This is a genomic window from Mongoliimonas terrestris, from assembly GCF_001927285.1.
Lineage (GTDB): Bacteria > Pseudomonadota > Alphaproteobacteria > Rhizobiales > Pleomorphomonadaceae > Chthonobacter > Chthonobacter terrestris.
Genome location: NZ_MSIG01000019.1, coordinates 1 through 54,649 on the forward strand (window position 1 = coordinate 1; position 54,649 = coordinate 54,649).

Here is a 54,649-nt window from a genome sequence, read left to right on the forward strand (position 1 = left end):
GAACCTGCAGAACTGAGTTGATGACGGCGGGGGAGGAGGAGGGGGAGGGTGGTGAGTGGGCACCGCCATCACAGCAATCGGTACCAATCTCCGTCAGGCGAGTTCCACGATGGCGTCCACCTCCACGAGGGCGTTGGCCGGGAGGCTGGAGACGCAGACGGCGGTGCGGGCGTGACGGCCGGCATCGCCGTAGAGGGCGATGAAGAGGTTGGAGGCGCCGTCGACCACCTTCGGTCCGTCCGGATAGCCGGGCGGCGCGCTGACGAAGCCGCCGAGGCGGATGACCGCGCTCACCCGGTCGAGCGACCCGGCCGCGGACTTGATGGCGAAGAGGAGGTTGAGGGCGCAGAGGCGGGCCGCGCTCTCGGCCAGCGCCATGTCGACCTCGGCGCTCATCGGGCCAAAGTGCTGCGGCACGCCTTCCCACTCGCAGATCTGGCCGGCGAGGAAGAGGAGGTTGCCGCTCTGTCGATACGGCAGAAAGTTGGCCCGCGACGGGGCGCTCTGCGGCAGGCTGAGGCCGAGCGCGGCGAGGCGCGCCTCGACCGGCGACGGTTCGGCGCTCATGATGCCACCACGGCGCGGCGGACGGGCGGACAGGCGATAGTCATGACGGTTCTCCTTCTCAATCCCAACACCAACGCGGCCACCACGGCCGCCATGGTGTCCATCGCCACGGAGGCCGGGACGGGCCTCCGCTTCGTCGGCCGCACCGCTCCGTTCGGCGCCCCCATGATCGTCGACGCCGCGGCCCTCGCCGTCGGCGCCGACGCGGTGGACGCGATGGCGGCCGAGATAATGGCCGGCGACGAGCCCGTTGTCGGCGTCGTCGTCGGGGCGTTCGGCGATCCTGGCATCGACCGGGTCCGGCGTAGGCTCGCCATCCCGGTCACCGGCATCGGCGAGGCCAGCATGCTGGAGGCCGCGGCGGGCGGGCGGCGCTTTGCGGTCGCCACCACCACACCCGGCCTCGTCGACGCCATTGCGGCGAAGGCTGCGGCCCTGGGCCTTTCCGATCGGTTCGCCGGCACGATGCTGACCCCGGGCGACCCGGTCGCCCTGGTGGCGGATCCGGCGCGGCTGCAGGACGCCCTGGCGGACGCCGCCGAACGGGCGGCGGAAGCCGGCGCCGACGCGGTGATCATCGGCGGCGGTCCACTGGCCGCCGCCGCGGCCGGGCTTCGCGGGCGGCTTGGCGTGACGATCGTGGAGCCTCTGCCGGCGGCAGCGCGGCGGATCCGGATGCTGATCGACCAGGCGGCGGCGCCTTGAAGCTGAGGCCCAGCGCGCCGGATCGAGACGTTCAGCGCCACTGATCAGGCGGAGGGGCCGCGCGAGGCCGCGATCCGGGCGGCGACGCCGATCAGCCAGAGGTCCGACCCGCGCGGGCCGATCAGCGACACCCCGTAGGGCGCGCCGTCCACCATGCCGGCGGGCATGACCACCTGCGGCAGGCCGCTCATGCCGGCGACGCAGAGGAGCGCCATGGCGTCATGGCGGAAGCCGTCGAACACCTCCGGGCCGGCGTCGAGGCGGAAGGGCGCGTCGTGGACGGCGGGGGCGATCAGAACGCCGTCGGAGCCGAGAAGGGCATCCATGGCGGTGCGGAAGCCCGCGCGGACGGCGTTGGCGACGGACTCCTCGCCTTCCGTGATGCTGCGGGCGTGGGCGAAGCGCTGGTCGATGCCGGCGGAGAGCGGCATGCGCGAACGCTCCATCCAGGGCACCACGGCGCGCTTGGCGTCGGCGCCTTGCAGCACGCGGTAGTTGGCGTAGAGGCCCGCCGCGCCGATGTCCGGATAGATCGCGACCGGCGCGGCGTCGAAGCCGGCCGCGACGGTGTCGAACACCGCCCGGGGGCCGGGCGCCAGCCGGTCGGCCATGTCGCGGGCAAGGAGAAGCCGGGCTTCGGCGCCGCCGGTCGTGTCCGGACCGAGCACGGCCGCGCCGGCGGCGGCGAGCACGGCCGGATCGCGGGCGAACAGGCCGCAGGTGTCGAAGCTCGGCGCGAGGGCCATGCAGCCGTCGAGCGAGATCCGGCCGTGGCTGGGGCGCAGGCCCCAGAGGCCGCAGAAGCTGGACGGCGCCCGCACCGAGCCGCCGGTGTCGGTGCCGACGCCGATGTCCGCAAGACCGGCGGCCACGGCTGCCGCCGATCCCGACGAGGAGCCGCCGGGGATGCGGTCCGGCGCGGCGGTGTTGATCGGCGCGCCGAAGTGCGGGTTGAGGCCGTAGAGCGACCAGGCGAGTTCGTCCGTGTGGGTCTTGCCGACGAAGCGCGCGCCGGCGTCGAGGAGGGCCTGGATGGCGGGCGCGGTTCGGGTCTTCACGTCGCTCTCGGCGAGCTTCAGCGGGCTGCCGCAGCCGGTGCGGTAGCCGGCCACGTCGAAGAGGTCCTTCACCGCGAGGGTGAGGCCCGCGAGGGGGCCGTCGGCCGCACTGTCCACCGGGACGGGCGGGTAGGGCATGAAGGCATGCACGGGATCATCGGCGAGCAGCATGGGGATGCGTATCCAATCAGGCGTTGACGGCGGGTGCGGCGGACGTCGCGCCGGCGAAGCGGTCGGCCTTCGGCACGCAGACGACCCGGCGGCCGGCGCCCGGCGTCAGCACCGGCGGCAGGGCGGCGGAACAGACCGGGCCGGCTTCCGGGCAGCGGGGCGCGAAGGAGCAGGCGGTCGGCCGGGCGTCGAGGGCGGGCGGCGCGCCGGGGATGGCCTCCAGGCGCGTGCCGGGCGTCACGTCGTGGAGGTTGGCGGCGAGAAGGCCGCGCGTGTAGGGGTGGCGCGCGTCGCGGATGATCTCCCGCGTGGTGCCAGTCTCGATCAGCGTGCCGGCATACATGACGGCGATCCGGTCGGAGATCTCCACCGCCACGCCGATGTCGTGGGTGACGAAAATGATCCCCATGCCGAACTCCTTCTGCAACTCGCGAAGGAGAAGCAGCACCTGGATCTGCACCGTGGCGTCGAGCGCCGTGGTGGGCTCGTCGGCGAGCAGCAGCTTCGGCCGGCAGGAGAGCGCGAGGGCGATCATGGCGCGCTGGCGCATGCCGCCGGACATTTCGTGCGGGTAGTTCTTCAGGCGGCGCTCCGGCGAGGGGATGCGCACCTTCTTCAGCATGTCGAGCGCCACGTCCATGCCGGCGGAGCGGGAGATGCCCTTGTGCCGGCAGACGGCCTCGGCGATCTGCTCGCCGATGGTGTAGACCGGATCGAGGGCCAGCATGGGCTCCTGGAAGATCATCGACGTGGTGCCGCCGCGATAGTCGGCAAGGGCCCGTCCCTTGAGGCTCATGACGTCGATGCCGTCCACCGTCATGGCGCCGGAGATGGCGGTGCGCTTCTCCGGCAGGAGGCGGAGGAGGGCCTTCAGCGTCACGCTCTTGCCGGAGCCGGATTCGCCGAGGATGGTCAGCACCTCGCCGGGCTTCAGGCTGAGGTCGAGGCCGTTGACCGCGTGCACCGTGCGGGCGCCGTGGAAGCGGACGTTGAGGTTGCGGATGTCGACGAGGGCCTCGGTCATGCGGCGAGCTCCGCGATGCGGGCGGCGGCCCGGCTGTGGCCCGACGCGGGGTCGAGCATGTGGCAGGCGGCCATGTGGTCCGCGTCGCCGGCGACCGGCATGGCCGTGGGGCGCGCGGTGCCGCACATGGGCTCGGCGAAGGCGCAGCGGGTGTGGAAGCGGCAGCCGGAGGGCGGGTCGATGGGGTTCGGCGGATCGCCGGCGAGGGGCGGCACCTCGGTCCGGTCGTCCGGGTCCATGGACGGCATGGCGGCGAAGAGGGCGGCCGTGTAGGGGTGCGCCCGGCGCTGCCAGATCTTCTCCACCGGCCCGATCTCCACCACCTCGCCGAGATACATCACCATGATCCGGTCTGAGATGTAGCGGACCACGTTGAGGTCGTGGGAGATGAACACGTAGGTGAGACCGAACTCGGCCTTCAGGTCGGTGAGGAGGTTGAGGACCTGCGCCTCCACCGACTTGTCGAGGGCGGAGACCGCCTCGTCCAGGATGACGAGCCGGGGCCGGATCGCGAGCGAGCGGGCGATGTTGACGCGCTGACGCTGGCCACCGGACAGCTCGTGCGGATAGCGGCCGGCGAAGCGCTCCGGCGCGAGCCCGACACGGGTGAGGAGCTCGTGGGCGAGGGCGCGGGCGTCGTCGGTGGACGTGCCGCGCATGCGCGGGCCGAAGGCGATGGTGTCCTCGATGGTGAGGCGCGGGTTCAGCGAGGCGTAGCTGTCCTGGAACACCATCTGCACGCCGGCCCACAAGTCCTTCAGCGTCAGGTCGCCGCCGAGCTGCTCCCCGTCGAAGATGAGGTCGCCGCTGTCGATCGGCGTCAGCCCGACGAGGATGCGCGCGGTGGTGGACTTGCCGCAGCCAGACTCGCCGACGATGCCGAGGGTCTCGCCTTTCTCGACGGTGAAGGAGACGTCGTCGACGGCGCGGACGGCGCTCGCCTTCATGCCGAAGAGGCCCTTGGAGATGGTGAAGTGCCGTTTCAGCGACTTCGCGATGACGAGGGGCTGGGCGGGACCGCCACGGTCCGGCCGGGGGTCGACGACGGTATCGGCCATGGCTCAGTCCTTGATGTTCATCGCTGTCCTGAGGCTGTCGCTCAGGAGGTTCAGGCAGAGGGAGGTGATGAAGATCATCACGCCGGGCAGGGCGGCGATGAGCGGATTGATGTAGATGGCGCTGCGGAGGGTGTTGAGCATCAGCCCCCACTCGGCCTCCGGCGGCTTCACGCCGAGGCCGAGGAAGGAGAGGCCGGCGGCGAGGATCATGGACACGCTGGTGAGGCTGGTGGCGTAGACGAAGATCGGGCTCACCACGTTGCCGAGCACGTGCACGCGCACAACCGTGAAGGCGCTGGCGCCGGAGATGCGCGCCGCGTCGACATACTCCAGGTTTCGCACCGAGGCGGTCACGCTTTCGGCCACCCGGGTGATCGGCGGGATGAAGACGAGCGTCAGCGACACGATGCTGTTGATGATGCCGGCGCCGAGCGCCGCCGAGATGGCGATGGCGAGGAGCACGGACGGGAAGGCGAAGAAGACGTCCACCGTGCGCATGATCACGGCGTTGACGAGACCGCCGACGAAGCCGGCGAGGACGCCGAGCACCGTGCCGATCATGAAGGCGAAGAGCACCGGCAGGAGGCCGAGGAGGAGGGTGAGCCGGCCGCCGTAGATGAGGCGGGCCAGCATGTCGCGGCCGAGCTCGTCGGTGCCGAGGAGATGGCCCGGCGTGCCGACGGGCTTCAGCCGGCTCACCATGCTGCCGGCGTAGGGATCCTGCAGGCCGAGGTAGGGGGCGAAGATCGCCGCCCCGATGATGGCGAAGAGGAAGGTGCCGAAGACGAGGGCGACCGGGTCGCGCCGCAGGCGCGCGCCGACGCCGCTCCAGTAGCCTTTCGATCGCACCACGGCCTTCGGCGGGCCGCTGGCGGCGATGCTGGTCCCGATGCTGGCCATCGTTCAGGTTCTCCGGATACGCGGGTCGATCAGGGGCTGGGCGAGGTCGACGAGGAGATTGGTGACGACGAAGAAGAGGGCGAGCACCAGGATGGTGCCCTGCAGGAGCGGCAGGTCGCGCTGGAAGATGGCGTTGGAGAGGAGGAAGCCGGTGCCGGGCCAGTTGAACACCGTCTCGATCAGGATGGAGCCGCCGAGGAGGTAGCCGAGCTGGATGCCCACCACGGAGAGCGCGGTCGGGGCGGCATTGCGGATCACGTGCGCGACCACGTGCCGGGACATGAGGCCCTTGGCGTAGAGAGCGGTGACGAAGTCGTTCGAGCGGATGTCGGCGACGAGGGCCCTGACCGTGCGGGTGACGATGCCCATGGGCACGGCGGCGAGGGTGATGGCGGGTAGGATGATAAAACGCAGGTGCTCCCAGTCCCAGGCCCATTCGGTGGAGCCGCCCGGGCCGGCGCCCATGGAGGGGAGCCAGCCGAGCGAGACCGAGAAGATCACCACCAGCACCATGCCGAGCCAGTAGTTCGGCACAGAGACGCCCGCGATGGCGATGCCGGTGATCACCTTGTCGACCACGCCGTTCTTGTAGGTGCCGGCGAGGAAGCCGAACAGGATGCCAAGCGGAAAGCCGATGGCCGAGGCGAAGAAGGCGAGGATCAGCGAGTTGCCGACCGCCCGCATGACCTCGTCGGCGACCGGCCGGCCCGACGCGATGGAGGTGCCGAGATCGCCGGTCAGCGCGTTGCCGAGCCAGAGCACGAACTGCACCGGCAGCGGCTTGTCGAACCCGTAGGCGGCGCGCATCTCCGCCTGCTGCTCGGCGGTGGCGTCCACCGGCATCACGGCGGTCAGCGGATCGCCGGGGGCGATGTGGACGAGCATGAAGCAGATCAGGCTGACGCCGAGGGCGACCGGGATGACGGAGACCAGCCGCTGCAGGAAATAGATGAGCATGGAGCCTTGCCTCGCGGGCAGCGTGACGACCTCGGCCCGCCGCGGCGGCGGGGCGGCGGCGATAGGCGGGCGCGCGGCGGCCCGTCGGCCGCCGCGCGCGTCGGCTCACTCGACGGTGATCGGCGAGAAGTCCTGGAACCAGTTCTGCGCCTGCACGAAGCCCTTCACCTTCGGGCTCATGGCGCGCGGGGCGACGTCATGGGCGACCATCAGGAAGAGGGCGTCGTTGACGTACTTCTCATGCGTCTTCTGCAGCACTACGTCCTGGGCCTCCGGGTCGAAGGTGCCGCGGATCTCCTTGAAGAGCGCGTCCATCTCCGGATCGCAGTAATGGCCCCAGTTGGTGCCGTTCGGCGCGATCAGGTCGCAGGAGAGATGGCGGATGAGGCCGGTGAACGGGTCCTGGATGAAGTAGGAGAAGTTGATCGACTGGGTGCCGAGCGCGTTCTCGCTCTTGGCGCCGGCGCGCCAGATGTTGATCATCGTGTTCCACTCGACGACCTCGAAGGTGACGTCGATGCCGACGGCCGCGAGGTTCTGCTGGATGAACTCGTTCATCGGCAGCGGCAGCATCTGGCCGGAGCCGGACGGCGAGATGAGCGCCTTCACGGCGAGCCGCTTGTCGGGGCCGTAGCCGGCTTCGGCGAGCAGCGCCTTGGCGGCCTCCGGATCGTAGGTCGGCACGAATTCCGGGCTGCCGAACCACTGCGACGACGCCGGCAGGAAGCCCTTGGCGGGCTCCATCAGGCCGCCGAGCAGCTGCTTCATGCCCTCGCGGTCGACGGCGAGGTTGGCGGCCTTGCGCACGCGGATGTCGTTCCAGGGCGAGCCCTCCACGCGGGAGAGGTGCCAGGTCCAGTTGTGCGGCAAGGTGTTGGAGACGATCGTGAAGCCGTTGCCGGTGAGCTGCGGCACGATGTCGGGCGCCGGGGCCTCGATCCAGTCGACCTGGCCGGAGAGGAGCGCGGCCGAGCGGGCGTTCGGCTCCGGCAGCGGCAGCAGCACCAGCTTGTCGAGCTTGGGCACCCGGTCCTTGTCCCAGTAGTCGGCGAAGGGCTCCATCTCGGCCCGCTCGCGCGGGGTGAAGGCCGTCAGCTTCCACGGGCCGGTGCCGGAGGGCTTGGAGGCGACGGCGTTCCAGTCCTTGCCCTGGGCCTCCCAGTTGGCCGGCGACGACATCAGGATCCAGGCGAGCTGGTAGGGGAGGGTGGCATCCGGCTGCTTGGTGATGATCTCCACAGTCAGCGGATCCACCACCTTGTAGCTCGCAACCGCCGGTATGCGGCTCTTGCCCTGGGCCGCCTGGCGGCTGTCGTACTGCGGGCTGTCCTCCTTGAGGAGCTTGTCGAGGTTCCACACCACCGCATCGGCCGTGAAGGCGCTGCCGTCGTGGAACTTGACACCGTCGCGCAGCTTGAAGGTCCACTTGGTGAGGTCGGCCGGATCCGCCGACCATTCGGTGGCAAGGCCCGGCTTGAGGGTGGAGGGCTTGTCGGCGCTCGACAGGTCCCAGTTGATCAGCGCGTCGTAGACCGTATAGCCCATGAACCGCATGCCCTCGCCGCCCTGGTCCGTCTGGCCAGTGGTCAGCGGGATGTCGGACGCCGTCATGCCGATCCGCAGCGTGCCTTGAGCCAGGGCGGACGTCGCCATCAGGGCGGAAGCCATGGCGGCTATGGCGGCGGTTCGCAAAGTCTTCATCAGCATCGTTTGGGCCCTTGCATCATTGGTCCTTGGAGGCACCCCCCGGGGGGCGCATGGGGATCGCTGAACGCAAGGCATGTGCCATCCGGAGAAAATGCGATGAATTCCCGGGCATCCGCGCCCATCCGGAAGGACGGCTGGCCGGTGGAATGGAAGCCCTGGGTTACCGGGACACTCCCTAAGCAAAAGAACGGATACTTGCCTAAATATTGGACGTTAGCGGCAGTCGGCCCGGTCCGGCGGTGGGCGGGCGGGCGCGAAGGGCCGTGTGGCTTCGGGACGCGGGGACGCGGCGCCGGAATTGCCGTTGAGGCCCGCGCGACCAGCCGGCATGGTGGCGTCGATCGTCCGGACGGGCGGCGGGCCGCCAGCGGGTTCGTCGCGGCCGCCCGGCGGAGAGGAGACGGACGGACGCATGCGCAACTTTGAGCAACCCGGGCGGTCGCTGGCGGTGGGCCGCAGCGGCATGGCGGCCACCTCGCACCCGACCGCCACCCTGACTGCCGTCGAGGTGCTGAAGGCCGGCGGCACGGCGATGGACGCGGCGGTGGCGGCCTGCGCGGTCCAGTGCGTGGTGGAGGCCGGCTCCACCGGCATCGGCGGTGACTGCTTCGCGCTGATCGCCAAGGACGGCCGGGATCCGGTGCTGGCCTACAACGGGTCCGGGCGGACGCCGGCGGGCCTCACGATCGACCGGCTGGTCGCCCGCGGCGTCACCGCCATCGCCCGCACGTCGCCGCACGCGGTGACCGTGCCGGGCGCCATCGACGCCTGGGCGCGGCTGGTCGCGGATCACGGCCGGATGCCGCTCGCCGACGTGCTCGCCCCGGCGGTGGCGCTCGCCCGCGGCGGCTATCCGATCACGCCGCGGGTCGCCCGCGACATCGGCACCCAGGCCGAGCTTCTGCGCGCCGACCCGACGACGCGCGCGACCTTTCTCGTCGACGGCAACCCGCCGCCGATCGGCGCACTGCAGACCCAGCCGCGGCTCGCCGACACGCTCGAGGCGATCGGCCGGGATGGGCGCGACGCCTTCTACCGGGGCTCTGTGGCCGAGGACATGGTGGCGACGCTTGAAGCGCGGGGCGGCTTTCACACGCTGGACGACTTCGCCGCGGCGGCGGGCGCCTATGTGGCGCCGGTGCGGACGGACTATCGGGGCTATACCGTCCACGAGTGCCCGCCGAACGGGCAGGGCATCGTGGCGCTGATGATCCTCAACATCCTGAAGCGCTTCCCGCCGTGGACCGACCCGGAGGACTTCGACGGCATCGCCGTCGAGATCGAGGCCGCCCGGCTCGCCTATGCGGTGCGCGACGGGGTCGTGGGCGATCCGGACGGCGGGCCGGTGCCGGTGGACGACCTTCTCTCCGATGCGCTCGCCGACCGGCTGGCCGCCATGATCGACCCGGCCCGGGCGATCGCCGCCTTGCCGGCCTACGAGGTGCCGGCGCACCGGGATACGGTCTACATCGCCGTGGTCGACAAGGACCGCACGGCGGTGAGCTTCATCAATTCGATCTTCGACAGCTATGGCTCCGGCATCATGGCGCCGAAATCCGGCGTTCTCCTCCACAACCGCGGCCAGAGCTTCCGGGTGGAGGCAGGCCATCCGAACGCGGTGGGTCCGCGCAAGCGGCCGCTCCACACCATCATTCCCGGCATGGTGACGAAGGACGGCCGGGCGGTGATGCCGTTCGGCGTGATGGGCGGCCACTACCAGGCCATGGGGCACGCGGTGCTCCTGGCCCGTGTCTTCGACCAGGGGCTCGACCTGCAGAGCGCCATGGAACTGCCGCGGCTCTTCCCGTTTCCGGGCACCGCTATCGTGGAGGCGGAAGGGCGGCTGCTCGCCTCGCACGGGCCGGATCTGGAGCGGCGGGGCTACGATGTGCGGCCGGCCCGCGGCCCGATCGGCGGGTCGCAGGCCATTCTCATCGACGCGGCGACCGGGTCGCTGTTCGGCGGGTCCGACCACCGCAAGGACGGCTGCGCCCTCGGCTACTGACGCGCGCGCGGGCCGGGGGTGACCCCGGCCCGTTCGGGCTTGGGATCAGAGGCGGGCCGGGTTGGACCAGGCGCGCCGGCCGGCGGCATCGACCGCGACGATGCGGATCCAGCCGCCGGAGAAGCCGGCGAGCGACAGGCGAGCCTCGGTCATGGCGTGGCCGGAGACGACGCGCGAGCGGGCGCCCGGCCCGAGCAGGATCACCTTTTCCACCGCGGAAGAACGGATCACGATGTCGTCGCCGTCGACGGCCACGTGGCGGAGCTCCGGGCCCTGGCTGGCGTAGAAGTCGCCGGCCTTGAGGGCCGCCAGGATGGCGTCCGGCGCGTTCTCCTCGGCCTTCACCATCACCCAGCCGCCGAAGGCGTCGGCGTTCTCCTCGGCCGTGTCCTTGAAGTGGGCGTCGTCGGTGGCGATGGCAGTGGCGTGGCGGCCGGTGGAGAGCAGCGCGTCGAGGAGGGCGGTGCCGTCCGGGCGGTCGCTGTGGACGGCGCAGCCGTGGTTGTAGATCTCCACCGCGTGGGCGGCGTCGAGGGCCTCGGCGTCGGCAAGGGTGAGGCCGTACCACTGCGGGTGGGCGATGGCGACGAAGGCGCCGGCCTCGGCCGCGCGCCGGGCGAGCGCCGGGCCGGTCTCGTCGTCGGCGGTCGGCGCGAAGTCGAACGGCAGGCCGACGGCGAGGATGTGCCAGATCTCGTCCTGGCTGGTGAGGCCGGCGTGGATCTCGGCGCCGATCAGGGTGGTGAACCCCTCCGCCCGGTGCTCGCGGGTGTCGGTGATCGGAAAGCCGTAGTCCTTCAGGAAGTGATCGCTGAGGCAGTAGAAGTCGTAGCCCATCGCCTTATAGCGGCGGGAGACCTCCTCGGGCGCCAGGGCGCCGTCGGAGCGGGTGGAATGGGTGTGCAGGTTGCCGCGCAGGAAGCGGCCGGGCTTGTCGAAGACGGCGAACGGCATGGGATGGCTCCAGGTCCGGAGGGCGGGATCAGAGGATGGCGGGGAAGGGGCGCTTGACGATCTCGTAGTAGCCGTGCGGCTCGCTGCGGCCCCAGTTGCGGATGTCGTGGTTGATCATCCAGCGCGGCTCCACCCGTTCCACCGACACGGTCTCGCCGTCGAAGCGGTAGACCAGGAAGCCCGCGTAGGCCTCGCCGCCGTGGTCGGATTCGGTGGTGATGAAGGCCGTGGAGGGCGCCCACTGGTACTGGATGCCGCCAACGTCCATGCGCTTTTCCTGGTGCAGGTGGCCGCTGCCGACGAGGCGGACGCGCTTGTCGCCGGCGAGCCGGTCGAGGAGGCGGCGGCGCGGGGCGGGGCGGACGACCGAATGGCTGTCGACGGCCTCGTCCGGGCTCTCCAGGAAGAGCGGATAGTGCAGGAAGAGGCCGATCGGGCCGTCGGCGGCGGCGAGGGTGGCGGCGAGCCAGTCCTCCTGCTCGCCTTCGGCGTCGAGGCCGCTGCCGAGGAGCTGGCTGTTGAGGCCGACGAAGGTCCAGCCACCGACCTTGGTGACGAAGCGGTCCTCCTCGAACACGGCCTTGTAGGCGGCAAGGCGGGTGTCGTCGATCGCCTGGTGCAGGCCGCCGTCGAACGGCACGAGGCCGACGTCGTGGTTGCCCGGCACCGCGTGCCAGGCGGCGGGAAGGCGCTCCAGCTGGCTTGCCGCGAAGGCGATGTCGTCGGCGTCGTCGGGCCCGTTGAGGGCGAGGTCGCCGGTCACCACGATGACGTCCGGCTCAATGTCGGCCACCGCTTCAAGGGCGATATCGTAGTTGAACTGGAAGAAGGGGCGCGAGCGGCTGAGGTGGATGTCGGAGAGCTGGACGAGCGTAAAGGTCGACATGGCGACAGGTCCTGGCGGCGAAGAGGGGGAGGGGGCGGACGGCGAAGCCGCCCCCGGGCCGGAAGGCACCGGGAGCGGCCGTCTGACGAGGGGGCGCGTGACGGTCGCTTGCGTCCGACGGTCACGCGCTTTCCGTTTGGCTTGGACCGATCAGGGCAGCTTCGGCAGCAGATCGCTGGTCATCTGGACCAGCTGCTCCAGGCCGGCTTCCGGGGTGGTGTCGCCGCGCATGACGAGGGCGATCACTTCCTTCTGGGTGCGGCCGATCTTGACGCTGTTGGTGCCCGGGTAGCCGTACCACTTGCGGGCGACCGGGATCTGCTCGATGCTCGTGCGCCAGTTCGGGTTCGCGGCGTAGAAGTCGCCGAGATAGTCCTTCTCCATGACGCGCTGGTTGGCCGGCATGTAGCCGGAGGCGAGCACCGCCACCTTCTGGCCTTCAGGGCCGGTCACCCACTTCAGGAACTCCCAGGCGGCCTTCTGCCGGGCCTCGTCCTTGGTGAGGATCAGGCCGGCGTTGCCGCCGGTCGGCAGGCCGCCCTTCTCCTTGTCGGCCATGGGATAGCGGGTGGTGCGCAGCTCGAAGGTTCCGCCGACGCTGTCGGTGGTGGCCTTCAGCGAGGCGGTGGACTGGAAGATGATGCCGGTCTTGCCGGCGAAGAACTGCTGGCGGGCCTGCTGCTCCTCGCCGAGCTTCATCTTGCCGTCGGTGACGAAGCGGCGCATCAGCTTCACCGCCTCCAGGCCGTTGGCGTCGCCGAACGCCACCTTGCTGTCGGTCGGGTCCATCAGGGAGCCGCCGTACTGGAAGATCATCGCCTGGAACATCCAGTCGTCGGTGCCCGTGTGGAGCGACATGAACATGCCGTCGGTGTCCTCGCCGAGCGCGTCGATGCGGGCGGAGAGGTCGAGTAGGCCGTCCCAGTCGGTCGGGAAGGCGTCCGGGTCGCCGCCGGCGGCGCGGACGAGGTCGGCGTTGAAGTAGACGATCGGCGTGGAGGTGTTGAACGCCATGCCGGCCTGCTCGCCGTCGACGGTGCCGAGGTCGAGGATGCGGTCGGCGTAGTTGAGCGTCTTCCAGGCGTCGCCCTCGGCGGCGATGAAGGGGTCGAGCGCGACGAACTGGTCTCGGGTCTTCAGGGTGCGGGCGAGCGGCGGCAGCAGGTGGAAGCCGGAATAGAAGATGTCCGGCAGCTGGTTGGTCATGGCCTGCCGCAGGGTCTGCTGGTGGCCGTCCTCGTAGCTCGCCGGGGAGGTGCCGAACTTGATCTTGATCGCCGGGTTGGCGGCCATGAACTCGTCCGCGATGGCGGTGTGGAACTTGTCGTGGCCGGGCCAGCAGTGGACGACGTCCAGCTCGATCGTCTCGGCGGCGAAGCCGCGGGTGACGATGGCCGGCATGGCGACGGCCGAAGCCGCGGCGGCGGCAAAGCCCTTGAGAACCGTTCTGCGTTGCATGGGTGAGCACTCCGGTGGGTCAGGCGAGGACAAGGCGGGGGCGGTGCCCGGCGGTGAACGACCGTCGGGGAGACCGGCGGCGACGGGCCACCGGAGACATCGGCGGCGAACGGCCGCCGGCAGGCCGGGCGGCAGGCTGCCGCCTGGGCGAGGGCGGCGGCTATTTCACGCCGGTCATGGTGATGCCGCGGACGAACTGGCGCTGGGCGATGAGGAAGGTGATGACCAGCGGCGCGGTGATGATGGCGGCGCCCGCCATCAGCGCGCCGTAGTTGGACCCGGTCTCCTGGTCGCGGAAGATCATCATGCCGAGCGGCGGAGTGGCGTGCTCCGGCGAGGTGGTGACCACCAGCGGCCAGTAGAGGTCGTTCCAGTGCGAGGTGATGGAGAAGACCGAGAAGGCGGCGATCGCCGGCAGTGCGCTCGGCACCAGGATGCGGATCAGGATCTCCAGCTCGGTGAAGCCGTCGAGCCGCGCCGCGTGGATGATCTCCATCGGGAAGGTCTTGAAGAACTGCCGGAACAGGAAGATAGCGAACACCGACAGGAAGAAAGGCACCATGATGGCGAAGTAGGTGTCGAGAAGATCCAGGCTGGCGAGCCCCATGTAGAGCGGCAGGGCGGTGACCTGGGGCGGCACCGTCAGGCCGAGAAGGACCAGGACGAAGAGCAGCGGACGGATCCGGAACTCCAGCTTGGCGAGCGCGTAGGCCGCCGGCAGTGCCACCAGGAGCTGGACCACCAGGATGCCGGCGCAGACGATGACGCCGTTGCCCATGAACTGGAGGAGCGGCGACTGGTTGAGGGCATGGCCGTAGTTCTCCACGCCGTGGAAGCTGTCCGGGATCGGGTTGAAGCCGGCGGTGAACACCTCGTCGGGCTTGCGCACCGAGGTGAGCAGCATCCAGACGAAAGGAAGGAGCACGAAGAGCGCGCCGGCGATCAGCACCAGGTGGGCGACGAGGCCGCCGACGATCCGGTCCGGACGGAGCAGCCGCAGCCGCTCCTTGAAGAGGGCGCCGGCCGTCGGCTTCAGGGCGGGGCTTGGCGCGGTCATCAGTAGTGCACCTTGCGATCGAGGAAGAAGGCCTGCATCACGGCGAGCGCCACAACGGTGACGAGGAAGACGACGGTGAGCGCGGCGGCATAGCCGATGTCGAAATACTGGAAGCCTTCCAGGTACATGGCGTAGAGCAACACCTCGCTGCGGCCGAGCGGGCCGCCGCGGGTGATCACCGCCACGGTGTCGAAGACCCGGAAGGCCGTGATGGTGGTCGTCACGACGACGAAGACCGTGGTCGGGCCGAGCATCGGCCAGGTGACGCGCACGAACCGGTCCCACGGGTGGTCGGCCCCGTCGATGTCGGCGGCGTCGTAGAGGTCGCGCGGGATGGCGGTGAGGCCGGCGAGGAAGAGCACCATGTTGAAGCCCACCAGCTGCCAGATGCCGATGGTGGCGAGGCCCGCGAGCACGAGGTCCGGATCGCCGAACACGTCCATGGCGGGCAGGCCGAGGCTGCGCAGGAGCGCCGCGATCGGGCCGATCTGCGGGTTGAGCACGAAGTGCCAGACCACCGACATGGCAATCAGCGTGGTGGTCACCGGCAGGAAGTAGATGATCTGGTAGAGCGTGCGGGTCTTCTTGCGTTCGTTCACCAGGATGGCCACCACGAGGGCGAAGACGACGGAGCCCGGCACCACGATGGCCACGTAGATGAAGGTGTTGGCGAGCGAGCGCCAGAACACCGGGTCGTCGAGCATGCGCTCGTAGTTGCCGAGGCCGATCCAGGCCCATTCCACCGCGCCGAGCTGGTAGTCGGTGAAGGCAAGGGCGATGACGACGGCGATCGGCGCAAGGAGGATCGTGACGATCAGCACCAGGGCGGGCGTGGCGAAGAGATAGCCGGCGCGCGCCTCGACGCGGCTCTGGACGGCCCTGCGGACGGTGGCGGCGGCCGGGGCGGGGGCGGGCGTGGAGGGGGCGGCGAGAACGGTCATCGGCTCACTCCGCCGGCACGGGCATGCGGACCACGGCGGCCTCGACGGGCCGCCGCCCGACGCGCCGGCCGTCCGCGTCGAACACGAAGGCGCGGGCCGGGTCGACCGCCACGGTCACGGTGCCGTCGAGGCGGCCCGCCGCGCGGGCGCGGTCGAAGGCGTCGAGCGGCGCGCGGATGATGATCGGGCTGTCGCCGGCGCCGTCCGCCCGCCCGTGCAGGAAGACCTCGGCGCCGAGGTTCTCGGTGGCGCTGAGACGGATCTTCAGCACCGGCCGGCCGGCCGGCGGGTCGAGCGACAGGGTCTCGGGGCGAAGCCCCACCTGGACGGCCGCGCCCTCGGCGGCGGCGACCGGCAGCGGCAGCTGCGCGCCGCCCACCTCCACGCCGGCACCGGTCACCGTGCCGGGCAGCACGTTCACCCCCGGGCTGCCGATGAAGCGTGCGACGCGCAGGTCCAGCGGGTCGTGGTAGAGGTCGGCGGGCGTGCCGAGCTGCACGATCCGGCCCTCGTCCATGAGGGCCACCCGGTCCGACATGGTCATGGCCTCCACCTGGTCGTGCGTCACGTAGACGAAGGTGACGCCGAGCCGGCGGTGGAGGTCTGTGAGTTCGGTGCGCATGTGGACGCGCAGCTTGGCGTCCAGGTTGGAGAGCGGCTCGTCCATCAGGAAGACGTCCGGACGGCGCACCATGGCGCGGCCGAGGGCCACGCGCTGGCGCTGGCCGCCGGAGAGCTGTGCCGGCTTGCGGGCGAGGAGCTGTTCGATATGGAGCTGGCGCGCCACCGCGCCGACTTCCCCGTCGATCTCCGCCATCACCTTGGCGCGCCGGGGCGACAGGCGGCCGACCAGCGGCAGCCGCTCGGCGAGACGCAGCCGCTGCATGATCAGCGGCATGGCGATGTTGTCCTTCACGCTCATATGCGGATAGAGCGCGTAGGATTGGAACACCATGGCGACGTTGCGCTGCTTCGGGCGCAGGTGATCCACCGGCCGGCCGCCGATGCGGACCGCGCCGGCGTCCTGCGGCTCCAGGCCGGCGATGACACGGAGGATCGTGGACTTGCCGCAGCCGGACGAGCCGACAAGGGTCAGAAACTCCCCGTCCCGCACGTCGAGCGACACGGCCTTCAGGACCGCCGAGCCGCCGAAGGACTTGGAGACGGTATCGATTTCCAGCGCAGCCATGAGGGCACTCCGTCTCTTCGGTGTCGTCCATCCGCGGCGACGGCGGAGCGCCGTCGGCCAACGAGTTTGGAACGAGCGTTGGGCGATTGCAGGCGGGCTCACCGTGGGCTGCCGCCGATTGCCCTTCGAGGGCCGCCTGCATGCTTTCGCGGTGGCTTGATCGCAGAGGTCGCTGACGGTTTCATGAACAGTCAACGAATGAAATATGATCAGCCGCAGTAGAAATAAGTAAAGATGGAAGTTCAAGCAGAAAAAGCCACAACGGATGACCGTTGCGGCTGAGAAATTTCGTCAAACTTTATCTCTACGCGTGCCAGCGCTGACGTTCTGCAGGGCAGGTGTCGACCAAGGTACGGAGAATGGACCTGCTATACGGGTCGCGTTCGTCAGCGCTGCTCATGGGGCTCACCGGCACGGAAAGTGTGTCGGTCAGTCGTTCTTGGTGCGCATCGGAGCCTCGAGCGATGCGCGGGGGGCACCAGGGGCAAGGCGCCGGACGGCGCCTCGACCAAGACATCGCATAAGGCAAACGGTGAGCCTTGCCGGTGACCGGGGCACGTCATCCGGATGAATTTTCGGCGTCGCCCGGGTGAAGCTTTTGCGACCGGATCGGATTGGCCGGCCGAGAACCCTGCAGATCAGCCGTTTTCGCGCGGGTCCGTCCGGCGCTCTTCGGGCCGCCACGATGCGGCGCTTCCGCCGAGGCGCAAAGAAGTGTCATCAGAGGTCGCTAGAGCACCGGCGACGATGCGAACGGACGACCGGTCAGGGCGTGACGCGCCCAGGGGCGCGGGGCCGTTCGCGATGAAGAGCGAGGATGTCGGACATGACGGCTGTGGAGATCAGGGGCGCCGCGGTGTTGCTGGACGACCGGCTGGAGACGGTCTCCATCCGGGTTGAGGACGGCCGGATCACCGGGCTCGACGAGCCGCGCGACGGGGCGCGAGTGATCGAAGCGCGGGGCCACATCCTGGCGCCCGCCATGGTGGACATCCACGGCGACGCCTTCGAGCGCCAGCTGATGCCGCGGCCGGGCGTGGGTCTGCCGGTGGCCCCGGCGCTGCTGGAGACCGATCGGCAGCTGGCGGCGAACGGCATCGCCACGGCGTTCCACGCCCTGACGCTCAGCTGGGAACCGGGCCTGCGCTCCGTCGACACCGGCTGGGCGGTGGTGAACGGGCTGCGCGATCTGGCGGCCCGGCTCACCGTCGAGAACCGGGTGCAGTTGCGCTGGGAGACCTTCTGCTTCGAGGCCCTGCCGTTAATCGAAGCGGCGCTCGACGGCCCGCTGGCGCCGTCGATCGCCTTCAACGACCACACGTCCATGGCGCTGCTCCACCCCTCCGTGCCGCTGCAGACGCGCCCGTTCGAGCAGGATCCGGACTTCCCCGTGGTGGACATGACGACGGCGGACTTCGCCGCCAAGATGGAGGCCCGGGCCAAGCGCTCGCACATGTCCACCACCGCCTTCGTGGACCTGATCGGCCGCATCTGGGCGCGGCGTCCGGAGGTGCCGGCCGTTGTGGAGACGGTGGCCGCCAAGGGCCGGGCGGCGAACGTCTCCATGCTCTCGCACGACGACAGCCAGATCGTGACGCGCGACTACTATCGCGGACTGGGCGCCCGGATCAGCGAGTTCCCGATGACGCGGGAAGTGGCCGAGGCGGCCCGCGCGGCCGGGGACGCGATCGTGTTCGGGGCGCCCAATGCCGCCCGCGGCGGCAGCCATCTTGGCTCGCCCGGCGCGGCTGAGATGATTGCGGCGGATCTCTGCGACATCCTGGCGTCGGACTACTACTACCCGGCCATGCTGCTCGCGGTCGCCCGCCTGCAAGCGGACGGGGTGGCGCCCCTGCCGGCGCTCTGGAAACGGGTGGCGGAAAACCCGGCGGCTGCGTCGGGCCTTCACGACCGGGGTGTCATCGCGCCGGGCAAGCGGGCCGATCTCGTGCTGATCGACTGGCCGGAGGGCGGCGTGCCGGTGATCCGGCTGACCCTGGTGGCAGGGCGCGAAGCCTACCGCGCCGTTCCGGAAGGCTGACGCGGGTTGCCGATCAGGCCGGCGGGATGGGTTCGTCCGCCGCGCCGTCGTCAAGGCCGTCGAAGGTGAACTGCACCCGGTCTCCGGCCCACACGGTCTCCGCATAGCCGATGGCCGTGCCGGAGAGGGTCACGTCGGTCTTCGTCAGCACCATCACCGGTTGGTCGGTGTGCTGGTTGAGGAGCGCGGCTTCCTCCGGGTCCGGGCGGCGGGCGAACAGGGTGGTGCGCTTGCGCACATAATCCGGGACGCCATGGTCGCGGTAGATGTCGGACACGGAGCGTCCCTTCGCCCGCTCGGCGCCAAGGTCCGGAAAGAGCGCCGCCGGGTGGAAGGAGAGGCCGAGGCTGATCGGAACCCCGTCGGCGAGAGCCCGGTTGACCAGCCGGTGCGCCGGGTCGCCCTCGGCGATCCCGAGCGCCGCCGCCACCCGTCCGCTTGCCGGCACGACATCGGCAAGGAAGAGTTCGCCCGCCGGCAGGATGCCCTGGCGCAGGAGGTTCTGCCGGAACCGGGTGCGCCGCCCGATGGTGTAGTTGATGAGCGGCGCGGCCTCCACGAAGGTGCCGCTGCCCTGCACCACCCGCAGCTTTCCCTCCACGGCCAAGGCCTGCACCGCCCGGCGCACCGAATGGCGGCCGGCCTCGAAGGCGCGGCAGAGCTCCGGCTCAGTCGGCAGGCGGGTGCCCGGCGTCAGGTCGCCGGCGGCGATCCGCGCGGCGAGCGTGTCTCTGATCACCTTCCAGGATTCCCGGCCCATGGTGCCTTCCGCGCGCGAGGGCTGCCGACGGCGGCCCGCGGGGCGGAGACCGCACGGGTCCATCGTCGGCTCCGCCCCGGCGGAAGCCCCTAGCGTCCCGCCATAACAGGCTGATGACGCGACCCGGATCAGCGGGGCGGCCGTCCAGACCCGTCGACGGCCGCCCGCACGATCGCGGCGGTCGCCGGGTCGGCGGGGAAGATGTGCTCCAGGCGGAGCGACGCCAGGCTGATGTCCTGGGGCGTGCCGAAGGTGGTGAACAGGCTGAAGAAGGCGAGTTCGCCGACAGGCGTGGCGAACCGGGTGGTCAGCACGGGCGCCGGCGGATGGCCCGGGCTCGCGCCGAGGCCGGCCGGACGGGGGCCGAGGCGGGCCTTCAGGAGAGCCGCGAACGTCTCCACCTTCGGCGTGAGGGCCGGCAGGGCGGCCGCCTCCTGGCGGAGGTGGGCGAGGAGGGCCGGTCCGACCTCGGCGAGGTTGGTCATGGACCGCACCGGTCCGTCCGGATGGGCGAGCGCGTCCAGCATGTTGAGCGGGGCGCCGGCCGGCCGATCGGCGAGGAAGGGCATCAGGAGCGTCGCGAGCCAGAGGCCGCCGCGGTTGAAGCGCACCACGGTCCATCCGGCGTCGAGCACCAGCGCCGGCATGGGGTCGTGGGCGTCGAGAAGTCCGGCGAGCGCGGCGTGCGCCTGGCGCCAAGCCGGGTCGTCCGGATCGCCCGACCCGTAGGCCGGCGCATAGCCGGCCTGGAGGAGCGCGGCGTTGCGGATGGCAAGCGGGCAGTCGATCTCCTGCAGCCAGGCGAGCAGGAGCGGGCGGCTCGGCCGCGACCGGCCGGTTTCCACGAAGCTCACGTGGCGCTGCGAGATGCCGAGCCGGAGGGCCAGGTCGAGCTGGCTGATCCGGCTCGCCTTTCTCGCCCGCTGCAAGGTGATCGGCAAGGTGTGGGTGGCGTCGTCCATGGGCCGAGAGTGACGGAGGCCCCGACCCGGTTCAATGACCTGCCAGGTAATTGCCGCCATCCGCCGGGGGCCGCAGGCTCGGTGGCGTCACCCCTCGAACGGAGGCAATCCAATGCAACGCCCGATCCTTCTCGTCACGCTCGCCGCTTTCGGCGCACTCAGCGCCGCCGCCCTCTGGCAGCATGGCTACTGGGGTTTGATCGCCCCCCATTTCCAGACGCTGGGCGGCGCCCAGGTGCTGGTGGATCTCGTCATCGCCCTCGTGCTCGTCATGGTCTGGATGGTGCGGGACGCCCGGCGCACCGGCCGCAATCCCTGGCCCTACGTGGCGCTCACCCTGGCGGCGGGCTCGTTCGGGCCGCTCGTCTACCTGATCGTCCGCCAGCCGGCGGCCAGTGCCGCCGATCCCCGGCCGGCCGGCATGGCGGACCGGGCCGGCGGGCTCGCCTGAGCGCAGCAGGGCACCCGGCCGGGCGGAGGCGTTCCGCCCGGCCGGGTGCCATGCAGGCGTGCGGGTGGGGTCAGATGGCGGTCGCGGACGGGCCGCAGATCCAGCCGGCGATGCGCCACTTCGGATGGGTCTCGGCCCACTGGGCGGCGACCTGCTGGCCGTGCACGGCGCAGGCGGTCAACTGGCCGTCGAACGGAACCCGTTCGCGGCGGCATTCGATCGGGGCGGCGGAAAGGCAGACGACGAGCACGAGGTCGATCATGATGGGGGCACCTGCGTTGGAGCAGGCTCTCCATTCCCGCTTGATCCGCTCAAGCCGCCTGCCGGTCTGTCGAGCAAACACCGGCGTCCGGCGCCGGTTCCCCGGCAGCCGATCTTCACCGGAAAGTGAGCCGGTGCCGACAGTGAAGGGAACAGGACGCCCGTGCTTCCGGTTGGCAACCATCGCCGACCCCACGAAGCCCCCGCGGATGGCTGCCCTTCATGAGCGAGACGAAGTCCTACACGGCCCTTTCCCAGCTCCTCGACGACCTTGACACGTCCTGCGCCCGGCATGACGGATCCACCATGGGAGAGGTGGTCGAGGCGCTCGGCCACAGCAGCTTCGGGCCGCTGATGCTGATCCCGGCGCTCTTCATCATCTCGCCCTTCTCCGCCCTCGTCGGCTTCGACAGCATCATGGGCGTCCTGATCGCCCTCGTGGCGGTGCAGAAGCTGTTCGGCCGCGACCACGTCTGGCTGCCGCAGACGATCCTGAAGCTGAAGCTCAGCCGGGAGAAGATGGCGAAGGGGATCCGCTTTCTCCGGCCGGTGGCCCGCTGGACCGACAAGGTGGTGCATCCGCGTCTGCGGCGGCTGGCCGAAGCGCCCTTCTCCAGGGTGATCGCGGCCATTTGCGTCGCCATCGGCATTTCCATGCCGCCGCTGGAGGTCATTCCCTTCTCCAACACCGCGGGCGCCGCGGTGGTGAGCTTCATGAGTCTCGGCCTCACCGTCCGCGACGGCTTGCTGGTCGCCATCGCGCTCGTCCTCCTCCTCATCGCGCTCGGCTTCGGTGCCTACCACTTTCTGCTCTGATCCGGTCTTGGTACGGCATGGCGGGCGGTGCCCTGCCGGACCTCCCTTGCCCATTCGCGGCCGCCGGCCCTTGCATCAACGCGGTCCGACCGCTCCCGGCTGGAGTCCTGTTCGGATTTTGAATAAAAAATTTTATATCTTCTCGTCGTGAAAGGGGGCTGCTACGGTCACTCCTGCTTCGGGAGGAGGCATTGCACCGATGATGGCGATCGCTCGCCCGACGCTTGCCCGGCAGGCGTACGAGGAAATCCAGAAGAAGATCCTGACCGGCGAACTGGCGGCCGGGACACGGATCTTCGCCGACGAACTGGCGAGCGCGCTGTCGATCAGCCCGACTCCCGTCAAGGAGGCGCTGGCGCTTCTGGAGCGCGACGGCCTCGTGGAAGGCAACGAGCGGCGTGCCTCCGTGGTCCGGCGCTTCTCGCCGTCGGACATCCGCGACGTCTACGAGGCGCGCACGATGCTGGAGCTCAACGCGGTCCGTTCGGGCGTCGCCGCGGACCGGCTGGACGATGCCTTCATCGCGCGAATGGAAGGCATCTACGAAAGCCACCGCGCTCTTCTCGGCCAACCGACGCGGGCCGTGCTCGCGGAGGTGATCAGCCTCGACCGCGACTTCCACGAGACCATCATGGCGCTCAGCGGCAATGCCGTGCTCTGCGGCTGGCACCAGACCATCCTCTGGCAGACCCAGAGCATCCGCACCTACTCGCCGGAGACCTACGACTTCGAGCGGTCGCGCGCCGAGCACGAGGCAATCCTCTCGGCGCTCCGCAGCCGGGACGTCGACCGGATCACCGCCGTGCTCGACGACCATCTGGTGAAGAGCCGCGACCACCTGCTGGCCCATGTGCCCGGCGCGGCCGCGCCCTTGCGCTAGCGCTTCTCCTCACGGTCCGCCCGGCGGGCCGTCGTCCTTCATCTCGACCCGCCGGCTGGTCCGGCGGCGTCTCAAGCATCGGTTCCGGTCCCGCTCATGAAAGCCCTCGTCATCGAAGAACTGAACCGCACCCGCATGGTCGACGTGCCGGAGGCGCAGGCTGGGGAGGGCGAGGTGCTGCTCGCAATCCGTCACGTGGGCCTCTGCGGCAGCGACCTCAACACCTACAAGGGCCTGAACCCGCTGGTGCAGCTGCCGCGCATCCCCGGCCACGAGATCGGCGGCGAGATCGTCGCGCTCGGCGCCGGCGTGCCGGCCGGCTTCGTCGTCGGCCAGCGCGCCACGGTGATGCCCTACACCAATTGCGGGCAATGCTCCTCGTGCCGGAAGGGGCGGGTGAACGCCTGCCGGTACAACCGGACTCTCGGCGTGCAGCAGGACGGCGGCCTCAAGGAGTGCATCGCCGTTCCGTACCAGAAGGTCATCCCGGTGGAGACGCTGGCGCCGCGCCACCTCGCCCTTATCGAGCCGCTCTCGGTCGGCTTCCATGCGGTGGAGCGGGGCCGGGTCCAGGCTACCGACAAGGTGCTGGTGCTCGGTTGCGGCATGATCGGCGTCGGCGCCCTCCTCGGCGCGCGCCGGCGCGGCGCAAAGGTCACCGTGCTCGACGTGTCGGCCGACAAGCTCAAGCTCGCCCGCGACCTCGGCGCGGCGGCGGTGATCGACCCCACCCGCGACACGGCCGCCGACCAGGTGAAGGCGCTCACCGACAACGACGGGTTCGACGTGGTGATCGAGGCCGTCGGCGTGCCGGAGACCTTCACCCAGGCGATCGACTTCGCCTGCTTCGCCGGCCGGGTGGTCTACATCGGCTATTGCAAGCAGCCGGTCGCCTACCAGACCCAGATGTTCAATCTGAAGGAACTCGACATCCACGGCTCGCGGAACGCGACCATCGACGACTTCAGCGCCGTCATCGGATGCCTGGAGGACATGGGGGAGACCGCCGACCGTCTGATCACCCGCACCGTGCCGTTCGCCGAGGCCGAGAGCGCGCTGCCCTTCTGGGACGCCAACCGGGCGACCTCGCTGAAGATCATGATCGAACGGACCTGAGCCCTGACGCGTGGCGGTCCGACCGGCCGGCGCCCGGTCGAAACTGCCAGCTTGGTATGGCCCATAGGGCCGGCCGCGGCCCTGCCCGTCACTCCGAGAGGCGGAGCTTGCCGACGGAATGGCCGATCGCCTCGAACACGGCGACGAGGTTGTCGGTCGCGGTCGGGAAGTAGGCGTGGCTCGTGTCGGTGGCGCAGGCCAGCATGAGGTCGCGGGTGGCCTGGTCGGCCACGTCGTAGGTGATCGTGTAGACCTCGATGCCGGCGGCCTTGGCGTGACTGCAGACCTTGGCGAGCCGGCTGTCGATCTCGGCCTTCAGGATGGCGGCGTCGCCGGTGGCGGTGCCGAGGCGCCCGGCCGCCGCGAACCCGTAGGCGGAGTACCAGGTGAGGTTCATGTTGCCGCTCGGGTACATGGTGTTGGCGCCGTCGGTCATCAGCACGATGATCTTGCGCAGGCCCATGGTGGTGTAGGCCTGCCCCTCCGTGAACGGCTCCGTCGGCGAGATCACCCGCCAGCCCCAGGCCATGCCTTCGGTGATGTCGGTGCCGCCGAGGGCCACCATGGCGTCGATCGCCGCGGTGACCGAGGCCGCGTTGTCGGTCAGCGGCAGGATGGGCGCGCTGTCGCACAGATGGTTCGGCCCCTTGTGGGTGCCGTTGGAGATGGTCTCGGCCGGCGACGTGCCGTGGTACTTGCACGTGGCCTCCTGGCGCGTCTCCAGCGACGTTGACGCGCCGAACGCGGTCGTGCAGGCGCCGCCGTCGTCCTTCAGGTAGTTGTTGATGAAGCCGGACCCGACGTCGGGCTCGTCCGGCCCGAAGGAGGGCACGAAGAGCGTATCGCCCTTGGCGGGGAGCGGTTCCTCGTCGGTGATGTCGAGGCCGTTCGGCCGGGCCTCCACGCAGCCGCGCCACGCGATCCCCGTCTGGGCATAGAGCGAGAGCCGGCCGGTCTTCTTGTCGAAGTTCTCCGAGTGGATCGACGAAGCCGCCGCGGTGTCGATCCACGGCTTGGTCTTGTTGCCGGGGCCGACGTTGACGAGACCGGCGAAGGGCACGAGGCCGTACTTCACCTTGCCGGTGGCGACGTCGTTGACCGTGGTGACGAGCGCCTTGGCGGCGTCCTTCAGGCGCGCGATCCGGCTGTTGCTGCTCATGGAGCCGGAATTGTCCAGCACCATGACGATCTCCAGGTTGTCGTTGCCTACGCGCGTTTCCGAATGCGCGGCGACGTCGATGCTGTCGATGCGGGCGATCGCCAGGAAGCTCGTCGGCACGGACGAGACCGCGGTGGCGTTGATGGACCGCTCGGTGGCGGTCTTGGAGAGGGCGGCCTCGAAAGAGGTGATCTCGTAGGCGCCGCCATAGGTGGCGTTGAGATAGGCCTCCACGATGGCCTGGGCTTCGGCCGCGTTGGTCGCCGCCGACGCGCGGCCGAGCGCCGCAAGGACCGCGTTGTCCAGCGACTCCTGGAGGCGCGCCTGCTCCCGCTTGCCGACGTTGTAGTCGATCGCGGCCCCGACCATCATGATGATGGGCACCAGAAGAATGGCGAACATCACCACCGTGGCCCCCGAACGGTTCGACCAGAATCGGGCGGCGGGAGGCAGATGCATGCGGGCCACTCACTGTCAGGACGACGCCACCTATTGCACAGCGGACTTAATGCAAGGTTCAGCCGGATAGGGGTTTGAAATAAGTAGAACTACGAAAAAGCGGACGATCGAAGCGCCAAGGGGTCCGTCCGCCGGTCCCGCCGCGGGTCTACGGTTTCGCCCGGTGTCGGTCGGCTCCAGGTCTCTTTTCGGCTGATCCATGTCGACACGGCGGCAATATGCGTTAAACTATGTGAATGGCTCGAAGAGCCGGGCGCTCTCGTCAGGTCTCCGGTCGTGTCGCGTCGAGGAGCTTGGTCCCATCCAGATCATTGCCCGACCCGTAATGCTGATTGGCCAGCGGGCCGTCTTTCGAAAGGGGAGGATAGACGATGGAGACACAGCGGATCATCGAAGCCGAGGCTCGGCGGATTGCCGCAATGAACATCGCCCGTACTCTGCAGCCGGGCGAAAGCCTGGAAGACCTGGTCGAGCGGCTGTGGCCCGTCTACGCGGCGGACCTGGCCGAGGGGGTGATCGACCGCGAAGGCCTTCGCGTCGCCTACGCGGAGAAGAGCACCGCGGCCTGAGCCTGGACGCGCAGCATCTCGATCGACCGGCCAGGATGGTTGGCCGGTCGTCGCGCCGGGTGATCCGCGTGTTGAAAGGGTGGTGCCGAGCGTTCGGCGCCTCCCCGTCCGCGTCCTAGAGGCGGCACCGGCGGCGGACGCCGTCGAACCCGACGTAGCTGTCGGTCGCGATGTCGTAGGAGCGATAGGCGGCCGTGCACGCGGCCACGTGGTCGGCGCCGGTGGTCGCGGCCGGGCGGGCCTGCACGGCGCGCTGGCGGAAGCCGAACAGGGCGGCGGTCTGGCGGTCGCCGTCGAGGCGTCGATCGCGCAGCCAGGAGCGATAGCGCTCCTCGCTCCAGCGCGTCCGGTTCGCCTCCCAGTCGTCGCAATCCCGATCGAGCGGATAGCGATCGCAGAAGTCGGCGATGTAGCGGTCACGCGCGCTCAGCGGTGCCTCGGGCACGAGGGCGACGGGACGGGGCGCGGTGGCCAGCGGTATGGCGGGGAGCGGCACGCAACCAGGACCGACGGCCAGGGCCGCCACGACGACGTACATCCACTTCACCATGTCGGTCTCCCGCCGGAGGCGCCTGCCGCGCCACGTTCCGTTCTCCCGCACGCCGTCCCAGTTTGGCGCAGCCGTGCCCGAAGGCAACCCCGCTTGGGCCGAATGGGATCCGCCATTGGGGTAAACTGATAGCGAGAATTGAGAAAGGCACGCGTTTCCAGCCGCACTGGAACGAAGCGGCGCGGGGGTCCGTTGTCGACGGCAACCACCAGTGAGGTCATCATGAACATCGGCCGTGCCACCGCCGCCGTCGTCGGCGCATTCCTTCTGGGAGGTTGCGTCTCCCAGAGCCTCACCGGCCGGCAGGTCATCGCGGTCACCGTCGCGCCGGACCGAGCGGTCTGCGACGTGGCCCGGACCGATGGCTGGCGCTACGGCCGCTACCAGGGGCCGGCGTTCGATCTCGACGTGCGCAAGAACGGCAAGCCGCTGGAGATCACCTGTCAGGCGCGGGGCTACAACCCGGCGACCGTGACGCTGGAGCCGAGCGTGAACCGGCTGGTCGCCGCCGGGTCGGTGCTTTCCGTCACCACGTTCGCCTTCGGATCGACCAACGGCAATCTCTGGCTCTACCCGGAAACCGCGTCGATCGCCCTGACCCGCTCCCGCTGATCGCACGCGCGGCTGCCGGTCGACCGCCGGCCGCGCCTCATCGGTCGAAGCGCACGGGCAGACTCATGCTGAGGCTGGACCGGCCCACGGCCGAGGGGATCGCCGGCAACGGGGACGCGCGCTGGACCATGGCGACGGCGGCTATGTCGAGCGCCGGGTCGCCGGAACTGCGGGCAACGGAGACACCGCTCACGCCCCCATCCGCCGACACGGTGAAGCGCACGGTGACGCGGGCGCCGGCCGCGGCCGAGACCGACACCGTTCGGCGCTGGCGCATGATCCGCGCCCGCACGTCGGCGCCGTAGGCCGCGAGGGCATCCGGGTCGGGGCGGCCCGATCCGGAGGCGCGCTGGCCTTCGACGGCGGTGCGCGACGGCGCCGGGGCGGCCGTCTCCACCCGGCGCGGCTTGTCCGCCACCTTGGCCGCCGGCCGCGGCCGCACCCGCCGGACGGGCTTTGCCTTGGGGGCGACGGGCGGCGCGGGCGCAACTGCCTCGGTCCCCACCGCTTCGGCCACCTCGGCTTCGGCGACCTCCGAGGGAGGCGCTTCGACCAACTCCGTCGGGACGTCGGCCGGCGTGTCTTCGACCGCCTCGGCCGGACTTTCCTCCGCAGCCTCGGCCGTCGCGGTCTCGCTCGGCTCCAGGTCCACCGCGTCGGTGGCGGTCTCGGCCGCGACCGTGGTCTCCACCGGCGCCGTTTCCACCGTCTCCGGCAGGGCTTCGGCCATGGTCTCCACGGGCACCGTGGTGGGTTCGACAGGATCGATAGCCTCGGTCGGGATCTCCGTCGGCTCCTCCGCGTCGACGCCCTCGGCGGCGATGCTCTCCACGCTTTCGGCCGGCGGCAGAGCGAGATCCGGCGGAAGGTCGATCATGACCGCGGCTTCGGGCGCCTGCACGGACGGCCCGTCGGGCGCCGATGCGAGCAGCGACAGGGCGCCCGCGCCATGAAGGGCGGCCACCAGCGTGAAGGCGCCGATCCAACGCACGGCGCCCGGTCCGGACCGGGCGGATCCGTCGAACGGCCCCGTGGAGACCGCCGTCACGGCAGCGCTCCGATGCCGGAGCCCGGCGCCGTCTCAAGGCCGACAAGGGCTATCTTGAGGTAGCCGGCGGCGCGCAACGCGTTCATGACGCCGGTGAGGTCGCCATAGAAGACGGTCTTGTCGGCGCGCAGGAAGATCCGCTCCTCGCGGTTGCCGCCCGTCCTTGCGTCGAGCGTGGTCGCGAGCGCCTCGCGGGCGACGGGGTCGTTGCCGAGGGCGAGCGACAGGTCCGCCTTGACGGTGAGGTAGACCGGTGCCTGCGGGCGCTGGGCCGCCTGGGCGGTGGAGCCGGGCAGGTCCACAGGTACGTCGACCGTGGCCAGCGGCGCCGCCACCATGAAGATGATGAGGAGCACGAGGATCACGTCGATGAAGGGTGTGACGTTGATCTCGTAGGTTTCGACGAGATCCTCGCCGTCGTCCAGGTTGCCGGCCATCGGATCACTCCGCCGCGCGGACGCGCCGCAGCGGCTGCCGGTCGAGGTCGCGCGAGACGAGCCGCTGCACCTCCGCCGCCGCGTCGGCAAGGCCCGCGCGGTAGCCGGCGATCGCGCGGGCGAAGGCGTTGTAGATCACCACCGCCGGAATCGCTGCCACCAGGCCGATGGCGGTCGCAAGCAGCGCCTCGGCGATGCCGGGCGCCACCACCGCGAGGTTGGTGGTCTGCGCCTTGGAGATGCCCACGAAGGCATTCATGATGCCCCACACGGTGCCGAACAGGCCGACGAACGGGGCCGTGGAGCCGATGGTGGCGAGGATGCCGGTGCCGCCCATCATCCGCCGTCCGGCGCCCGCCTGGATGCGATCGAGGCGGGAGGCCACGCGCTCCTTGAGGCCGGCGTTGCTGGTGTCCTCCGACGCCCGGACCTCGGCGGCGGCGGCACGGACGAACCGCGACGCCGGACTGCCGTCGAAGCCGCCGGCCTCCAGCGCGTCGGCGAGCGTTCCGGCCCGGCCGAGGCGGGCGGCCGCCCGCGCGAGCCGGCGCTTCGCCGCCATGAGTTCGAGCGCCTTCACCAGCCCGACCGTCCAAGTCAGCACGGATGCCAGCACCAGGCCGACCATCACGGACTTCACCACCCAGTCCGCGGCCATGAACATCCCGAAGGGGGAGAGGTCGTGCGGGAGCGTGGCGGTGGCCATGGGGGCGCCAGGGGCTTCGGATCCGTCGCCGAGGACCGGATCCGGCGCGGGCGCGGCCGGGGTGGCGGTCGGCCCCGCCGCCGCAGGGGCGGCTGCCGATGCGGCGGGCCGGTCCATGCGCGGCAGGGTGTCGGTGGGGGCGGGCGCGGCCGTTGCGGGCGCATCCACCGTCTGCGCCGCGGCAAGCACAGGCGCCAGCGAAAGGACGGCGGCGATGAGGACGGCGCGAAGGTGCGGCATGGGCCTTGGTCCTCTCACGGCGGTCACTTGACGAAGCGCGCGGCGGCGCGCGACGATGGCTCGATCCGCTCCACGCATCCGGCGACCGGGCCGGCGGGGGAGGCGCAGGCGACCACGTCATTCACCAGCACCCGGTCGATGGCGGTGCAGGAAAGGCCGCCGATCGGGAAGGTCTTCACCACGGTCTTGCGGCCGGGCAGCGGGCCGAACTCGGCCGCCAGCCGCTTGGCCACCACGCCGTCGCCGCCGAACACCACCAGATCGAGCTTCAGGCTCTCCAGCCGGTCGCTGCCGGCGTTCTCGGTCACCACCGTCGCCCGGCAGTCCGCGCCCGCTTCCTCCAACTTGTTGAGTTCCACCCGCAGGGGCGCGGTCTCCTGCGCGGCGGCGGGACCGCCGGCCAAGGAAACGGCGAGGAGGAGGAGAGAAGCGGCCATCCGGCCCAGGAACGCGGTCACGATGGACACCCCTTCTGGCAAGAAAACATGAGTTTCTTACTCATGAATTCGGACGGGCGCAATCGCTGATGTGCCGGACTGCCCGGCGAGGGCTGCCGTCAACGGTGGATCAGGGCCTCAGCGAGGCGGGCGCGCCGTTCTTCGGGGCGGAGCAGCACGCAGGTGGCGCAGTGCGTCTCCCCCGGCACCGTGTAGTAGCGGCAGCAGCCGCCGCGGGTGACGAACCAGTCCGCCGCCGTGGAGCCGTCCGGCCGCTCCGCCGCCACGTGCACGAAGCCGGTCTGCCCGTTGGCGAGCGGCGATCCGGGGTCGCGCAGGATGGCGAGCGCATCGGCCCTTGCCCGGTCGCCGTCGTCCAGCCCCCGGCAGACCGTCAGAAAGGCGGACGCGATGCAGTCGGCGGCGATGCGCCGCAACGCGCCCCGACCGAGCAGGCTTGCCCGGGTCATCGTCTCCACGAGCGGCCCGTGGATCGCCTCCAGCGATTGGCGAAGCCGGATCAGCCGATCGGGCGATCCGGGCGCGAGCGCCGCGGGCATGAGAAGACGCACGTGGAAGCGGGCCGCGAGCCCGGTCTCCCCGCCCATCGCCCAGGCGAAGCGTTCCCGCCGGATCGCCACCGCCGCGGGGGTGACCGCCAGGGTCTCGCCGGCAAGATGGAGGGCCACCAGGGCGAGGCAGAGGCTGTAGCTCATCCGGCCCATCAGAAAGGCCGCGGACGCCCGGCTGTTCAGGCCGGGCGTGAACACGGGCTCGTCGGCGAGCCAGGCGGCGACGGACGCGTCGTCGAGGGCGTCGAGCGCGACGTGGTCCTCGTCCGCCGCGCCGGCAGTGAGGCGCACATCGCCCGAGGCGGTGCCGAGCCGTTGGATGATCGCCAAGAGCCGATCGGCCGGATCGAGGTCCGCGTCCTGTACCGGCAGGCGGTCGGGGGGCGTCGAGAGCGCCGTCATCGGTCGGTCAGAGCGGAGAGGCAAGACGCACGGCGGGACCGAGCACAGTGACCGCCTTGCTGGGGGGATCGTCGGCACGAACGGCTCGGGGTGTCAGAGGGGTGCGCGCCAAGGTCATTCCAGGTCCGCAAGGGGCGTCACACCCTGATAAATCAAAGATGAACCCGTTCGTCAAGTTTTAAGCCGATCCCTCCCCGGGACCGTCAGATCGGCCAGACCAGGGCGATCAGCGGCACGCCGACGATCAGGACAAGCAGCGAAAGCGGCAGTCCGAGGCGCCAGTAGTCGCCGAAGCGATACCCGCCGGGGCCGAGCACCAGCATATTGCACTGGTGCCCGATCGGGGTGAGGAAATCGCAGGCCGCGCCGACGGCCACCGCCATCAGGAAGGGCTCCGGCCGATAGCCGAGGTTGATGGCGAGGCTGGCGGCGATCGGCCCGGCGACGAGCACCGTGGCGGCGTTGTTGAGGAAGGGCGTGACCGCCATGGCAACCGCCATGATCAGCGCGATGGCGCCGATCGGCGGCAGGTTGGCTGTCCCGACCGACAGCCAGCCGGAGAGGAGGTCGGTGACGCCGGTGGTCCGAAGGGCGTCCGACACCGGGATGAGGCAGGCGAGGGTGATCAGCACCGGCCCGTCGAGGGCGCCGTAGGCATCGCGCAAGCTGATGCATCGGAGCGCGATGACGAGCACCGCTGCGCCGAAGAAGGCCGTGGTCACCGGCAGCACCTGGGCGGCCATCAGGAGCATGGCGGCGCCAAGGATGGCCGCCGGCAGCCAGCCCTTGCGGCTGCGGCCGATAGTGATGGTGCGCTCGGCAAGCGGCAGGCAGCCGAGGTCGGAGAGGATGTCCGGCAGGAGCTTCAGATTGCCTTGCAGCACCACCACGTCGCCCGGCTTGAAGCGCAGGGTCTTCAGCCGCTGGTTCACCCGCGCGCCGGAGCGGCTGACGGCAAGGAGGTTCACCTGGAAACGATCGTAGAGGCGTAGCTTCTCCGGTGACCAGTCGACCATGAAGCTCGACGCCGTCACCACCGCCTCCATCACGCCGATCTCGTCGTCCGGGTCCATCTGGGCGGGGGTGCTGTCCTGCCGGGTGAGCGAGAGCCCGGTGGCGGCGACGGCGAGTTCCAGGTCGCCGGGGTCGCCCTCCATCAGCAGGTGGTCGCCCGGGTGGAGGATCTGGGTGGTGGGGTTCTGGAAGCGCTTGTGGGTGGCGCGGATCAGGGTGGTGACGCGCACATCCGCGCGCGAGTCCCGGATCATCTCCTCCACCGATCGGCCGGCGTAGGGGCTGCCTTCCGGCACCACCGCCTCGGTGGTGTAGTCGCTGATGTTGAAGCTGGTTCCGGCCGCCGCGCCGCGTCGGTCCTTCGGCAGGAGGCGCCAGCCGAACATCAGGAAGACGAGCCCGAGGAGGGCGAGGGGCAGGCCGACGGGCGCGAAGTCGAACATCCGGAACGGCTCGCCGGTGATGTCCTCGCGCAGGCGCGACACGATGATGTTGGGCGAGGTGCCGACCAGGGTCACGATGCCGCCGAGGAGCGAGGCGAACGACATCGGCATCAGGAGGTGGGAGACCGAGGTGCCGGTCTTGCGGGCGACCTGGAAGGCGGGCGGGATCAGCATCGACAACGCGCCGATGTTCTTCACCACGGCGGAGAGCACCATCACGGTGCCGGCGAGCGCGACGATCTGGGTGGTGACGGTCCCGATATAGGGCGCCACCCGCTTCAGCAGCATCTCCGTGATGCCAGAGCGGGCGATCGCGGCACTCGTCACCAGGGCGCTCGCCACGATGATGACGATGTCGTCGCCGAAGCCGGAAAAGGCGTCGTTGACCGGAACGATCCCGGTGAGGATGGCCGCCAGAAGGCCCATCAGCGCCACCACGTCGTGGCGGATCCGCCCCCACACGAAGAGCGCCATCATCACGGCGATGATGGCGATCGCAACCACCTGCATGAGTGTCAAGTCGGGCCAACTCCGTCAGGCCAGGGCATGCGCCCCGGGCGGATCAACCGCGCCGGGCCTGAGAATGCCCCAAGCCCCTGACAAGCGCCATCACCCCGTTGCGGTTCCGCCGGCCCGCGCCGGCTGGCTTCACCCGGCGTGCCGAAGACCCGGCGTCCCGATCAGATCCAGCCGGCGAGTTCCCGGCGCACCACGGCCTCGATCACGTCCATGCCGGGCTCGCTGTCGTTGAGGCAGGGGATGTGGGCGAACTTCTCGCCGCCGTTGTGAAGGAAGATCTCGCCGTTCTCCACGGCCAGTTCCTCCAGCGTCTCCAAGCAGTCGGAGACGAAGCCGGGCGCCACGATGGCCATGCGCTTCACGCCGGACTTGGCGAGCGCCTCGACGGTCTTGTCCGTGTAGGGCTGCAGCCACTCCTCCGGCCCGAAGCGCGACTGGAAGGTCACGCGCAGCTTCTCCTTCGACCAGCCGAGCCGCTCGCGCAGCAGCCGCGCCGTCTTCATGCAGTGGCAGTGGTAGGGGTCGCCCTTCATGAAGTAGCTCTTCGGGATGCCGTGGAAGGAGGTCAGCACCACCTCCGGCTCGAAGTCGAGCGTCTTCAGGTGGGTCTCGATCGAGCGGGCGAGGGCGTCGATGTAGACCGGGTCGTCGTGATAGGGCGGCACCGTGCGCACCGCCGCCTGCCAACGCTCCTTCAGCAGGAACTCGAACACCTTGTCGTTGACCGTGGCGGTGGTCGAGGCGGAGTATTGCGGGTAGAGCGGGAAGACCAGGACCCGGTCGCAGCCGGCGTCCTTCAGGGCGCGCATGCGCTCGGCGATGGACGGGTTGCCGTAGCGCATGCCCCAGTCGACCATCAGGTTCGGATGAGCCTTAAGCCGGGCGGCGAGCTTGTCGGACTGGCTTCGCGTGAAGGTGCGCAAGGGGCTCTCGTCGCGCTCCTTGTTCCAGATGCTTTCGTAGTCCTTGCCCTTCTTGCCCGGGCGGGTGTTCAGCACGATGCCGAAGAGGATCGGGTACCAGACCGCGCGGGGCCACTCGATCACCCGCTTGTCGGTGAGGAATTCCTTCAGGTAGCGCCGCATCGGCCCGTAGCTCGTCCCGTCGGGCGTGCCGAGATTGACGATGAGAACGCCCACCTTTCCGGTCGCCACGACCGGGTGGTCTGCCGGCAATTGGACCGGGGCCGGAACGGTCGGTGTGGTTCCGACGCTGATCATGTCCATCTTCGAACTCTCCAAGGTGCGTCCTGAACCGGGCTGAACCGGCTGGCGCGTCCGATGTCTTCATGCGTGGCCCGTGGCGGCGGGGCGCCGCTTCCCGGCTGACCCGATGCCGCGGACCCGGCGTCCGGACCTGTCGCGCAGCTTACGCACGATCGCCCCCGCGGGATCACACGGAGAGGGTGGCCGAGGCCGGGCGCGTTGTCAGCCGCGGTGTCCGGCACGGACGCGATCGTCCCATGACGGTTCATGTGGCGATGTGCGGTCGACGGTCAACCGCTTTCGACGGCGAGGGCCGGCGGCGCGGCGGGTTTCAATCGATGTAGTAGCGGTGCGCGATGCGAAACCAGAACTCCACTGTGGTGTTCACGATCTGGCTCATGCCGTCCAGGCTGTCGGCCTTGTTCACCACCGCGTTGGCGCCGAAGTCATAGGCCCGGCGAATGGTGTCCACGTCCGTGGAGGTGGTCAGGGTCACCACGGGCAGGGAGCGGAAGACCGGATGCCGGCGCAGTTCGGAGAGGAAGACCATCCCGTTCATCACCGGCATGTTGATATCGAGGATGATCAGGTCCGGCGTGCGGGGATCATCGATCCGGCCGACCATGTTCAGCCAGTCCAGAGCCTTCCGGCCATGCTCCATCACGGTCACGCGGAAGGAAATCGGTGCCTGGTCGAGCAGTCTCAGGATGACTCGCACGTCGTCCGGGTCGTCCTCGACGAGAAGGATGTGTGCGTCCGCGTCGGTTTCGGAGCCGGATCCCCCCCGCGTCTGGCCGTCCACTGGTGCCTCCCGACTGACCATACAGTGGTCAGTCTTCAAGCATACTCTCTCGGAAGCATGAAACCAAACGGTTGTACGCTCATGGGCGTCCGGTTCGGATGGTCATTGCTGACAAGCAAAACGCTTTTCATTGGTATAGATCTGCGGAAACGTGTTCCGGTCGGCTTCGTGCCGAACCCGTAGCTCCCCTCGCTTGGCGTTGCGGCAGAAACCTGTTATTCGCCAGGAAATCCATGGAGCGACCGACCGTCGCACCTTGGCCAAGACCAATGGGGCGATCGACGGAGCGGCCGCATCCGTGGTCGGGAGGATCGAAGCGGCCGGGCAGCCCAACGACCGGGACGACGGGACGAGGAACGCGCTACGCCGCGCAGGAGCGCGACGGCGATGCCGTTCGAACGCCGTCGACCGGTCGGGCCAGGGGCCGGCAGCATGAGGAGGCGAGGGATTACATGAACGGACTTCTCGCGTTCAGCCGTGGCATAGACCGCCTGTCGACGGTGGTGCACAAGACCATCATGTGGTTGTCGCTGGTCGCCATCCTGGTCAGCGCCGGCAACGCCTTCACACGCAAGTTCCTGAACCTCAGCTCCAACGCGTGGCTCGAGGCGCAGTGGTACCTGTTCTCGGCCGTTTTCCTGCTCTGCGCGGCCTATACGCTCCTGAAGGCCGAGCACGTGAAGATCGACATCCTCTACGGCCGCCTGCAGCGCCGGACCCAGGTGTGGATCGACATCCTCGGCACCATCCTCTTCCTCTTCCCCTTCTGCATCATCACCGTCGTCCTGGTCTGGCCGGTGGTGGTCGACAAGATCAACAGCGGCGAGATGTCGTCCAACGCCGGCGGACTGATGATGTGGCCGGTGTGGATCCTCATTCCGCTCGGCTTCGGCCTGCTCGGCCTGCAGGGCCTGTCCGAGCTCATCAAGCGGATCGCCTTCCTGACCGGTCACGGACCGGATCCGGCGCTCGACCAGACAGCCTCGACCCACTGATCCTCGGGACCGGAGATCCTTGATCCCATGACCGCTCTCCTTGCCGAGAACCTCGCGCCGATCATGTTCGTCGCCCTCGTGGTGGTGATGCTGTTCGGCTACCCGGTCGCCTTCGCCCTGGCGGCCAACGGCTTCGTGTTCGGCCTCGTCGGCATCGAACTCGGGCTTCTGCATCCCAATCTCTTCGGCGCCATCCCGGACCGCATCTTCGGCACGATGGCCAACGAGACGCTGCTCGCCATCCCCTTCTTCACCTTCATGGGCCTCATCCTGGAACGGTCCGGCATGGCCGAGGACCTCCTGGACACCATCGGGCAGTTGTTCGGGCCGATCCGCGGCGGCCTCGCCTACGCGGTGATCCTGGTCGGCGCGCTTCTGGCCGCCACCACCGGCGTGGTGGCCGCCTCGGTCATCTCCATGGGCCTCATCTCGCTGCCCATCATGCTGCGCTACGGCTACGACCGTCGCGTCGCCGCCGGCACCATCGCGGCCTCCGGCACGCTGGCGCAGATCATCCCGCCGAGCCTGGTGTTGATCGTCCTCGCCGACCAGTTGAAGACCGGCTCCAGCCAGGTGGTCTCGGTCGGCGACATGTACGCCGGCGCGCTGATCCCGGGCCTCGTGCTCACGGCGCTCTACGGCGGCTACATCCTGCTCGTCTCCATCTTCAAGCCGGAGTTCGTGCCGGCCTTGCCGCCGGAGGCGCGGGTGCTCCGGGGCACCAAGCTCGCCTTCAAGGTGATCACCACCCTGGTGCCGCCGCTGGTGCTGATCTTCCTCGTCCTCGGCACCATCTTCATCGGCCTCGCCACGCCCACCGAAGGCGGCGCCATGGGGGCCGTCGGCGCGCTCATCCTGGCCGCCCTCAACGGGCGCCTCAACATTACGATGATCTATCAGGCGCTCGACACGACGGCGAAGCTCTCCTCCTTCGTCATCTTCATCCTGCTCGGCGCCCGCGTCTTCTCGCTGACCTTCTACGGGGTGGACGGCCATATCTGGGTGGAGCATCTGCTCACCGCCATCCCGGGCGGCGAACTGGGCTTCCTGATCGTCGTCAACATCCTGGTCTTCCTGCTCGCCTTCTTCCTCGACTTCTTCGAGCTCGCCTTCATCATCGTGCCGCTGCTGGTGCCGGTGGCGGAGAAGCTCGGGATCGACCTCGTGTGGTTCGGCATCATCCTCGGCGTCAACATGCAGACGTCCTTCATGCACCCGCCGTTCGGCTTCGCGCTCTTCTATCTCCGCTCGGTGGCTCCGGCGAAACCCTACCTCGACAAGGTCACCGGCAAGACCATGGCGCCCGTGACGTCGGGGCAGATCTACATGGGCTCGATCCCCTATGTGATCATCCAGATCCTCATGGTCTCTCTGGTGATCGCCTTCCCCTACATGGTCACCCACTACAAATCGACGGTGGAGGCGGTCGATCCCTCGACCATCAGCATTGACATCCCGATGCCGGGCCTCGGCGCTCCGGGTTCGGGTGCCGGCGACAACCCGTTCGGCGGCCCGGGTGCCGGCGACAACCCCTTCGCCACCCCGCCGGCGGATGGTGCCGCCCCCGGCGCTCTGCCGCCACCCGATTTCGGCGCGCCGGCGGCCCCGCCGGCGCCGAGCGCTCCCGGTGGTCTGCCCCAGCCTGATTTCGGCGCGCCTGCCGCGCCGGGTCAGTGACGGAAGTCGACGCACGGGCACGGCGGGATCGCCGTGCAGCCGGCGCTCTCGCGCACACGAAAAAGGGCCCGCCGTGAGGCGGGCCCTTTCCGTTGAAGCCGGTTCGGCGGTCGGCTTACTTGCCGGCCGCCTGCTGGCCGTAGACGTAGCTGTCGTAGGTGTACTCGGCCACGCGGAACCACTGGTAGGCTTCCGTGCGGAACTTCGCCCACGGCTCGTAGACCGCCTTGAAGGTCGGCGTAGAGGCGGACAGCTCTCCGTAGACCTCGAATGCGGACTTGTAGGCCGCGTCCAGCACGTCGCGCGGCATCGGCCGCAGCTGCACGCCCTTGCCGACCAGGCTGCGGATGGCCGTGATGTTCTTCACGTCATACTGCGCGAGCATGTTCTGATTGGCGTAGGCCGTGGCGGCGGTGAGCGCCGTCTTGTAGGCCGGCGGCAGCGCATCGTACTTCGCCTTGTTGAAGAAGAAGTGCACGGTCGGGCCGCCTTCCCAGAAGGCCGGGTAGTAGTAGAACTTGGCGACCTGATAGAAGCCGAGCTTCTCGTCGTCGTAGGGGCCGACCCACTCGGTGGCGTCGATGGTGCCCTTCTCCAGCGCCGGATAGATGTCCGCGCCGGCGATCTGCTGCGGCACGATGCCGATCCGCTCGACCACCTTGCCGGCAAGGCCGGCGATGCGCATCTTCAGGCCCTGAACGTCGGCGAGGTTGGTGACTTCCTTGCGGAACCAGCCGCCCATCTGGACGCCGGTGTTGCCGCCGGGGAAACCCACCACGTTGAAGTTGGCGAAGAACTCGTTGAGGAGCTCGTTGCCGCCGCCCTGATAGAGCCAGGCGTTCTGCTGGCGGGCGTTGAGGCCGTAGGGCAGGGTGGAGGCGATGGCGAACGTCGGGTCCTTGCCCCAGTAGTAGTAGGACACGGTGTGGCACGCCTCGACGGTATCCTGCGAGGCGGCGTCGAGCGCCTGCAGCGCCGGCACCAGCTCGCCGCCCGGGAAGACCTGGATCTGGAACTTGCCGTCGGTCATCTCCGACAGGGTCTTGGCCATCACCTCGGCGCCGCCGTAGATGGTGTCCAGCGACTTCGGAAAGCTTGACGTCAGGCGCCACTTGATTTCGGGCATGCTCTGGGCGAGCGCCGGGGTGGCGAGCGGTGCCGCCGCGGCCGCCGCGCCGCCGGTGACGAGGCCCGCCTTCTTGATGAACGAACGACGATCCATGGGTCCTCCCAAGGGGTGTTTGCCGCAGCCGCCCGTCCGGGTCTCGGTCCGGGCCAGGCTGCGTCCTCCGGTCTCTGCGGGATCCGTCCGGCTCGAAAACGGCCGGGTTCGGCGGGCGCTGACGGCGCGTCTCCCGTCGCGCCTGTCCGCTCGGCCGTCCGGCCGTGAACAGGCCGCCAGCGGCCGGTCGCCCTCCCGTTGCGGACTAAAGCGCATCGCCCCGGCCAGAACAAGCGGAGAAACCCGTTTTGTACCAAGGATCTGTGGTGCTACGACGAATGTCTCTCCGGACCCCCTCGGACACCGGCAGAATTGCCCGCGGAATGACCAGGGGCGCCGAAGTCTTGACGCCGCCTCGTTTCTCATCAGTATCGGCGGCACGCTTTCGCCACAGGATCCATCATGGTCGTTCCGGTCATTCTCGTCTCCTCCGACGTGCGGCCCTTGCAGGGCTACACCTGGCACGCGGCCCCGCAGCCCTATCTTGAAGCCGCGCTCGACCGGGCCGGCGCCCTGCCGCTGATCCTGCCCTCCTTCGGTGATCGCCTCGCGCTCGACGCGGCCCTCGACCGGGTCGACGGGGTGCTCGTCACCGGGTCGCGCAGCAACGTCCATCCGTCGCTCTACGGCGCCGAGGCGAGCGAGCGCGACGAGCCCTTCGACCCGGCGCGCGACGCCACGACGCTGCCGCTGATCCGCCGCGCGATCGAGCGGGGCATTCCGCTGCTCTGCATCTGCCGCGGCCTGCAAGAGCTGAACGTGGCGCTCGGCGGCACGCTCGGCCGGGAGATCCAGGACGAGGACGGGCGCATGGACCACCGGGCGCCGGACAGCGAGGAGCAGGAGATCCGCTTCGCCATCCGCCACCCGGTCATGGTGCGCGCCGGCGGGTGCCTCGGCCGGATCGTGGAGACCGACAGCATCGACGTGAATTCCCTCCACCGGCAGGCGGTCGCGCGCCTCGCCGACGCGCTGCAGGTGGAGGCGAGCGCCGCCGACGGTACCATCGAGGCGGTGTCCGTCCAGAACGCGCCGGGCTTCACCCTCGGCGTCCAGTGGCATCCGGAATACTGGGCGCGGACGGACGGTCCGTCGTCCCGGATCTTCGGCGCGTTCGGAGACGCGGCGCGCGCCTACGCGCTTGCGCGCAACGGCGTGTTCGGGCGCGCGGCCGAATAGCCGGCGGGCGCCGATCGGGAGGCGGCGTCAGCCGGCGAGGCTGGCGCCCAGCATCAGCAGGCCGAAGCCCAGCACCAGGAGGGCGCCGAAACCCTCCACCGTCTGGTGCATGACGGCTGCCGCGCCGCTCCGGCCACCGGTGAGGCGCAGCGCCAGGCCGCGGGCCGAAACGGCGAGGAGCGTCAGGGCCGCAACCGTCAGCCCCGTCCCCAGCGCCATCGCCACGGTCGCCGCGATGCCGGCCGCGTAGAGGCCCTGGGAGAGCGCGAACACCAGGACGATCAGAGCCCCCGTGCAGGGCCTCAGCCCGACGGCCAGGATGGTGGTCCAGGCCTTTCGGAGGTCGAGCGGCCCGCTCACCGAAGCCGGTGGCGGCACGTGCGCATGCCCGCAGCCGCAGTCCGGACCGTGATGGTGGTGGTCGTGCTGCCCGAGCTGGAACTCGTCGTGGTGCGCATGGCCATGGTGCGCAGGGTGGTGGTGATCATGGCCGTGGGGACCGTGGTCATCGTGATCGGGGGCCGGCGCGTGGATCGTGCCGGCGAAGGCGAGCGCGCTGCCGACCGGCACCGTCACGGGCCGGTAGCGGTCCGCCATGGCCGCGGCGAGGGGGCGGACGATCTTGCGCTGCACCAGCCAGACCCCGAGCAGGGTGATGAGGGCGAAGGAGCCGATCTCGAAAAGGCGCGCCGCCGCGGTCATGGCCATGGACGTCGCCCCGAGGGCGATCGCCGCCACCGAGACCAGCAGGATCGCGGTCACCGCCTGGGCGAGCGCGGACATGAGGGCGAGGAGCGCGCCGTTTCGCGCCGTCTCGCGGTTGGCGAGCACATAGGCCGAGACGATCGCCTTCCCGTGTCCGGGCCCGGCCGCGTGCAGCACCCCATAGGCGAACGAAAGCGCCATCAGCCAGACGCCCGCGCTGCCGTCCGTCTTCATGGCCCGAACCGTTTCGGTCAGGGCGCGGTAGAATCGGCTCTGCTCGGCGGCGATCCAGGCGAAGACGCCCGGCAGGAAGCCGCCCGCCGACGGTGCGGGCTCCGGCAGGCCGACGCCGAACGGGCTCGCCGCATGGGCGGCGGTGGCCGCTGCAACGAGAAGGGCGATCGCCAAGGCGTGCGAGCGGACGGGCGGTGTCATGGGCAGCGCACGCTCGCGCCGTTGGAGAGATCGCGGGTGATCATGGCAAGCTCGTCAGGTATCTCGCGCTGGTCGGCGGGAATTTCGGCAAGCGTCGCGGCGGTGGCCACGTCCAGTTCCTCCGGCCGGAACACCTCCATGGTGCAGGCGTCCGGCGCCCCGTCGAGCGCCACGGGCGTCTCCTCCACGAAGCCGAACGCCACATAGTAGGTCGGGTCGTAGACCTCCAGCGTCGCCGGCAGGCCGCGGATCTCCACGGCTTCCTTGGTCGGCAGGGTGAAGTAGAGAGTGAGCAGCCCGTCGTCCGACTGGAGCCAGTATTCGGTCGGTTCGGAGAAGTCGATGTCCCGGTCACCGGCGGCCAGGAAGGTGAAGTAGCCGAAGTCCTTCAGCGAGGAGACGTTGACCTCCGCCAGCGGCTTCAGCTCCGCCACCGACAGGGCACCGTCGCCGTCCGCGTCGAGGCCCTGGCTGGCGAAGGCCGAGTAGGCGTCGTCGAAGCGCCACACGTTGCGGATGGCGGTGACGCGGCCGTTGGCGTCGAACACCATCTCGGCCTTTGCATCCACGAAAACGTGCGGGTGGGCGAACGCTGGCGCGACGGACGCCGCGAGGGCGCCGGCAATCAGCCATCCGCGGAGCCCGCGGCAGTGGATCGGCATGGACGATATCCCCGTTCGGGCCGTCGGATCGGCCTACAAATCATGCATTGCCGCCGATTTCGGCGCAACGATGACGACGGGAACGATGATGGGGCTTCAGGCGCCCCTGCAGTTCTCGCCGTCGAACTTGGCGAACCACTCGGCCATGAAATCCACGAAGGCGCGGACCTTGGCGGAGAGATGCCGGCGGTGCGGATAGACAACGTAGATGCCGGGCGTCACCGCTTCATACTCCTCCAGAACCACCTCCATGGTGCCGGCCTCCAGGTCGTCGCGGACTATGATGTAGGGCACCGACCCGTAGCCGAGGCCGCAGAGGATGGCGAGGCGGACCGCCATCGGCGAGTTCACCTCCACCCGTCCGGCCACCTGCACCGTGTGGCGGTTGCCATCCACGTTGAAGCGCCAGGAGAAGCGGCTGCGGAGGTTGCTGTCGATCACGCACGGCAGGTCGGTCAGGTCGTCCGGGTGCTGCGGCCGCCCGTGGGTGGCGACCACGTCGCGACGGGCGGCGATGACGAAGCGGTATTCGGCGAGCTTGCGGGCGATCAGGCTGGAATCCTGCATCTCGGTGATTCGGATCGCGCAGTCGAACCCCTCGTCGACCAGATCCACGAACCGATCGTCGAGCCTCAGATCCAGCTTGATGGCCGGGTTGGCCGCCACGAACTCCATCATGGCCATGCCGACGAAGCCGTCGCCGAAGGTGCGCGGACAGGCGACGCGCAGGAGGCCGGTCGGCTCGCCGTGCCGGTCGCGCACCATGTCCTGCAGGTCGTCCACCCGCTGGAGGATCTCGCCGGCATCCCGGTAGTAGGCCTGCCCGAGTTCGGTGAGCGACAGCCGCCGGGTGGTGCGGTTCATCAGCCGGGTCCCGAGCTCGTCCTCCAACTCCTTGACATATTTGGAGATCAGCGCCTTGGAGCGGCCGAGCTTGCGGGCTGCGGCGGAAAAGCCGCCGGCGTCCACCACCTCCACGAAGGTCCGCATCCGGGTGAGCGTGTCCACGGTGTCCTCCCTCGCGGCGCATCCTGACGCCTTGCGGGCCGCGGTCCGACGCGCGCCGGCCGAGACCTCTGTTGCGCCGTCGCCCGGTGAATGTTCACCGAGGACGCGTCATTCCGATCGATGGACATGTAAGGCTGAAGCCTGCCGACGACAATGGAACGGCCGAACGAGCGGCTGCGATCGGCAGTCCGCGGTGCCTGTCAGGCATGCGCGAATAAATTTGCGCCACCGTCCGAATTTGCCCTTGCGAAGAGGGGGCAACGGAGTTATTTCCGCCCTTGCCCAATTTCGCACGTGCCTGTGGTTGCGTGCCGGTTTCGTAAGGGCCGCTCACGGCGGTATCCAGCGAGGGCAAACCGGTGACCGGAGAAGAACCGGGTCTAAGCCGCTTCTCAAGCGGTGGACGCGACTTAAAGCAACGACGTAGAGGGCTTTTTTGGTCTCTGCCGGCGCTCCAACCGCCGGGGTCACTAAAGAGGCGACTACATCTTGCCTGACGTGCGGACGGGACACCCCGCTCCAATCAATGGCTTTACGGGATCGTGACGCGCTCCGCGATGGGGTTCGGCACGGGCTCGGCATCATTCCGCCGGCTGTCTTGGCCGGTTGCGAGCCGTTGCATGTTTCTGCCGGCGCCGTCTCCACAGCGGCGACGCGGAGCATCGCAACGACTCCGGATCGGTGAAACCGTTTTGGTTCGGGGCTTGTCCAATGACCGCTCGCATCCTTGATTTCCTCGCTTCCCGACGTCCCGAGGGTCCCTGCCTCGTGGTCGACCTCGACGTCGTGCGCGACAACTTCCTGACCTTCCGCCATGCGCTGCCCGACACCCGCGTGTTCTACGCGGTGAAGGCCAACCCGGCGCCGGAGATCCTGTCGCTCCTCGCCGAACTCGGCTCGTGCTTCGACTGCGCCTCCGTGGCGGAGATTCAGATGGCGCTCGCCGCTGGTGCCACGGCCGACCGCATCTCTTTCGGCAACACGATCAAGAAGGAGGCCGACATCGCCCGTGCCCGCCGGCTCGGCATCGACCTCTTCGCGGTCGACTGCGAGGCCGAGGTGGAGAAGATCGCCCGTCAGGCGCCCGGCGCCCGGGTGTTCTGCCGCATCCTCTGCGACGGCGCGGGCGCCGAGTGGCCCCTGTCGCGCAAGTTCGGTTGCGAGCCGGAGATGGCGGTCGACGTTCTGGAGCACGCCCATCGCCTCGGCCTGCAGGCCTATGGCGTGTCCTTCCACGTGGGCTCCCAGCAGGGCAACACGGAAGCCTGGGACGGCGCGCTCGCCTCGTCGGCCCATCTCTTCCGCACGCTCGCCGAGCGCGGCATTCAGCTGAAGATGGTCAACCTCGGCGGCGGCTTCCCGACCCGCTACCTGAAGGACGTGCCGGCCACCGAGGCCTACGCCCGCTCGATCACCGACGCGATCCGCCGCCACTTCGGCAACGCGATCCCGGAGACGATCATCGAGCCGGGTCGCGGCATGGTGGGCGGCGCCGGCATCATCAAGGCCGAGGTCGTGCTGATCTCCAAGAAGCAGACCAGCGACGACACGCGCTGGGTGTTCCTGGACATCGGCAAGTTCGGCGGCCTTGCCGAGACCATGGACGAGTCCATCCGCTACCCGATCCGCACCGGGCGGGACGGCGGCGACGTGGCCCCGTGCATCCTGGCCGGCCCGACCTGCGATTCGGCCGACGTGCTCTACGAAAAGACCCCCTACGCGCTGCCGCTCTCCCTGGAGATCGGCGACGAGGTGCTGATCGAGGGCACGGGCGCCTACACCACCACCTATTCGGCGGTGGCGTTCAACGGCTTCGAGCCGCTGCGCAGCTACGTGATCTGAGGCGCCCAGCCTCGATCCGGCCGATGGCGGCGCCTCCCCTTGGCGGAGGTCCCGTTCCACGGCCCGAGACCGGCGGACACCTCCGCCGGCACCTTTTCCCGCACCGGTGCCCCTCAGGGTGGCGCCGGCACCTCTGGTGTCTGTATCGCGTGCCGCGCGGCCTTTGCCGCGCGCCGCGGGGAAGGTCGCATCTCGATGATCACCTACCTGGACGAAGCGCCGCATGACGTCGGCGCCCGCGAGGCCCTGCTCGACCGCGCGTTCGGCCCGGCCCGCTTCCTGAAGTCCTCCGAGCGCATTCGCGCCGGCCGCCTGCCGGCGGAGGGCCTGTCGCTGATCGCCAAGGACGGCGAGCGGCTGGTCGGCACCGTGCGGCTCTGGCACGTGGCCGCCGGCCACACCGGCCGCGAGGGCCTGCTCCTCGGTCCGCTCGCGGTGGCGGCCGACCAGCAGGGCACCGGCGTCGGCGGCGCCCTGATGCGCCTTGCGCTCGCCCGTGCGAAGGCGCTCGGTCACGGCGCCGTGCTCCTCGTCGGCGATGCGCCCTACTACGGCCGCTTCGGCTTCACGGCAGAGCGGACGGCGGGCCTTGCCATGCCGGGGCCGTACGAGCGGCATCGCTTCCTGGCCGTGGAACTGCGGCCGGGAGCCCTCCTTGGCGCCGAGGGCGTGCTCCGCCCGACGGGACCGCGGCTGCCGGTGGACGTGCCGGCGCTCGAAGCCGCCGCCTGACCGTCTATCGGCGATCGGACCCTCACACGACGACGCGGGCGTCCGGAAGACGCCCGCTGCTTTTCAGCCGTCTTCCGGCATGTCTATATGTCCGCGGGTCAACGACTGGAGGGGCGCATGTTCGTGACCGGACTCGACGTGGCCATTGCGGCCTTTTTCATTCTCGCGGTCATCGTCTTCTTCGCCGGCATCAAGCAGGTGCCGCAGGGGTCCAACTGGACCGTGGAGCGGTTCGGCCGCTACACGAAGACGCTTTATCCGGGCCTCAACCTCATCGTCCCCTTCGTGGACCGGGTCGGCTCGAAGCTCAACATGATGGAGCAGGTGCTGGACGTGCCGTCCCAGGAGATCATCACCCGGGACAACGCCACCTGCACGGTCGACGGCGTCGCCTTCTTCCAGGTGCTCGACGCCTCCCGCGCCGCCTACGAGATCACCGGGCTGCAGAACGCCATCCTCAACATCACCATGACCAACATCCGCACGGTCATGGGCTCCATGGACCTCGACAATCTTCTCTCCAACCGCGACGAGATCAACACGCGCCTTCTGCACGTGGTGGACGCCGCCACGGAAAGCTGGGGCGTGAAGATCACCCGCGTCGAGATCAAGGACATCAACCCGCCGGCCGACCTCGTCGAATCGATGGCGCGCCAGATGAAGGCGGAGCGCGACAAGCGCGCCTCCATCCTGGAGGCCGAGGGCCAGCGGGCGGCGCAGATCCTGAAGGCCGAGGGCGAGAAGCAGGCGCAGGTGCTGCAGGCCGAAGGCCGGCGCGAGGCCGCCTACCGGGACGCGGAGGCGCGCGAACGGCTCGCCGAGGCGGAGGCCAAGGCGACGCTGCTCGTCTCCGAATCGGTCTCCAAGGGCGACGTGCAGGCGCTGAACTACTTCATCGCCGACAAGTACACCCAGGCGCTCGCCCAGTTCGCCCATTCGCCCAACCAGAAGATCCTGATGCTGCCCATGGAGGCGACCGCGCTGCTCGGCTCCCTCGGCGGCATCGCCGAACTGGCGCGCGCCACTTTCGGCGACGACGGCAGCCCGCCGCAGCCGCCGCGCCGGCGGAGCGGCTTCGTGCCGTCGGTCGGCACGCCGCCCGACGGCAACGGTTGACCGCGGCGGCGGACGGGGGAGGGCGCATCGATGATCGCGGAGGTGCTGCAGATGCTCGGGCCGTGGACCTGGTGGGTCCTCGGCATCATCCTCGCGGCCGTCGAGGTGGTGGCGCCGGGCGCCTTCTTCCTGTGGTTCGCCATGGCGGCCATCCTCGTCGGTGTGATCGCCCTTGCGGTGGACCTCGGCTGGCAGGTTGAGATCCTGCTCTTCATCGTCTTCGCCGTCATCGCGGCCTTCCTCGGCCGCCGCTTCTACGGCACGACGGAGGACACCAGCACCGCCGGGACGCTCAACGATCGCCTGCGCCGGCAGGTCGGCCGGCCGGCGGTGCTGGAGACGGCCATCGCCAACGGCACCGGCCACATCCGCCTGGACGACACGCTCTGGCGGGTGGAGGGGCCGGACCTTCCGGCCGGCACGCCGGTCACCATCGTCAGCGTGGACAACGGACGGCTGCGGGTCGCGGCACGCTGAACCGGTCGCCCGAACATGGCCGCACGGCCTTCGAGCGGGATGCATAACGGCAACTGAATACCATCTGTTAACCGCGTTCGTTTACCGATTGGAAACGGGCCTGCCGAGCCCGCGCGTCTTTCCGATCGTCTCCGAACCCGGTCCAGCCCCTTTCCATGCGGTCCCGCCTCCTCGCCGTCCTCGCTGCCGCCGGTCTGGTGGCCGGAGCCGCCCCGGCGGTCCACGGCCAGACCGTGGGCGTCGAAGCGGGCGCGCCGGCGGTCCGCCCGCCGGAGGCTGGCACAGCTGGCGGCGCAACGGCGTCGGACAGCCTGGACGGGCTGATCGAAGATCTCCTGCCCCCTGCCGATCCCGGCCTCGCCGACCCGCTCGGCCCGATTGACCCGGACGCGGTCGAGGCCGACGCGCCCGCTACGCCCGCCACCGCCACCGCTGCGGCGCGTCCCGAGACGCCGCTCACCGCGGACGGGTTGCGCGCCTCGCTGGTTCCCGCCGCCGCGCTCGGCCCGGCCGTGCGCCCGGTCCGTCCGGTCCAGTCCGTGCTGCCGGTCGTCGGTGCCGCCCCCATCCCTGTGAACACGGAGGAGGCGGCGCGCCAGGCTTTCGAGCCGATCGGGCTCAGGGTGCGCACCTTCACGGTCTTCGCCAGCGCCACCACCGGGATGGGCTGGTCGTCGAACCCGAGCGAAAGCCCGGACGGAGAGGGCGAGGCCTATTGGCGCCTCGGCGGCGAGGTGATCGCCCGATCCGACGCGGACGCCCGCGCCGGCCTCGATCTCACCCTCCGCGGCGGCATCCGCGACTACGCGGGCGGTGACCGGGAGATCGAGCCCTCCACCGAATTCCTCGCCGACGGGCGTTACGATGTGACGGAGGTCGACCGCCTCACCGCGGGCCTGCGCTACAGCTTCGCCACGGAGACCGGGTTTTCCGCGGAGACCGGCCCGGCGACCGGTGCCGCCATCCACACCCTTTCGGCCACCGCCGGCTACACCCGCGCGGCGGGCCTCATCGGCCTCAGCCTGCGCGGCGCCGTCGACCGCACGATCTACGACGGCGACGATCGGGACAACACGCTCGTCTCCGGCACCTTGCGCCTCACCCTCGACTCCGGCGCGGTGTTCGAGCCCTTCGTGGAGACGAGCCTCTTCACCCGTCTCCCCGACCGGACGGTGGACGAGGCCGGCTTCCGCCGGTCGAGCGTCGGCGGCGAGATGAAGGTCGGCACCGGCGTCGACACCGGCCTCGTCACCGGCGAAGTGGCGGTGGGCTATGCCACGGAAGTCCTCGACGACGACCGGCTAGACCCGCTCCGCGGCATGCTGGTGGAGGCCTCGCTAGCCTGGGCGATCACGCCGCTCACCACCATCACCCTCACGGCCGACACCCTGTTCGAGACCAGCCGCCTCGCCGATGCTAGCGGCGCCATCACCCGGTCGGCCGGCGTGGCGGTCGCCCATGCGCTGAGGCCCAATCTCATCCTGGATGCGGGCGGCGTCCTCTCCTTCCAGGACTATGAGGGGATCGACCGGTCGGTGACGCGCGTGGCCGCCCGGGCGGGTGCCGCCTGGCGGCTCAACCGGTCGATGGAGGTCACGCTCTCGGCCACGCACGAGGTGGCGGACAGCTCCGTCAACGGCGAGGATATCCACGAGACGACCGTGGAGGCCGGCATCACCGTGCGCCCCTGACCGGTCGATTGGAGACCGAAAAGGCCGGCGCCGTGGTCTCGCCCCGGCGCCGGCCCCTCGAACTTGCTCGCATCACGGCCCGACCGGCCGGCGCCCCTTCGGGCTTGGTATCATCCGCTTGCTGCCATCCGGCAGCAGGGTCACGTTGCCGCCATCCGGCAGCGGGTGCTCAGCGCAGCAGCGCGGCGAGCTCGGACTTGATGTTCGGGTGGATGTCCGTCCGCTCCTGGCCGTAGGCGATGTTCGCCTGCAGGAAGCCGAGCTTGGTGCCGGTGTCGAACGTGGTGCCGCGGAAGCGCACGCCGTAGAACGGGCTGGTCTCCACGAGGCGGAGCATGGAATCGGTCAACTGGATCTCGTTGCCGGCACCCCGCTCCTGGGTCTCCAGAAGATCGAAGATCTCCGGCTGCAGGATGTAGCGGCCCGAGATGAAGAGGTTGGACGGCGCTTCCGCGGGCTTGGGCTTCTCCACCATGCCTTTGATCTGGTGCACGTCCTCGTCGAGCGTGTCCCCGAGCGCCACGATGCCGTAGGACGAGGTCTGCGCCGGATCGCAGGCTTCCAGGCTGAGCACGTTGCCGCCGGTCTTGGCGTAGGCGTCCACCATGCTCTTCAGACACGGTGTATGATGCTTCATCAGCATGTCCGGCAACAGGACGGCGAAGGGTTCGTCGCCGATGATGTCCCGGGCGCACCAAACCGCGTGGCCGAGGCCGAGGGGCGCCTGCTGGCGGGTGAAGCTGGTGGCACCGGCCTTGGGCAGGTCGCGGTTCACGCTCTCCAGGGCTTCGGTCTTGTTCCGGCTCTCCAGGGTCGCGTTCAGCTCGAAATTGATGTCGAAATGATCCTCGATGATGGCCTTGCCGCGCCCGGTGACGAACACGAAGTGCTCGATACCCGCAGCCTTGGCCTCATCGACCACATACTGCAGGGCGGGCCGATCCACCACGGTCAGCATTTCCTTGGGAACCGCTTTCGTCGCCGGCAGAAATCGCGTTCCGAGACCGGCTACCGGAAACACCGCCTTGCGTATCGTCTTGGTCATTCCATGCTCCAAGTTCCAACCGAACCGGCGATCCTGCTGATCCCGCCATGATCCGGCTAATGGCCGCCAACCTATATGTCCGGAACAGTACGATTAACACCGTTCCGTTTCCATTAAAAAGACGGCGATTTGGCCTCTTTTCATCACGTTAACGCATCGTTAATCTTAAATGCTCCAGTAAATGAAATCTTACCTCTCGTTTCGGAAGTTCTGATGACCCTACGCTTGATGCCCAAGCTCATCGCCGTGGCTCTTCTTTGCGCCGGTTTGACCGGGTGTCTGTCGCTCGGCGGGCCGATGGGCTTCGACGGTGCACTGAACGCGGGTGAGCCGCCGCGATCCGACGGACCGATTCCGCGAGAATTCACTGCCTTCGTGGAGACACTGTGGCCGGATGCCGCCGCCAAGGGCGTGTCGCGCCGCACATTCGAAGCCGCCTTCGACGGGGTGGGCCCGGACCAGGGGGTTCTCGATGCGGCCAACCGGCAGGCGGAATTCGTCAAGCCGATCTGGGAGTATCTCGACGGCGCGGTGACCGACACCCGTATCGCCACCGGCCGGGAGATGCTGACGGTGCACCGGGCGAGCCTCGATCGGATCGAGGCGGCCTACGGGGTCCCTCGTACCTTCGTGGTGGCGATCTGGGGCATGGAGAGTTCCTACGGGGCGGTCCTGAACAACCCGCGCATCGTCCGCAACGCCGTCCGCGCCCTGGCGACCCTCGCCTGGAAGGGCGGGCGCCGGGCAAAGTACGGCCGCAACCAGCTCCTGGCGGTGCTGCGCATCCTGGAGCGGGGGGACACCGACCCGATCCACATCACCGGGTCCTGGGCGGGCGCCATGGGGCACACCCAGTTCATTCCCACCACCTACGAGGCCTATGCGGTCGACTTCGACGGGGACGGCCGGCGGAACATCTGGACGTCCATCCCGGATGCGCTGGCCTCGACCGCCAACTACCTGAACAAATCCGGCTGGCGGAGCGGACAGACCTGGGGCTACGAGGTTCGCCTGCCCGCGGGCTTCGCGGCCGCGGAGGACAGCCGGCGCACGCTCGGCGAGTGGCAGGCCGCCGGCGTCCTCCGGGCGAACGGGGCCGGTTTCCCGCGCGGCGGCGACAGTGCGCGCCTGTGGCGGCCGGCCGGCGCGGACGGGCCCGCCTTCCTGCTCCTCCACAATTTCGCGGTCATCAAGCGCTACAACAACGCCAACCCCTACGCGCTCGGGGTGGGGCACTTGGCGGACCGGCTCGGCGGCGGCGCGGCCTTCACGGCGCCCTGGCCGTGGGACGAGCAGGCGCTGACCTTTGACGAGCGCCGGGACCTGCAGTCCGAGCTTGCCCGCCGGGGCTATGACGTCGGCGAGATCGACGGCAAGATCGGATCGGGCACCATCGAGGGCATCCGCGCCTATCAGGCCTCCGCGGGCCTGCCCGTGACCGGCGAGCCCTCGCAGGACCTGCTCGACCGGCTGAAGGCCGGCCGCTGACCTCCGCCGCAGGCCGTCGGCCTGCGCTGGTATTTGCGGGTGTCCGTCGTGCCGATTGACCGGATCCACGTCCATCCCCACACTGGGTCCCTTGTGATGCAAGCCCGTCATCCGGGCTGGCGCGTTCATGTTCAACCGGCGAGCGCAAGCCGAAGCGCGGCGCCCTGTCGAACGACCCGGAGCGGTCCAGTGTTCCGCCGTATCCTCTCGAGCGCCCTTCTCGCCTGCCTGGTCTGGGTAGTCCTGGCGCTGGCCGTTCCGGCTCCGGCCTCGGCGCAGATCTTCGAACGCTCGCCCTTTTTCCTGCGCCTGTTCGGCATCGAGGAGCGCAAGCGACCTGCGCCCGGGCCGAAGATCATGCAGGTGCCGCCCTCGAGCCGGGCGCCGTCCGGTCCCATGGTGCTGACCCCGGAGGGCAGCCGGCCGCGCGGGCCGAAGGTGATCCGCGCGCCGGAACCGGCGATCGCCGTCAAGCCCAAGAACGCGGACGCCCGTCTGGTGCTGGTGCTGGGCGATGCCCTGGCGGCGGGCCTGGCGTCCGGGCTCGACGTCGCCTTCGCGGACACGCCGGATGTGCGGTTCGAGAGCATCTCCGAGCCGGAGGCGGGACTGGCCGCCACCGACCCGGTGGACGTCCGCCAAGCCCTTGAGGCCCGTCTCACTGCCGCGGATCCGCCGGATGCGGTGGTGGTCATGCTCGGCCTCGACGACCGGCGGCCGATCCTCGTCGACGGCATCGACGCGGAGTTCCGCACCCGGCCGTGGGAGACCGTCTACCGGGCGCGGGTGAAGGCCCTGATCGCGGCGGCGCGGGCGAAGTCCATCCCGGTGTTCTGGGTCGGGCTGGTGCCGACCGCCGACGTGGCCCTCATCACCGACTTCGCCTATCTGGACGAGTTGTTCCGCCAGGAGGCGGAGGCGAACGCGGCGGTCTATGTGGACGTCTGGAACGCCTTCGCGGATGCGGCCGGCGGGTTCACGCCGACCGGCGCGGACGTGGAGGGGCAGTCGCGGCAGCTGCGGCTGAAGGACGGCATCGGCTTCACCAAGTCGGGAAACCGCAAGCTCGCTTTCTTCGTGGAGCAGGAGGTGCGCACCTGGCTCTCCAAGGGCGCCCCCGGCTTCGTGCTCCCGCGTGCGGACGGCTCGGGCGGGCTGGTGGTATCCTTGTCCGACCCGGACGTGGAGCCGGACGAGGATTTCGCGGTGGAAGTGGCCCAACCGGCGCCGAAGACCGGCACCGCGCTGCACCGGCTCGTTGTCGAAGGGCGCCCGCTGGCGCCCCGTCTCGGCCGCGTCGACGATCTGGTCTCCACGGTGAACTGACCGGACGATGGTGAACTGATCGACCGATCAGCCCGTTCGACGGACGGCGCGCGCCCTGCGACGCGCGCTTCTCCTCAGGTCGGAAGCTGGCTCGCGCCCATCAGGTGGAGGTCGATCGACCGGGCCGCCTGACGGCCCTCCCGGATCGCCCAGACCACCAGGCTCTGGCCGCGGCGGATGTCGCCGGCGGCGAACACCTTCTCCATGGAAGTCTTGTAGCTCTCCGTGTCGGCGGCGATGTTGGCGCGCCGGTCGCGGGCGAGCGCCGCACCGGGGCCGGCGAGCAGGGCGCCTTCCAGCGGGCCGGCGAAGCCGATCGCAAAGAGCACGAGGTCGGCCCGGATCACGAACTCCGTGCCCGGGATCGGCTCGCGCTTCTCGTCCACCCGGGCGCACTTCACGCCCGTGACCTTGCCCTTGGCGTTGCCGACGATCTCCAGCGTGGCGCAGGAGAACTCGCGCTCGGCGCCTTCGGCCTGGGAGGAGGAGGTGCGGAACTTGGTCGGCCAATAGGGCCAGACCTTCAGCTTGTCCTCCTTCATGGGCGGCATCGGGCGGATGTCGAGCTGGGTCACCGAGAGGGCGCCCTGGCGGAACGAGGTCCCGACGCAGTCGGAGGCCGTATCGCCGCCGCCGATCACCACCACGTGCTTGCCGGAGGCGAGCAGCGGCTCCTCGTGGGAGACGTCCTCGCCGCCGATCCGGCGGTTCTGCTGGACCAGGAAGGGCATGGCGTAGTGGCAGCCGACCAGATCCTTGCCGCCAAGGCCGGGGTCGCGCGGCCGCTCGGCGCCGGCGGCGATCAGCACCGCGTCATGGTCGGCCACCAACTGGTCGAGCGAATGAGTGACGCCGACGTTGACGCCGTAGTGGAATGTCACGCCTTCCGCCGTCATCTGGTGCACGCGGCGGTCGATGTAGTGCTTTTCCATCTTGAAGTCCGGGATGCCGTAGCGCATCAGCCCGCCGGCCTTCGGCTCCCGCTCGTAGACGTGCACGTCGTGGCCGGCGCGGGCGAGCTGCTGCGCCGCAGCCATGCCGGCGGGGCCGGAGCCGACCACGGCCACGCGCTTGCCGGTCTTCACCAGCGGGACCTGCGGCGTGATCCAGCCCATGTCCCATGCCTTGTCGGCGATGGCCTGCTCCACGGTCTTGATGGCGACCGGGCTGTCCTCCAGGTTCAGCGTGCACGCCTCCTCGCACGGGGCGGGGCAGATGCGACCGGTGAACTCCGGAAAGTTGTTGGTGGAATGGAGGTTGCGCGCCGCCTCCTCCCAGTCGCCCGAATAGACGAGGTCGTTCCAGTCGGGGATCTGGTTGTGCACCGGGCAGCCGGTGGGACCGTGGCAGTAGGGAATGCCGCAGTCCATGCAGCGCGCGGCCTGCCGGCCCACCTCCTGCTCGGACAGCGGAATGGCGAACTCCCGGAAATGCCGGATGCGGTCGGACGCCGGCTGGTACTTCTGCTCCTGCCGGTCGATCTCGAGGAAACCTGTGACCTTGCCCATCGTCTCTGTCCGTCTCGGTTCGTGATCCGGCCGGCCGGCCGACCCTCTCGGATCCTCAGCGGATCCAGTTCTCAATCTTGAGCCCGACAACCCGGCCGAACTCCCTTTCGTTGTCCGTCACCAGAACCGCGTCCAGCGCGAGCGCGTGGGCGGCGATCAACATGTCCATCGGACCGATCAAAGCGCCACGACGATGGAGATCTGCGCGGAGTTCTGCATACGCCCGGTCTGCCGGCTCGCTCCAATCGATCACCGCGTAGGTGGCGAGAAAAGCCTCGACAAGATGCTCGATCCTTTTCGACGCCACCCGGCGGTACCCGAACCGAAGTTCGGCCGCCACGAGAATACTGATCGCCACACTTGACTGATCCACCGCCCTCAGCCGCGCAGCAGCCACGCTGGTCGGCTGCCTGATGAGAAACGAGACCGTGTTCGTATCCAGC

General features: G+C 69.5%; 52 protein-coding genes (1 of these 52 cut by a window edge). 19 read left to right on the forward strand and 33 right to left on the reverse strand.

What is annotated here, in order from left to right; genetic code table 11:
• Window positions 1-93: 93 nt before the first annotated feature.
• A complete protein-coding gene (locus tag BUQ68_RS19725; RefSeq protein WP_075217743.1) occupies window positions 94-567 on the reverse strand; it encodes a RidA family protein in 474 nt (157 codons plus the stop codon).
• 42 nt (window positions 568-609) lie between these two features.
• Here BUQ68_RS19725 and BUQ68_RS19730 point away from each other — a divergent pair, with 42 nt between their 5' ends.
• Window positions 610-1,272: an aspartate/glutamate racemase family protein gene (locus BUQ68_RS19730; RefSeq protein ID WP_075217744.1), complete on the forward strand. Its 663-nt coding sequence runs from the start codon at window positions 610-612 to the stop codon at window positions 1,270-1,272.
• A gap of 44 nt (window positions 1,273-1,316) precedes the next feature.
• On the opposite strand, the gene BUQ68_RS19735 is transcribed toward BUQ68_RS19730, so the two are convergent.
• The 6 genes from BUQ68_RS19735 to BUQ68_RS19760 form a co-directional block, all read right to left on the reverse strand.
• Window positions 1,317-2,501, reverse strand: a complete 1,185-nt coding sequence (locus BUQ68_RS19735; RefSeq protein ID WP_075217745.1) for an amidase — start codon at window positions 2,499-2,501, stop codon at window positions 1,317-1,319.
• A gap of 16 nt (window positions 2,502-2,517) precedes the next feature.
• Complete coding sequence (locus BUQ68_RS19740) at window positions 2,518-3,525, reverse strand: ABC transporter ATP-binding protein (protein ID WP_075217746.1); 1,008 nt, start codon at window positions 3,523-3,525, stop codon at window positions 2,518-2,520.
• Window positions 3,522-4,583: an ABC transporter ATP-binding protein gene (locus BUQ68_RS19745; protein WP_075217747.1), complete on the reverse strand. Its 1,062-nt coding sequence runs from the start codon at window positions 4,581-4,583 to the stop codon at window positions 3,522-3,524. Before BUQ68_RS19745 ends, BUQ68_RS19740 begins: the two co-directional genes overlap by 4 nt.
• A gap of 3 nt (window positions 4,584-4,586) precedes the next feature.
• Window positions 4,587-5,483 carry an ABC transporter permease gene (locus BUQ68_RS19750; protein ID WP_075217748.1) on the reverse strand — a complete coding sequence of 299 codons (897 nt, stop codon included), beginning with the start codon at window positions 5,481-5,483 and terminating at the stop codon, window positions 4,587-4,589.
• Between the two features lie 3 nt (window positions 5,484-5,486).
• On the reverse strand, window positions 5,487-6,440 hold the full coding sequence (locus BUQ68_RS19755) for an ABC transporter permease (protein ID WP_075217749.1): 954 nt from the start codon (window positions 6,438-6,440) through the stop codon (window positions 5,487-5,489).
• Window positions 6,441-6,545: 105 nt separating this feature from the next.
• Window positions 6,546-8,141, reverse strand: a complete 1,596-nt coding sequence (locus BUQ68_RS19760) for an ABC transporter substrate-binding protein (RefSeq protein ID WP_245293328.1) — start codon at window positions 8,139-8,141, stop codon at window positions 6,546-6,548.
• A 418-nt stretch (window positions 8,142-8,559) separates the two neighbouring features.
• Between BUQ68_RS19760 and BUQ68_RS19765 the strand changes: the two genes are divergently transcribed.
• Window positions 8,560-10,152, forward strand: a complete 1,593-nt coding sequence (locus BUQ68_RS19765; RefSeq protein ID WP_075217751.1) for a gamma-glutamyltransferase family protein — start codon at window positions 8,560-8,562, stop codon at window positions 10,150-10,152.
• A gap of 45 nt (window positions 10,153-10,197) precedes the next feature.
• On the opposite strand, the gene BUQ68_RS19770 is transcribed toward BUQ68_RS19765, so the two are convergent.
• The 6 genes from BUQ68_RS19770 to BUQ68_RS19795 form a co-directional block, all read right to left on the reverse strand.
• Window positions 10,198-11,106, reverse strand: coding sequence for a CehA/McbA family metallohydrolase (locus tag BUQ68_RS19770; RefSeq protein ID WP_075217752.1), 909 nt, complete (start codon window positions 11,104-11,106; stop codon window positions 10,198-10,200).
• A gap of 28 nt (window positions 11,107-11,134) precedes the next feature.
• Window positions 11,135-11,992, reverse strand: a complete 858-nt coding sequence (locus BUQ68_RS19775; RefSeq protein WP_075217753.1) for a metallophosphoesterase family protein — start codon at window positions 11,990-11,992, stop codon at window positions 11,135-11,137.
• Window positions 11,993-12,142: 150 nt separating this feature from the next.
• Window positions 12,143-13,450, reverse strand: a complete 1,308-nt coding sequence (locus BUQ68_RS19780) for an ABC transporter substrate-binding protein (protein WP_075217754.1) — start codon at window positions 13,448-13,450, stop codon at window positions 12,143-12,145.
• 160 nt (window positions 13,451-13,610) lie between these two features.
• Complete coding sequence (locus BUQ68_RS19785; protein ID WP_083656740.1) at window positions 13,611-14,507, reverse strand: carbohydrate ABC transporter permease; 897 nt, start codon at window positions 14,505-14,507, stop codon at window positions 13,611-13,613.
• Complete coding sequence (locus BUQ68_RS19790) at window positions 14,507-15,448, reverse strand: carbohydrate ABC transporter permease (RefSeq protein ID WP_075217755.1); 942 nt, start codon at window positions 15,446-15,448, stop codon at window positions 14,507-14,509. Before BUQ68_RS19790 ends, BUQ68_RS19785 begins: the two co-directional genes overlap by 1 nt.
• 4 nt (window positions 15,449-15,452) lie before the next feature.
• Window positions 15,453-16,637, reverse strand: coding sequence for an ABC transporter ATP-binding protein (locus BUQ68_RS19795; protein WP_075217756.1), 1,185 nt, complete (start codon window positions 16,635-16,637; stop codon window positions 15,453-15,455).
• A gap of 817 nt (window positions 16,638-17,454) precedes the next feature.
• Here BUQ68_RS19795 and BUQ68_RS19800 point away from each other — a divergent pair.
• On the forward strand, window positions 17,455-18,678 hold the full coding sequence (locus BUQ68_RS19800; protein ID WP_075217757.1) for an alpha-D-ribose 1-methylphosphonate 5-triphosphate diphosphatase: 1,224 nt from the start codon (window positions 17,455-17,457) through the stop codon (window positions 18,676-18,678).
• A 13-nt stretch (window positions 18,679-18,691) separates the two neighbouring features.
• Here BUQ68_RS19800 and phnF read toward each other — a convergent pair whose 3' ends face one another.
• On the reverse strand, window positions 18,692-19,438 hold the full coding sequence (gene phnF / locus BUQ68_RS19805) for a phosphonate metabolism transcriptional regulator PhnF (protein ID WP_075217758.1): 747 nt from the start codon (window positions 19,436-19,438) through the stop codon (window positions 18,692-18,694).
• A gap of 128 nt (window positions 19,439-19,566) precedes the next feature.
• Window positions 19,567-20,400: a helix-turn-helix domain-containing protein gene (locus BUQ68_RS19810; protein WP_075217759.1), complete on the reverse strand. Its 834-nt coding sequence runs from the start codon at window positions 20,398-20,400 to the stop codon at window positions 19,567-19,569.
• A 112-nt stretch (window positions 20,401-20,512) separates the two neighbouring features.
• On the opposite strand from BUQ68_RS19810, the gene BUQ68_RS19815 reads away from it, so the two are divergent.
• Complete coding sequence (locus BUQ68_RS19815) at window positions 20,513-20,851, forward strand: DUF2834 domain-containing protein (protein ID WP_075217760.1); 339 nt, start codon at window positions 20,513-20,515, stop codon at window positions 20,849-20,851.
• A 70-nt stretch (window positions 20,852-20,921) separates the two neighbouring features.
• Here BUQ68_RS19815 and BUQ68_RS19820 read toward each other — a convergent pair whose 3' ends face one another.
• Window positions 20,922-21,113, reverse strand: coding sequence for a hypothetical protein (locus BUQ68_RS19820; RefSeq protein WP_075217761.1), 192 nt, complete (start codon window positions 21,111-21,113; stop codon window positions 20,922-20,924).
• Window positions 21,114-21,334: 221 nt separating this feature from the next.
• Here BUQ68_RS19820 and BUQ68_RS19825 point away from each other — a divergent pair, with 221 nt between their 5' ends.
• The 3 genes from BUQ68_RS19825 to BUQ68_RS19835 all read left to right on the forward strand — a co-directional run bounded on the left by BUQ68_RS19825 (window position 21,335) and on the right by BUQ68_RS19835 (window position 23,924).
• The gene (locus BUQ68_RS19825; RefSeq protein WP_075217762.1) at window positions 21,335-21,928 is read left to right on the forward strand and encodes an exopolysaccharide biosynthesis protein; all 594 of its coding nucleotides are present in this window, start codon (window positions 21,335-21,337) and stop codon (window positions 21,926-21,928) included.
• A 199-nt stretch (window positions 21,929-22,127) separates the two neighbouring features.
• Window positions 22,128-22,808, forward strand: a complete 681-nt coding sequence (locus tag BUQ68_RS19830; protein ID WP_075217763.1) for a GntR family transcriptional regulator — start codon at window positions 22,128-22,130, stop codon at window positions 22,806-22,808.
• A 96-nt stretch (window positions 22,809-22,904) separates the two neighbouring features.
• Complete coding sequence (locus BUQ68_RS19835) at window positions 22,905-23,924, forward strand: zinc-binding alcohol dehydrogenase family protein (RefSeq protein WP_075217764.1); 1,020 nt, start codon at window positions 22,905-22,907, stop codon at window positions 23,922-23,924.
• Window positions 23,925-24,012: 88 nt separating this feature from the next.
• On the opposite strand, the gene BUQ68_RS19840 is transcribed toward BUQ68_RS19835, so the two are convergent.
• On the reverse strand, window positions 24,013-25,542 hold the full coding sequence (locus tag BUQ68_RS19840) for a TadE/TadG family type IV pilus assembly protein (protein WP_075217765.1): 1,530 nt from the start codon (window positions 25,540-25,542) through the stop codon (window positions 24,013-24,015).
• A 371-nt stretch (window positions 25,543-25,913) separates the two neighbouring features.
• On the opposite strand from BUQ68_RS19840, the gene BUQ68_RS19845 reads away from it, so the two are divergent.
• Window positions 25,914-26,111 carry a hypothetical protein gene (locus tag BUQ68_RS19845; RefSeq protein WP_075217766.1) on the forward strand — a complete coding sequence of 66 codons (198 nt, stop codon included), beginning with the start codon at window positions 25,914-25,916 and terminating at the stop codon, window positions 26,109-26,111.
• A gap of 115 nt (window positions 26,112-26,226) precedes the next feature.
• Here the strand turns inward: BUQ68_RS19845 and BUQ68_RS24020 are convergent, their stop codons facing one another.
• Window positions 26,227-26,661 carry a BA14K family protein gene (locus BUQ68_RS24020; RefSeq protein WP_075217767.1) on the reverse strand — a complete coding sequence of 145 codons (435 nt, stop codon included), beginning with the start codon at window positions 26,659-26,661 and terminating at the stop codon, window positions 26,227-26,229.
• Between the two features lie 222 nt (window positions 26,662-26,883).
• Between BUQ68_RS24020 and BUQ68_RS19855 the strand changes: the two genes are divergently transcribed.
• Entirely contained in the window at window positions 26,884-27,273 is a 390-nt protein-coding gene (locus BUQ68_RS19855; protein WP_139315282.1) for a hypothetical protein, read from the forward strand.
• A 37-nt stretch (window positions 27,274-27,310) separates the two neighbouring features.
• On the opposite strand, the gene tolA is transcribed toward BUQ68_RS19855, so the two are convergent.
• The 8 genes from tolA to BUQ68_RS19895 form a co-directional block, all read right to left on the reverse strand.
• The gene (gene tolA, locus BUQ68_RS19860; protein ID WP_075217769.1) at window positions 27,311-28,321 is read right to left on the reverse strand and encodes a TonB family protein; all 1,011 of its coding nucleotides are present in this window, start codon (window positions 28,319-28,321) and stop codon (window positions 27,311-27,313) included.
• Window positions 28,318-28,758 (reverse strand): TonB system transport protein ExbD, encoded by a 441-nt coding sequence (exbD, locus tag BUQ68_RS19865; RefSeq protein ID WP_075217770.1) that lies wholly within the window; start codon window positions 28,756-28,758, stop codon window positions 28,318-28,320. The genes tolA and exbD overlap by 4 nt, the downstream gene beginning before the upstream one ends.
• 4 nt (window positions 28,759-28,762) lie before the next feature.
• Complete coding sequence (gene exbB, locus BUQ68_RS19870; protein ID WP_075217771.1) at window positions 28,763-29,704, reverse strand: tonB-system energizer ExbB; 942 nt, start codon at window positions 29,702-29,704, stop codon at window positions 28,763-28,765.
• Between the two features lie 23 nt (window positions 29,705-29,727).
• On the reverse strand, window positions 29,728-30,162 hold the full coding sequence (locus BUQ68_RS19875; RefSeq protein ID WP_210215664.1) for a Tat pathway signal protein: 435 nt from the start codon (window positions 30,160-30,162) through the stop codon (window positions 29,728-29,730).
• Window positions 30,163-30,260: 98 nt separating this feature from the next.
• Window positions 30,261-31,115, reverse strand: a complete 855-nt coding sequence (locus BUQ68_RS19880; protein ID WP_075217772.1) for a (2Fe-2S)-binding protein — start codon at window positions 31,113-31,115, stop codon at window positions 30,261-30,263.
• Window positions 31,116-31,318: 203 nt separating this feature from the next.
• Window positions 31,319-33,091 carry an SLC13 family permease gene (locus BUQ68_RS19885; RefSeq protein WP_075217773.1) on the reverse strand — a complete coding sequence of 591 codons (1,773 nt, stop codon included), beginning with the start codon at window positions 33,089-33,091 and terminating at the stop codon, window positions 31,319-31,321.
• Window positions 33,092-33,252: 161 nt separating this feature from the next.
• On the reverse strand, window positions 33,253-34,311 hold the full coding sequence (gene hemH, locus BUQ68_RS19890) for a ferrochelatase (RefSeq protein ID WP_075217801.1): 1,059 nt from the start codon (window positions 34,309-34,311) through the stop codon (window positions 33,253-33,255).
• A 316-nt stretch (window positions 34,312-34,627) separates the two neighbouring features.
• Complete coding sequence (locus BUQ68_RS19895; RefSeq protein WP_175577865.1) at window positions 34,628-35,098, reverse strand: response regulator; 471 nt, start codon at window positions 35,096-35,098, stop codon at window positions 34,628-34,630.
• A 452-nt stretch (window positions 35,099-35,550) separates the two neighbouring features.
• Between BUQ68_RS19895 and BUQ68_RS19900 the strand changes: the two genes are divergently transcribed.
• Window positions 35,551-36,093 carry a TRAP transporter small permease subunit gene (locus BUQ68_RS19900; protein ID WP_075217774.1) on the forward strand — a complete coding sequence of 181 codons (543 nt, stop codon included), beginning with the start codon at window positions 35,551-35,553 and terminating at the stop codon, window positions 36,091-36,093.
• Between the two features lie 27 nt (window positions 36,094-36,120).
• Window positions 36,121-37,770, forward strand: coding sequence for a TRAP transporter large permease (locus BUQ68_RS19905; protein ID WP_075217775.1), 1,650 nt, complete (start codon window positions 36,121-36,123; stop codon window positions 37,768-37,770).
• Window positions 37,771-37,885: 115 nt separating this feature from the next.
• Here BUQ68_RS19905 and BUQ68_RS19910 read toward each other — a convergent pair whose 3' ends face one another.
• Window positions 37,886-38,992, reverse strand: coding sequence for a TRAP transporter substrate-binding protein (locus BUQ68_RS19910; protein WP_075217776.1), 1,107 nt, complete (start codon window positions 38,990-38,992; stop codon window positions 37,886-37,888).
• 402 nt (window positions 38,993-39,394) lie between these two features.
• Between BUQ68_RS19910 and BUQ68_RS19915 the strand changes: the two genes are divergently transcribed.
• The gene (locus BUQ68_RS19915; RefSeq protein ID WP_075217777.1) at window positions 39,395-40,171 is read left to right on the forward strand and encodes a gamma-glutamyl-gamma-aminobutyrate hydrolase family protein; all 777 of its coding nucleotides are present in this window, start codon (window positions 39,395-39,397) and stop codon (window positions 40,169-40,171) included.
• A gap of 27 nt (window positions 40,172-40,198) precedes the next feature.
• On the opposite strand, the gene BUQ68_RS19920 is transcribed toward BUQ68_RS19915, so the two are convergent.
• The 3 genes from BUQ68_RS19920 to BUQ68_RS19930 form a co-directional block, all read right to left on the reverse strand.
• Complete coding sequence (locus tag BUQ68_RS19920) at window positions 40,199-41,311, reverse strand: nickel/cobalt transporter (RefSeq protein WP_075217778.1); 1,113 nt, start codon at window positions 41,309-41,311, stop codon at window positions 40,199-40,201.
• The gene (locus tag BUQ68_RS19925) at window positions 41,308-41,973 is read right to left on the reverse strand and encodes a DUF1007 family protein (protein WP_075217779.1); all 666 of its coding nucleotides are present in this window, start codon (window positions 41,971-41,973) and stop codon (window positions 41,308-41,310) included. The genes BUQ68_RS19920 and BUQ68_RS19925 overlap by 4 nt, the downstream gene beginning before the upstream one ends.
• Before the next feature lie 96 nt (window positions 41,974-42,069).
• Window positions 42,070-42,981 carry a LysR family transcriptional regulator gene (locus BUQ68_RS19930; RefSeq protein WP_075217780.1) on the reverse strand — a complete coding sequence of 304 codons (912 nt, stop codon included), beginning with the start codon at window positions 42,979-42,981 and terminating at the stop codon, window positions 42,070-42,072.
• Between the two features lie 711 nt (window positions 42,982-43,692).
• Here BUQ68_RS19930 and BUQ68_RS19935 point away from each other — a divergent pair.
• The 5 genes from BUQ68_RS19935 to BUQ68_RS19955 all read left to right on the forward strand — a co-directional run bounded on the left by BUQ68_RS19935 (window position 43,693) and on the right by BUQ68_RS19955 (window position 48,839).
• Window positions 43,693-44,823 (forward strand): type III PLP-dependent enzyme, encoded by a 1,131-nt coding sequence (locus tag BUQ68_RS19935; RefSeq protein ID WP_075217781.1) that lies wholly within the window; start codon window positions 43,693-43,695, stop codon window positions 44,821-44,823.
• A 195-nt stretch (window positions 44,824-45,018) separates the two neighbouring features.
• Window positions 45,019-45,555 carry a GNAT family N-acetyltransferase gene (locus BUQ68_RS19940; protein WP_075217782.1) on the forward strand — a complete coding sequence of 179 codons (537 nt, stop codon included), beginning with the start codon at window positions 45,019-45,021 and terminating at the stop codon, window positions 45,553-45,555.
• 117 nt (window positions 45,556-45,672) lie between these two features.
• Window positions 45,673-46,671 (forward strand): SPFH domain-containing protein, encoded by a 999-nt coding sequence (locus tag BUQ68_RS19945; protein ID WP_095407389.1) that lies wholly within the window; start codon window positions 45,673-45,675, stop codon window positions 46,669-46,671.
• A 30-nt stretch (window positions 46,672-46,701) separates the two neighbouring features.
• Window positions 46,702-47,148 (forward strand): NfeD family protein, encoded by a 447-nt coding sequence (locus BUQ68_RS19950; protein WP_075217783.1) that lies wholly within the window; start codon window positions 46,702-46,704, stop codon window positions 47,146-47,148.
• Window positions 47,149-47,303: 155 nt separating this feature from the next.
• Window positions 47,304-48,839: an outer membrane beta-barrel protein gene (locus BUQ68_RS19955; protein ID WP_075217784.1), complete on the forward strand. Its 1,536-nt coding sequence runs from the start codon at window positions 47,304-47,306 to the stop codon at window positions 48,837-48,839.
• Window positions 48,840-49,008: 169 nt separating this feature from the next.
• Here BUQ68_RS19955 and galU read toward each other — a convergent pair whose 3' ends face one another.
• On the reverse strand, window positions 49,009-49,884 hold the full coding sequence (galU, locus tag BUQ68_RS19960) for a UTP--glucose-1-phosphate uridylyltransferase GalU (protein WP_075217785.1): 876 nt from the start codon (window positions 49,882-49,884) through the stop codon (window positions 49,009-49,011).
• 213 nt (window positions 49,885-50,097) lie between these two features.
• Between galU and BUQ68_RS19965 the strand changes: the two genes are divergently transcribed.
• Entirely contained in the window at window positions 50,098-51,372 is a 1,275-nt protein-coding gene (locus BUQ68_RS19965; RefSeq protein ID WP_075217786.1) for a lytic murein transglycosylase, read from the forward strand.
• A gap of 189 nt (window positions 51,373-51,561) precedes the next feature.
• On the forward strand, window positions 51,562-52,698 hold the full coding sequence (locus tag BUQ68_RS19970; protein WP_075217787.1) for an SGNH/GDSL hydrolase family protein: 1,137 nt from the start codon (window positions 51,562-51,564) through the stop codon (window positions 52,696-52,698).
• A gap of 74 nt (window positions 52,699-52,772) precedes the next feature.
• Here the strand turns inward: BUQ68_RS19970 and BUQ68_RS19975 are convergent, their stop codons facing one another.
• Together BUQ68_RS19975 and BUQ68_RS19980 are read right to left on the reverse strand one after the other, a co-directional pair.
• Window positions 52,773-54,206: a glutamate synthase subunit beta gene (locus BUQ68_RS19975; RefSeq protein ID WP_075217788.1), complete on the reverse strand. Its 1,434-nt coding sequence runs from the start codon at window positions 54,204-54,206 to the stop codon at window positions 52,773-52,775.
• Between the two features lie 55 nt (window positions 54,207-54,261).
• Window positions 54,262-54,649: the 3' portion of a type II toxin-antitoxin system VapC family toxin gene (locus BUQ68_RS19980; protein WP_075217789.1), read on the reverse strand. The gene runs 11 nt beyond the window's last position; only the last 388 of its 399 coding nucleotides appear in the window; the start codon falls outside the window, past its right edge; its stop codon occupies window positions 54,262-54,264.

Excerpts from the sequence above, each read along its gene's own strand:
- BUQ68_RS19725 (WP_075217743.1), bottom strand. The coding sequence starts at position 567 with ATGAGCGCCGAACCGTCGCCGGTCGAGGCGCGCCTCGCCGCGCTCGGC.
- BUQ68_RS19730 (WP_075217744.1), top strand. The coding sequence starts at position 610 with ATGACGGTTCTCCTTCTCAATCCCAACACCAACGCGGCCACCACGGCC.
- BUQ68_RS19735 (WP_075217745.1), bottom strand. The coding sequence starts at position 2,501 with ATGCTGCTCGCCGATGATCCCGTGCATGCCTTCATGCCCTACCCGCCC.
- BUQ68_RS19740 (WP_075217746.1), bottom strand. The coding sequence starts at position 3,525 with ATGACCGAGGCCCTCGTCGACATCCGCAACCTCAACGTCCGCTTCCAC.
- BUQ68_RS19745 (WP_075217747.1), bottom strand. The coding sequence starts at position 4,583 with ATGGCCGATACCGTCGTCGACCCCCGGCCGGACCGTGGCGGTCCCGCC.
- BUQ68_RS19750 (WP_075217748.1), bottom strand. The coding sequence starts at position 5,483 with ATGGCCAGCATCGGGACCAGCATCGCCGCCAGCGGCCCGCCGAAGGCC.
- BUQ68_RS19755 (WP_075217749.1), bottom strand. The coding sequence starts at position 6,440 with ATGCTCATCTATTTCCTGCAGCGGCTGGTCTCCGTCATCCCGGTCGCC.
- BUQ68_RS19760 (WP_245293328.1), bottom strand. The coding sequence starts at position 8,141 with ATGAAGACTTTGCGAACCGCCGCCATAGCCGCCATGGCTTCCGCCCTG.
- BUQ68_RS19765 (WP_075217751.1), top strand. The coding sequence starts at position 8,560 with ATGCGCAACTTTGAGCAACCCGGGCGGTCGCTGGCGGTGGGCCGCAGC.
- BUQ68_RS19770 (WP_075217752.1), bottom strand. The coding sequence starts at position 11,106 with ATGCCGTTCGCCGTCTTCGACAAGCCCGGCCGCTTCCTGCGCGGCAAC.
- BUQ68_RS19775 (WP_075217753.1), bottom strand. The coding sequence starts at position 11,992 with ATGTCGACCTTTACGCTCGTCCAGCTCTCCGACATCCACCTCAGCCGC.
- BUQ68_RS19780 (WP_075217754.1), bottom strand. The coding sequence starts at position 13,450 with ATGCAACGCAGAACGGTTCTCAAGGGCTTTGCCGCCGCCGCGGCTTCG.
- BUQ68_RS19785 (WP_083656740.1), bottom strand. The coding sequence starts at position 14,507 with ATGACCGCGCCAAGCCCCGCCCTGAAGCCGACGGCCGGCGCCCTCTTC.
- BUQ68_RS19790 (WP_075217755.1), bottom strand. The coding sequence starts at position 15,448 with ATGACCGTTCTCGCCGCCCCCTCCACGCCCGCCCCCGCCCCGGCCGCC.
- BUQ68_RS19795 (WP_075217756.1), bottom strand. The coding sequence starts at position 16,637 with ATGGCTGCGCTGGAAATCGATACCGTCTCCAAGTCCTTCGGCGGCTCG.
- BUQ68_RS19800 (WP_075217757.1), top strand. The coding sequence starts at position 17,455 with ATGTCGGACATGACGGCTGTGGAGATCAGGGGCGCCGCGGTGTTGCTG.
- phnF (WP_075217758.1), bottom strand. The coding sequence starts at position 19,438 with ATGGGCCGGGAATCCTGGAAGGTGATCAGAGACACGCTCGCCGCGCGG.
- BUQ68_RS19810 (WP_075217759.1), bottom strand. The coding sequence starts at position 20,400 with ATGGACGACGCCACCCACACCTTGCCGATCACCTTGCAGCGGGCGAGA.
- BUQ68_RS19815 (WP_075217760.1), top strand. The coding sequence starts at position 20,513 with ATGCAACGCCCGATCCTTCTCGTCACGCTCGCCGCTTTCGGCGCACTC.
- BUQ68_RS19820 (WP_075217761.1), bottom strand. The coding sequence starts at position 21,113 with ATGATCGACCTCGTGCTCGTCGTCTGCCTTTCCGCCGCCCCGATCGAA.
- BUQ68_RS19825 (WP_075217762.1), top strand. The coding sequence starts at position 21,335 with ATGAGCGAGACGAAGTCCTACACGGCCCTTTCCCAGCTCCTCGACGAC.
- BUQ68_RS19830 (WP_075217763.1), top strand. The coding sequence starts at position 22,128 with ATGATGGCGATCGCTCGCCCGACGCTTGCCCGGCAGGCGTACGAGGAA.
- BUQ68_RS19835 (WP_075217764.1), top strand. The coding sequence starts at position 22,905 with ATGAAAGCCCTCGTCATCGAAGAACTGAACCGCACCCGCATGGTCGAC.
- BUQ68_RS19840 (WP_075217765.1), bottom strand. The coding sequence starts at position 25,542 with ATGCATCTGCCTCCCGCCGCCCGATTCTGGTCGAACCGTTCGGGGGCC.
- BUQ68_RS19845 (WP_075217766.1), top strand. The coding sequence starts at position 25,914 with ATGGAGACACAGCGGATCATCGAAGCCGAGGCTCGGCGGATTGCCGCA.
- BUQ68_RS24020 (WP_075217767.1), bottom strand. The coding sequence starts at position 26,661 with ATGGTGAAGTGGATGTACGTCGTCGTGGCGGCCCTGGCCGTCGGTCCT.
- BUQ68_RS19855 (WP_139315282.1), top strand. The coding sequence starts at position 26,884 with ATGAACATCGGCCGTGCCACCGCCGCCGTCGTCGGCGCATTCCTTCTG.
- exbD (WP_075217770.1), bottom strand. The coding sequence starts at position 28,758 with ATGGCCGGCAACCTGGACGACGGCGAGGATCTCGTCGAAACCTACGAG.
- exbB (WP_075217771.1), bottom strand. The coding sequence starts at position 29,704 with ATGCCGCACCTTCGCGCCGTCCTCATCGCCGCCGTCCTTTCGCTGGCG.
- BUQ68_RS19880 (WP_075217772.1), bottom strand. The coding sequence starts at position 31,115 with ATGACGGCGCTCTCGACGCCCCCCGACCGCCTGCCGGTACAGGACGCG.
- hemH (WP_075217801.1), bottom strand. The coding sequence starts at position 34,311 with ATGATCAGCGTCGGAACCACACCGACCGTTCCGGCCCCGGTCCAATTG.
- BUQ68_RS19900 (WP_075217774.1), top strand. The coding sequence starts at position 35,551 with ATGAACGGACTTCTCGCGTTCAGCCGTGGCATAGACCGCCTGTCGACG.
- BUQ68_RS19905 (WP_075217775.1), top strand. The coding sequence starts at position 36,121 with ATGACCGCTCTCCTTGCCGAGAACCTCGCGCCGATCATGTTCGTCGCC.
- BUQ68_RS19910 (WP_075217776.1), bottom strand. The coding sequence starts at position 38,992 with ATGGATCGTCGTTCGTTCATCAAGAAGGCGGGCCTCGTCACCGGCGGC.
- BUQ68_RS19915 (WP_075217777.1), top strand. The coding sequence starts at position 39,395 with ATGGTCGTTCCGGTCATTCTCGTCTCCTCCGACGTGCGGCCCTTGCAG.
- BUQ68_RS19920 (WP_075217778.1), bottom strand. The coding sequence starts at position 41,311 with ATGACACCGCCCGTCCGCTCGCACGCCTTGGCGATCGCCCTTCTCGTT.
- BUQ68_RS19925 (WP_075217779.1), bottom strand. The coding sequence starts at position 41,973 with ATGCCGATCCACTGCCGCGGGCTCCGCGGATGGCTGATTGCCGGCGCC.
- BUQ68_RS19935 (WP_075217781.1), top strand. The coding sequence starts at position 43,693 with ATGACCGCTCGCATCCTTGATTTCCTCGCTTCCCGACGTCCCGAGGGT.
- BUQ68_RS19940 (WP_075217782.1), top strand. The coding sequence starts at position 45,019 with ATGATCACCTACCTGGACGAAGCGCCGCATGACGTCGGCGCCCGCGAG.
- BUQ68_RS19945 (WP_095407389.1), top strand. The coding sequence starts at position 45,673 with ATGTTCGTGACCGGACTCGACGTGGCCATTGCGGCCTTTTTCATTCTC.
- BUQ68_RS19950 (WP_075217783.1), top strand. The coding sequence starts at position 46,702 with ATGATCGCGGAGGTGCTGCAGATGCTCGGGCCGTGGACCTGGTGGGTC.
- BUQ68_RS19955 (WP_075217784.1), top strand. The coding sequence starts at position 47,304 with ATGCGGTCCCGCCTCCTCGCCGTCCTCGCTGCCGCCGGTCTGGTGGCC.
- galU (WP_075217785.1), bottom strand. The coding sequence starts at position 49,884 with ATGACCAAGACGATACGCAAGGCGGTGTTTCCGGTAGCCGGTCTCGGA.
- BUQ68_RS19965 (WP_075217786.1), top strand. The coding sequence starts at position 50,098 with ATGACCCTACGCTTGATGCCCAAGCTCATCGCCGTGGCTCTTCTTTGC.
- BUQ68_RS19975 (WP_075217788.1), bottom strand. The coding sequence starts at position 54,206 with ATGGGCAAGGTCACAGGTTTCCTCGAGATCGACCGGCAGGAGCAGAAG.